Raw genomic sequence first — 57,671 nt, forward strand, 5'->3', positions numbered from 1 at the left:
CGTCACGCCCACCACCTCCCGGGCGATGTCCACGACCCGGCGCCCGTCGGTTCCCACGCGGTGGCGTCGGACGCCGTGAGCAGGACCCGGACGAGCCGCACGCCCGCCCCCATCGCGCGCCGGAACATGCCTTCCGCCTCGGGCAGCACGCTCACCGTGTTCGTGTAGATCATGCGACGGTGGCCGAGCCGGGCGCAGTTCGCCCACACCGCCGACAGGTTGCTCTCGGTGATGCGCGACCGGTGAGGGTCACCTTCCGGAGCGGGGTGCACCTGGCCCATGAAGTCGCCCTCGACGACCACGTGATTCATGGGAGCACCTTGCCAGCCGGGCGCAATCGCCGGTACCTCGTCGCGTGCCTAAGGTTGGGCACACTGATACACACGGGAACTCGGGCCGACTCCGGGGAGGTGCGGCGGCATGGCGCGCAGCGTCGAAGCGGTCCGGCGAGCGGTCCTGGGCTCCCTCGGGGCCGTACTGGTGGCGGTCGGCGTCGCGCTGCTGGTGCTGCCCGGGCCGGGCCTGCTGCTCGTGTTCGCCGGGATGGTGCTGCTGTCGCGCGCCGTGCCGGCCCTGGACCGGTTCGTCGCCCCCGTCCGCCGGCAGGCGATGCGCGCGGCCGAGGAGAGCGTCTCGTCACCGTGGCGGATCGCCGGCTCGGTCGCGGCCGGGCTGTGCCTCGTCGGCGCGGGCGTGACCTGGGGCCTGGTCCCCCGGCTGCCGTACTCCGGATGGGCCACCGGGGCGAGCCTGATCATCTCCGGCATCGTCCTGTTCACCCTGCTCGCCTGGAGCCACCGGCGCGTCCGGACGGGCCGACGCGACTGAGCAAGCAGGCCCGCCTTCCGCAGGACCTCGCGCCAGGCCACTTTGAACACATCGATGACAAAGTATGGACATGTCAAGCGGAAGTCTCCTACCTTGGCGGCGGAACCACAGTCGTACCGCACGAAGACCGGAGCGACATCCGGCACGGTCCGGTCCCCACGTCCCGGAGGACCAATGCGCCCACGCCTGTTCCCGCGTGCCCGAAGACACCTCATCCTCCTGCTGGCGTCGGCCGTCTCGGCCGGCGGCTTCCTCGCCGCCCCCGTGTCCGCCGCGGACCGCGCGGACATCCCGCCGCAGGAACCCGGAGTCACCCTGCGCGTCTTCGACGTGCAGACGCCCCTGAGCAAGATCTGCGTCCTCAAGCCCGGCCAGACCCCCAACCACGACAAACTGATGCCGACGGTCGACTGGTCGACCACCGCCGACTTCGGGGGCATCGCCGACAACTTCGTCTCGGAGGCCACCGGTTACCTGGTCGCGCCGCGCGACGGCACCTACGCCTTCCGGCTCACCAGCGACGACGGCTCACGGCTGACCCTCGACGGCACCACGGTGATCGACCACGACGGACTGCACGGAGCCGAGCCGAAGGACGGCGCGCTCGACCTCACCGCCGGATCGCACCCGCTGCGCATCGAGCACTTCGACCGCGGCGGCGGGCAGCAGCTCACGCTCTCCTGGCGCCCCCCGGGCGAGACCGAGTTCACCGTCGTACCCAACGAGGCGCTGACCACCGACGCCGGTGTCGTCCGCGTGACGGCGCCCGGGCGCAAGGAGTGCGAGGCCGGCACCGACACCCCCGGCGACGGGCTGCCGCTGACCTCGGTGCGCCCCGACCTCACCCTCACCGACCTGCGCCCCGAAGGGTTCGAACCCCAGGTCACCGGCATGGACTGGCTCCCCGACGGACGCCTCGCGATCAGCACCTGGGGCGGCACCGACAACGTTGCCGGTGAGGTGTACCTGCTCGACAACGTCACCGGCGCGACCAGCCGGGACAAGGTCACCGTGAAGAAGGTGGCCGACGGGCTGCGCGAACCCATGGGTATCAAGTACGTCGACGGTTCGCTCTACGTCTCCCAGAAGCACGAGCTGACCCGGCTGGTGGACGAGAACGACGACGACGTGACCGACGAGTACCGCACGGTCGCCACCTGGCCGTACGGCGGCAACTTCCACGAGTTCGCGTTCGGCCTGCTCTACCGCGACGGCTACTTCTACGTGAACCTCTCCGTCGCCATCGACCTCGGCGGCGCGACCACCGACCCGCAGCCCGCCCCGAACCGCGGAACCACGTACAAGATCAGCAAGAAGACGGGGAAGATCAGTCCGATCGCGGGCGGACTGCGCACGCCCAACGGCATCGGCTGGGGTCCCGGCGGCGGTCTCTTCGTCACCGACAACCAGGGCGGATGGCTGCCCGCCTCGAAGCTCGTCCAGATCAAGCAGGACCGCTTCTTCAACCACTACACCAAGCCTGCGGGCCCCTTCGAGGACTCGCCCGTCACCGAGCCGGTGCTGTGGCTGCCACAGAACGAGATCGGCAACTCGCCCTCCACCCCGCTGTACCTGAAGAAGGGGGTGTTCGCCGGCCAGATGCTGATCGGCGACGTCACCTACGGCGGTCTGCAGCGCGCCTACCTGGAGAAGGTGAAGGGCCAGTACCAGGGCGCCGTCTTCCGCTACACCCAGGGCCTGGAGGCCGGCGTCAACCGCATCACCATGGGACCGGACGGAGCCATCTACGCGGGCGGCCTGGGCGCGGACGGCAACTGGGGCCAGGCGGGCAAGCTGAAGTTCGGCCTGCAGAAGCTGACGCCCAACGGCGGCAACACCTTCGACATCCAGAAGATGCGGGCCGTGCCCGGCGGCTTCGACCTGACATACACCCAGCCGGTGTCCGACGAGACCGCCGCAAAGCTGGCCGACCGTTACGACGTCCAGCAGTGGCACTACACCCCGACCGCCGACTACGGCGGCCCGAAAATCGCCGAGGAGGAGCTGTCCGTACACTCGGCGACGCTCTCGAAGGACGGCCGGACCGTCCGGCTGCGGCTGGACGGGCTCAAGCCGGACCGCGTGGTGCACGTGCGCTCGCCGCGGCCCTTCACCTCGGCGTCCGGTGAGACGCTGTGGAGCACGGAGGCCTGGTACACGCTCAACGAGATGCCCGGCAAGCAGCCGCCGCCCGCCACCCTCTACGAGGCCGAGGAGGCGCGGCTCACCGGCGAGGCCGGCATCGACACCGACCACGTCGGCTACTCCGGCAGCGGATTCGTCGACCGCTACGCCACCGAGGGCGAGGCCGCCACGACCTTCGACGTGACGGTCCCGAGGACGGGCACCTACGACGTGGGGCTGCGCTACTCCAACGGCCCGAACCCCTTCGAGGGCACCAAGTCCCTGTCCCTGTACGCCAACGGGAAGAAGGTGCGGCAGACGGAACTGGCCTCCACCGGGGACTGGGACACCTGGTCCACGCGGACCGAACGCCTGCGCCTGCGGGCCGGGCACAACACCGTCTCCTACCGGTACGACCCCGGTGACACCGGTCATGTCAACCTCGACCTGATCACCGTGCACCGGCGGGGCGCGCCCGTAGACCTGTTCGACGGCACGGCCGCCTCGCAGGACCAGTGGCAGCACACGGACGGCAGGGTCGTGGCCTGGCCGCTGGCCGAGGAGCGGTCGATGGAGGTGTGCTGCGGCGACATCCGCACCAAGGACGCGTACCAGGACTTCAAGCTGCACGTGGAGTTCCGCGTACCGCAGCTGCCGCCGGACGTGACCGGCCAGGACCGCGGCAACAGCGGCATCTACCTCCAGGACCGCTACGAACTCCAGATCCTCGACTCCTACCAGGACACCACCCTCGCGAACAACGAGGCCGGGGCGCTCTACCTGAAGAAGGCACCCGACACCAACGCGGCGACCGCGCCCGGGACGTGGCAGACGTACGACATCGTCTTCCGCGCGGCCCGCTACGACGACAGCGGCCGCAAGACCGCCGACGCGCGGGTGACCGTGGTGTGGAACGGGAAGAGGGTCCACGACGACGTGGTCCTCGACGGTCCGACCGCGGGCGGCCGGGCCGAGACACCGGCGGCCGGGGCGATCCGGCTGCAGGACCACGGCAACAAGGTCCGCTTCCGTGACATCCGGATTCAGCCGCTGAGCTGATCCCGGCCGGAGCGGAGAGGTGTGCGGGGTGGCCGTCGGCGGCCGCCCCGCACGTCGTGTGCCACCCGCCACTCGGCCCGTATCGGCCGGGGACCACTGGGTACGCTGAGTGAGGAGTCCCCGCACATCGAACAAGGAGCGGAATTGAGCGAGCCGGCGTCCATCGCCCTGCAACTGGAGATCGCCCGGGAGCTGGAGGTCGCCGAGACCTTCGACGCCGAGCGGGAGATCGAGCGCCGGGTGGCCTTCCTGGCCGAGCGGCTGACCTCCACCGGCCTGCGCTGCCTGGTCCTCGGCATCAGCGGCGGTGTCGACTCGACCACCGCGGGGCGGCTGTGCCAGCTCGCGGTGGAGCGGGCCCGTGCCGAGGGGCACGAGGCGAGCTTCTACGCGATGCGGCTGCCGCACGGCGTCCAGGCCGACGAGCACGACGCCCAGCGCGCGCTCTCCTTCATCAAGGCCGACCACGTACTGACCGTCGACATCAAGCCCGCGAGCGACGCCATGCTCGACGCGCTGCTCGACGCCGACGTGGCCTTCCGCGACGCCCACCACCAGGACTTCGTGCACGGCAACGTCAAGGCCAGGCAGCGCATGATCGCCCAGTACGCCGTGGCCGGTGCGCACAACGGGCTGGTCGTGGGCACCGACCACGCCGCCGAGGCCGTCTCCGGCTTCTTCACCAAGTTCGGCGACGGCGCCGCCGACCTGGTCCCGCTGACCGGCCTCACCAAGCGCCGGGTGCGTGCCGTCGCCGAGGCGCTGGGTGCGCCCGCCGAGCTGGTGGGGAAGGTTCCGACGGCCGACCTGGAGTCCCTCGCCCCCGGCAAGGCCGACGAGGACGCCCTCGGCGTCACCTACGACGACATCGACGACTTCCTGGAGGGCAAGCCGGTCAAGGAGGACGCCTTCGAGAAGATCGTCACCCGCTACCGGGCGACGGACCACAAGCGCCGGATGCCCATCGGCCCCTGAGGCTCCACCCGCACCCATCAAGCCGCACTCTATGTGCGGCTTGTCGCACATCACCTTAATGTGTCGACTGAGAGACGCGGTCGGTCGACGCCGGTCCAGCCGGCGGAAGGTGAGCTTCCATGGCTGCACGGCTCAAGAAGTCCGGTCTGCTCGGTGAACTGTCGGCCGAGTTCGCCGGCACGATGATCCTCATCCTCTTCGGCTGCGGTGTCGTGGCCCAGGTGGCCGCGGGCGGCGCCCTCACCGATCCGGAGGGCGGCCTCGGGGACCACGACAGCATCTCGTGGGCGTGGGGCCTCGGCGTCACGCTGGGCGTCTACGTGGCCGCGCGGCTGAGCGGCGCCCACATCAATCCCGCGGTGACGCTCGCCCTCGCGGTGTTCAAGGACTTCCCGTGGCGGAAGGTGGCTCCCTACGCGCTGGCGCAGACGGCCGGCGCCTTCGTGGCCGCGCTCCTCGTCCGCTGGAACTACACCGAGGCGCTGGCGAAGGCCGATCCCGGACACACCATCAAGACGCAGACGGTGTTCTCCACGCTCCCCGCGAACGGGAACACCGCGCTGCCGGTCCACGAGTGGGGCGCCTTCCGCGACCAGGTCATCGGCACCGCCATCCTGCTGTTGCTGATCATGGCCATCACGGACATGCTCAACACACCGCCGGGCGCCAACCTGGCACCCTTCGTCATCGGCCTGGTGGTGGTCGCCATCGGCATGGCCTTCGGCACCAACGCGGGCTACGCCATCAACCCGGCCCGCGACTTCGGCCCCCGGCTGGCCAGCTTCCTGACCGGATACGGCGGGGCGTGGCGGGACCAGTACGGGAATCTCTACTTCTGGGTGCCGATCATCGCGCCGCTGATCGGCGGCGTGCTCGGCGCGGGGTTGTACAAGGTGTTCATCGGCCGGTTCCTGCCGGCCGCTGAGCCCGAGCCGACAGGGCGCGTACCGGCGCCGGAGGACTGACACACCGGCCGGAGAGGCGGCACATCATGGCGGACTTCATCGGCGCGGTGGACCAGGGCACCACCAGCACCCGATTCATGATCTTCGACCACGGCGGCAACGATGTGGCGAAGCACCAGCTGGAGCACGAACAGATCCTCCCCCGCTCGGGCTGGGTGGAGCACGACCCCGTGGAGATCTGGGAGCGGACCAACTCGGTGATGCAGAACGCCCTGCGCCACGGTGGTCTGTCGGGGACCGACCTCGCGGCCATCGGCATCACCAACCAGCGCGAGACCACGGTGGTCTGGGACCCGCGCACCGGCCGCCCGTACTACAACGCCATCGTCTGGCAGGACACCCGCACCGACACCATCGCGGCGAACCTGGAGCGGTCGGGCCGGGGCGACGTCATCCGGCGCAAGGCGGGACTGCCGCCGGCGACCTACTTCTCGGCCGGCAAGATCCAGTGGATCCTCGAGAACGTGGACGGCGTCCGGGAGGCGGCTCAGGCGGGCCACGCCGTGTTCGGCAACACGGACACCTGGGTGCTGTGGAACCTGACCGGCGGCCCCGACGGCGGCATCCACGCCACCGACGTGACCAACGCGAGCCGCACCATGCTCATGGACCTGGAGACGCTCGACTGGGACGACGAACTGCTGGGCTTCTTCGGCATCCCCCGCGCGATGCTGCCCACCATCAACCCCTCCTCCCACCCGGAGGCCTACGGCGCGACCCGCACCTCCCGGCCGCTGCGCGCCGCCGTCCCCATCGGCGGGGTGCTGGGCGACCAGCAGGCGGCCACCGTCGGACAGGTCTGCTTCGCACCCGGCGAGGCCAAGAACACGTACGGCACCGGCAACTTCCTGGTACTCAACACCGGCACGGAACTGGTCCGTTCGCGCAGCGGGCTGCTCACCACCGTGGCCTACCAGTTCGGCGACAGCCCGGTGGTGTACGCGCTGGAGGGCTCCATCGCGGTGACCGGGTCCGCCGTGCAGTGGCTGCGCGACCAGATGAAGATCATCAAGACGGCCGCCGAGAGCGAGGAACTCGCGCGCGGTGTCGAGGACAACGGCGGCATGTACTTCGTGCCCGCGTTCTCCGGCCTGTTCGCGCCGTACTGGCGTTCCGACGCCCGCGGCGCGATCGTCGGCCTCGCCCGCTACAACGACAACGCGCATCTGGCACGGGCGACGCTGGAGGCCATCTGCTACCAGAGCCGTGACGTCGTCGAGGCCATGGAACAGGACTCCGGCGTCCACCTCGACGTGCTCAAGGTCGACGGCGGTGTCACGGCCAACGACCTGTGCATGCAGATCCAGGCCGACGTCCTCGGCGTTCCCGTCAGCCGACCCGTGGTCGCGGAGACCACCGCGCTCGGCGCGGCCTACGCGGCGGGACTGGCCACGGGATTCTGGCGGGACACCGACGAACTGCGCACCCACTGGCACGAGTCGAGGCGCTGGGAGCCCCAGTGGTCCGAGGACCGGCGCGCGCAGGGGTACGCCGGCTGGAAGATGGCGGTCCAGCGCACGCTCGACTGGGTCAAGGTCGAGTGAACCCGGCCTGAGGACCACTCGGGGAGCGCGATGGGCGTCACCATAAGGTGATCCCCATGTCTCCCAGATTGAGTTCCGCGAGGACGCGCGCCGCGATGCGCACCACCGCGCGTGTCTCTGCCGAGTTGCTGCTGATACTCGCCATGCTCGCGGTGGCCCTGTGGCTCCTCGGCCGCATGTGGCCGGTCGTGTGGCCGCTGATAGTCGGTCTGCTCCTGACCACGCTGACCTGGCCCGCGGCCCGCTTCCTGCGGCGGCACGGCTGGCCTCCGGCGCTCGCCGCCGCCGTGGTGACGGTGGCGTTCCTGCTGGTCGTGACGGGTGTCGTGGCGCTGATCGCGGTGCCGATGTCCTCCCAGACCGACGAGTTGACCAAGGGCGTGGTCGAGGGCATCGAGCAACTGCGCGAGTGGGCCGCGGGTCCGCCGCTGAACATCGACGACGCCCAGATCACCGGGGCGCTCGACACGGCGATGGCCCGCATCCAGGACAGCGTCGACAGCGTGGTGACCGCGGTGGCCACCGGAGTGGGCACGGTGGTCGACGGTCTCATCACCGCCGTCCTGGGCGTCTTCCTGATGTTCTTCTTCCTCAAGGACGGGCCGCGCTTCCTGCCGTGGCTCGGCCGCCAGCTGCCCGGCCGCCTCGCCACGGACGTCCCGGCCGTCGCCCTGCGCAGCTGGGAGACCCTGGGCTCCTTCGTCCGCTCGCAGGCGCTCGTGGGCCTGCTCGACGCGGTCTTCATCGGCCTCGGGCTGTGGATCCTGGACGTGCCCCTGGTGCTGCCGCTCGCGGTGCTGACGTTCGTATCCGCGTTCGTGCCCATCGTGGGCGCGCTGTTCGCCGGCTTCGTGGCCGTCCTCATCGCCCTGGTGTCGAACGGCCTCACCGACGCGCTGATCGTGCTGGCGATCATCGTCGTGGTGCAGCAGCTGGAGGGCAACGTGTTCCAGCCCATCATCCAGAGCCGCGGCCTCGGACTGCACGCCGCGGTGATCCTGCTGGCGGTGACGCTGGGCGGCAGTCTGGCCGGGATCGTGGGCAGCCTGCTCGCCGTACCGGTCGCCGCGCTGATCGCGGTGGTGTGGAACTACGTCCGCGAGCAGCTCGTCGACCCGCCGGAGCAACCGGCGCCGGCGGACACCTGAGGGCCGACGCACGGGCGGGCGCCGGCGCGGGTTACTGGGCCGGCCCCGTGGCACGGATACGCGGCTGGAGGTCGTGGCCCCGCCCTCGGGCCCGGGTTCGTGGCCCGGGTTCGTGGCCCGGGTTCGTGGCCCGGGGCCGTGGCCCGGGTTCGTGGCCCGGGGCCGTGGCCCGGCTCCGTGGCCCGGCTCCGTGGCCCGGCTCCGTGGCCCGGCTCCGTGGCCCGGCTCCGTGGCCCGGGTCCGTCCCCCTGCTTGTTCTCCGGGCCGGTCCGTGCCCCTGCTCTCCGGGCCGGTCAGTGAACCGTCCCCGGCGCACGGCCGCTTGCTGCTAGCTTGCGGCCGTGGATCTCTTCTCCAACTCCTGGTCGGCGCTGCGGGCCGCGGTCGCCGGGCTGCGTGACGAGGACTTCGCGCGGCCGTCCGGCTGCGCCGGCTGGCTGGTCCGGGACCTGGTGTGTCACCTGGTCGTCGACGCCCAGGACGTCCTGATCACCCTGGCCACCCCCGCCACCGCGGAACCGACCCAGGACGCGGTGACGTACTGGGGCGTCGTCGCCGCCCCGACCGGCGAGGATCCGCTCGACGCGCTGATCGTCCGCCTGGCCGCCGCGTACCAGGAGCCGTGGCTCCTCAAGTTCCATCTGGAGGACGTCGGTTCCGCCGCCGGCCGGGCCGCCGCCCTCGCGGACCGCGCGGCCCGGGTCGGTACGCGCGACCAGGTGCTCACCGCGGGCGACTACCTCGGCGCGTACGTCCTGGAGTGGACGCTGCACCACCTCGACCTGGTCGCGCAGCTGCCGGACGTGCCGGGGCCGCCCGCCGAGGGGCTCGCGCGGTCGCGGGAGATGCTGGAGGGGATCGCCGGGGCGGTGTTCCCGCCGTCGTTCGGTGACCGGGACGCACTCCTGGTCGGCACCGGACGGCGGGCACCGACCGGGGCGGAGCGGGCCGCACTGGGCCGGACGGCCGCGCGGCTCCCCTTCCCGGTCGGCTGACCAGCACACGGCGTCCCGGCGGGGTCAGCCGATCGGATGACATGCCCGTCATCCGTCCCGCGAACCGGAAGGAGCCGGTGTGCCGACCGGCTCCGCCGCCCGTGGGGTGGAGGCTGGAGCGAACAGCACCCGACACTCCGGAGTTCCCGCCCCATGACGACCTCATCAGCCACTCCCGCCGACCTCGCCCTGCTGGCCGCCGCGCATCGCGGGGACACCGATGCCGTCCGGGCGGCCCTCCAGGCGGGCGCCGACGTGGAAGCAGGCGACGAGGAGGGCCGTACGGCACTGCTGCGGGCCGCCCTGGCCGACCGGGTGCCGGTCGCGGAGCTGCTGGTCGCCCAGGGCGCCGACGTCAACGCGCAGGACGCCCGCGAGGACAGCGCGTGGCTGGTCACCGGGGTCACGGGCAGCGTCGCGATGATGCGGGCCCTGCTGCCCGGTGGCCCGGACGTGACGCTGACCAACCGCTTCGGCGGAGTGTCGGTGATCCCGGCGAGCGAACGCGGTCACGTGGCCTACGTGCGGGCCGTGCTCGCCGAGACCGCGACCGATGTGGACCACGTCAACCGGCTCGGCTGGACCGCGCTCCTGGAGGCGGTCGTCCTCGGTGACGGCGGCCGTCCGCACCAGGAGGTGGTGGAGGCACTGCTGGCGGCGGACGCCGACCCGTCACTGCCGGACGGCGACGGCGTCACGGCCCGGGGCCATGCCGAGCGCAGGGGCTTCCGCGCGATCGCGGACCTGCTGCGGCGCGCCGAGTCGGACGGCACCAGCGCCCACCGCAAGGGCGGACAGCGGTGAACCGGCGCTCTCTCGCCTCGCGCCTCGCCGTGCTGGCCGCCGTGACCGCGACGCTGGCCGGATGCACGTCCGACGGCGGCACGGAGGCCGGTGGGCCGGGGTCCGTGCCGCCCGCTGCCACGACACCCTCCCGCCCTCCGGCCCCCGGCACGGACACGGCCACCCCGCACGAAGGCACCCTGCTGGTGACGGACTTCGGCGCCGACACCGTCACCTTCGTCGACCCCGGCCGGCGGGGCGCGGCGGCCGACCTGGGGTCGGTGCGGGTGGGGACGGCTCCCTACGGTCTCGCCGTCGACGACGACGGCACGGCATGGGTCGCGACGGCACAGGGCGTGGCTGTCGTGGACACCCGTACGCGCGAGCGCACCGCCCTGATCCCCTACACGACCGAGGTCGGTCCCGTGACGACCGGCGAGTACCGGGGCGGCGGCATGGGCATCGCCCTGTCCCCGGACGGCAGCCGGGTCTACGTCGGCGTCAACGTGCCCGGAGGCAACGGCACCCTGGAGGTCATCGACGCCGAGCGGCGGAAGGTGACGCGGACCGTGCCGGTGGGGCGCCGGCCCTTCGACGTCGACGTCTCGCGCGACGGGCGCCACGTCTACGCCACCAACCACGACTCCTTCGACGTCACGGTCGTCGACACCGGCGCCTGGACGACCCGCCGCGTCGAGGTCGCCCCGTACGGCACCGAGGGCGGCCTCGGTTCGTGGCTCAAGCCGCACTACACCGCCGTACGCCCCTCGGACGGAGCCCTGCTGCTGCCCTTCGAGGGCGAGCGCCTCGCCGTGGTCGATCCGCGCACCGGGCGGGTGCGCATCGAGGACATGACGGCCAACACGCACCAGCACGGCGTGGCGGTCGGTGCCGACGGAACGCTGTACGTCGTGGGGACCGGCCCGATCGATCCGTCCGAGGACGACGGCCCGTCCCTGACCGTGCGGACACCCGGCGGCGACGAGCGGGTGATCCCGCTGGACGGCCCGCACGAGAGTGTCGTCCCCTCGGCGGACGGCCGCACGGCCTACGTTTCCGGCGGCTTCACCCGTGACGGCTACTGGAACGGTCTGAGCGTGGTCGACACCGCCACGGGCCGGGTGACGCGGCTGCCGGTCGGCGAACGGCCCCTGGGCATCGCCGTGCTGCCGGGGATACGTTGAGCCCCATCCCGATCATCCTGCTGAGAGGACACCATGTCCGCCGACGGCCTGTACGAGATCCTGGACGACCGCTTCCGCACCGGGCGCTGCGCGAGCGGCGACAGCAGGCTGGAGGTCCTGCACGACGGCTGCCGCTGGGCCGAGGGCCCGCTGTACGTGCCGGCCTGGCGGCAGCTCGTGTGGAGCGACATCCCCAACGACCGCATCCTGCGCTGGGACGAGGCCACCGGCACGGTCGGCGTCTTCCGCTCCCCGGCCGGCCACAGCAACGGCAACACCCTGGACCGGCGGGGCCGCCTGGTCACCTGTGAGCAGGGTAACCGCAGGGTCACCCGCACCGAGGCCGACGGGACCGTGACCGTCCTCGCCGACCGCTACGACGGCAAGCGGCTCAACAGCCCGAACGACTCCGTCGTGCGCTCGGACGGCACGGTCTGGTTCTCCGACCCGGACTTCGGCATCGTGAGCGACTACGAGGGGCATCGCGCCGAGTCCGAGATCGGCGCGTGCAACGTCTACCGGATCGACCCGGTGTCGGGTCGGGTGCGGCTCGCCGCCGACGGCTTCGACGGCCCCAACGGCGTGATCCTCTCCCCGGACGAGAAGCGGCTGTACGTCTCGGACTCCAGGGCCGCCCGGATCCACGTGTTCGACGTCCAGGAGGACGGCACGCTGTCGGACGGCAAGGTCTTCGCCGAGGCCCGCGGCGACGTGCACTTCGACAACATCCGCTTCGACGACGAGGGCCGCCTGTGGGCCGCCGCACTCGCCGACGGTGTCCACTGCTACGACCCCGACGGCACCCTCATCGGACGGCTGCGGGTGCCCGAGCCGGTGTCCAACATCGCCTTCGGCGGTCCCAGGAACAACCGCCTGTTCATCACGGCCACCACCTCCCTGTACTCGCTGGTGATGTCCGTGACGGGCGCCGCGCGCGTCTGAGCAGGCGAACCGGTGTGCGAGGGAGGGCAGTTGCGGCGTAGGTTGTGACGAAGCACCCATGCCTCGGCTGAAAGACGGACCGTACCCATGAGCGATCCCGTGACGACCCCCGGCCCCGCAGCGCACCAGAAGATCGACACCTCGGTGCCGCACTCGGCCCGGATCTGGAACTACTGGCTGGGCGGGAAGGACAACTACCCGGTCGACGAGGAGGCCGGCGACGCTTACACCGCCGTCTTCCCCGGCATCGTCACCATCGCCCGCAGCAGCCGCGCCTTCCTGCGCCGCAACATCACGTACCTGGTCGCCGAGGCGGGTGTCCGTCAGTTCCTCGACATCGGGACCGGCCTGCCGACCGCCGACAACACCCACGAGGTCGCCCAGCGCATCGCCCCCGAGTCCCGGATCGTCTACGTGGACAACGACCCGATGGTCCTCGCGCACGCCCGCGCGCTGCTCTACTCCACCCCCGAGGGGGCGACCGCGTACATCGACTCCGACGTGCTCGACCCGGACAGCGTCTTGCGGGACGCCGCCAGGACGCTGGACTTCGAACGACCGGTCGCTCTCATCCTCAGCAACATCCTGGGGCACGTCGCCGACTACGACCAGGCGCGTTCCATCGTCACCCGGTTGATGGACGCACTGCCCTCGGGCAGCTACCTCTCCGTCAACGACGGCTCCCGGGGAATCGATCCGGGGTTCGAACAGGCCCAGGACGCGTACAACGAGAGCGGCGCGGTTCCGTACAACCTGCGCACCGTGGACGAGATCACGGCGTACTTCGACGGGCTGGAGCTGGTGGAGCCCGGAGTCGTCTCCGTCCCCCTGTGGCGTCCGGACGTCACCGCCCCCGCGCCGGAGCCCATCGGCGAGCACGGCGGCCTGGCCCGCAAGCCCTGAGGCAAGCACATGTCCACATGGCCACTGCCCGAGACGTTCGCCGGCAGTACGGGTGCCGTCCGCTGGAACCGGCTGGGTGAGGCGGGCCGGCAGCCGCTGGTCCTGCTGCACGGCACACCCTTCTCGTCCTACGTCTGGCGCGCGGTGGCCCGTTCGCTGGCGCGCGACCACCAGGTGTTCGTCTGGGACATGCCGGGCTACGGGATGTCGGAGAAGTTCCCCGGCCAGGACGTGTCCCTGGCCGCCCAGGGCCGGGTCTTCACCGAACTGCTGGACCACTGGGGGCTGGCGGAGCCCGTCGTGGTCGCCCACGACTTCGGCGGTGCGGTCGCGTTGCGCGCCCATCTGCTGCACGGCGTCCGCTACCGGGCTCTGGCCCTGGTCGATCCGGTCGCGCTGGCTCCCTGGGGGTCGCCGTTCTTCCAGCTGGTCCGCGACCACGCCGACGTCTTCGAGGCGCTGCCGCCGTCGCTCCACCGGGCTCTGGTCGGCGAGTACGTGGGTTCCGCCAGCGGTCCGGGCCTGCACCCGGCGGTACTGGAGCGGTTGGTGCGGCCGTGGCTCGGCGAGTCGGGCCAGCCGGCCTTCTACCGGCAGATCGCCCAGGCCGACCAGCGGCACACCGACGAGATACAGGACCGGTACTCCACCATCGGGGTACCGACGCTGGTCTGCTGGGGCGAGGACGACGCCTGGATCCCGGTCGCGAAGGGACGCGAGCTCGCGGCGGCCGTCCCCGGCGCCCGCCTGGAGCCGATCGCCGGCGCGGGCCACCTCGTGCAGGAGGACGCGCCCGCCGAACTCACCGCCGCGCTGCTCGCCTTCCTGCGGCGGCTTGCCTGACGGTGCTGTGACGGCCGTACGACGACGGCACGGCGCCCGGGAGCCGAGCGGCTCCCGGGCGCCGTGTTCGTTTCGGCGGTCTCCCGGGTCAGGCGGGGGTGATGTTCTCCGCCTGCGGGCCCTTCTGGCCCTGGGTGATGTCGAAGGTGACGGCCTGGCCTTCCTGCAGCTCGCGGTAGCCCTGGGCGTTGATGTTGGAGTAGTGCGCGAAGACGTCGGGGCCCCCGCCGTCCTGCGCGATGAAGCCGAAGCCCTTTTCGGAGTTGAACCACTTGACGGTTCCGCTGGCCATGCCTTTGCCTTTCAGCCGATATCGGATCCGCACCGTGCGAACCCGGAGGTGGTCGTCCTGGTCCTCCGGCATTGCACAGCAAACCGCCCGCACTCCGGCGCGGGCGGTCTGGGCGAACCACGACATCTGCTGCTGACGCTACACGGCATGTCCGAGCCCCACCAGTGAGTAAGGGGTCCGAGCGGGAACGATGTTGCGTTCCGACCGGCGGTGGCGGCACGACAAACCGGTGCCGCCGGGGCTTTCGGCGGGCGGGCGCGCGGTCGGCTCCTCGGCCATACGGGGGAGACGGCGAGGCGGCCGCACAACCCGGTTCCGTTAGTGGAGAAGCAATGAGTAGCCCACCAACGGAGTCGGAGATCGATATGACCGTCAGAAGAGCGCTGGCCCTGGTGATCGGCGCCGTCATGTGCACCGGCGTGCTGGGGACCGGGTGCGCCCAGCAGCCGTCAAAGGCCTCGTCCCGCAACTCGCAGCCGCCCGGCACGTCCGCGTCCCCGCAGGCCGGTCCCCCGCGCGCCTTCCCCCGGCCCCTGCCCGGCGTGGGGCCGGCCATGCGCGCCCGGCTCCCCGACGCCTCCCGGCAGGCGCTGGTCGTCACCGGTGCGACGGAGAGTTCGAACCGGGCCCAGGCGGTCCTGTACGAGCGGTACCCCGCACAGGGCTGGCGTGCCGTCGCCGGCCCCTGGCCCGCGCACAACGGACTGCGCGGCTGGACCGACGACCACGAGGCGGGCGACCTGCACACGCCCGTCGGCGTGTTCCGGCTGAGCGACGCCGGGGGCAGGCTGCCCGACCCGGGGACCCGGCTCCCCTACGACCAGGACCCGGAGTTCGCGGTGTCGGGCACGGGGCATCTCGGAGAGCCGCTGGAGGGTTCGTTCGACTACGTGATCGCCATCGACTACAACCGGGTGCCCGGCACCACCCCGCTGGACAAGACCCGCCCGCTGGGTGAGGACAAGGGCGGCGGCGTCTGGATCCACGTGGACCACGAAGGGCCGACCAACGCCTGCGTGTCCCTGAGCGAGGAGCACATGCGCGCGCTGCTCACCGCCCTGGACCCGGGCAAGGAGCCGGTCGTCGTGATGGGACCGGAGTCGGTCCTGGAGCGGTAGGGCGCCCCACGGCGGGCGTCCACCCGCGTTGGACGTCCGGTACCGGTTCGTGTCACCCGGGCTTGACGGGGCGGTATGCCCCCGGCCTACTGGAGGTCCGCAGACGTTCCGCTGCACGACGCAGGAGGCGGGCGTATGTCCGGCAAGCGCACAGACGTGGTCGCGCCGGGAGAGCTCGGCGCGGACGACCGGAAGACCTGGCGGGAGATCAGGGCGGCCTCGGGAGCACCGGCGAATCCCTTCATGGACCCCGCGTTCACCGCGGCCGTGGGGGCGGTGAGGCCGGGGGCCCGCGTGGCGGTGCTGCGGGAGGACGGGTCCGCGGTGGGGTACTTCCCGCACGAGCGGGGCCTGCCCTCGCCAAGGAGCGGAGGCTCTCCCGCCAGGCCGGCCCGGTCCGCTTCGTGTACGACGACCCCGATCCGGGCGCGTTACGGACACTCATGCGGTGGAAGTCCGCGCAGTACCGGCGGACGGGGAGACGGGACCGGTTCGCGCAGGCGTGGATCGTCCGGCTGGTGGACCTGCTGGCGAGCGGCGGTGATCCGGAGTGCCGCGGGGTGCTGTCCGTGCTCTACGCCGCCGAACGGCCGGTCGCGGCCCACTTCGGGCTGCGTTCGCCCACGGTCCTGTCCTGGTGGTTCCCGGCGTACGACCCCACCTTCGCCAAGTACTCCCCCGGGGTCCTGCTCCAGTTGCGGATGTTGGAGGCGGCTGCCGCCGAGGGGATCGGGACGGTCGACCTGGGCAGCGGGCCGGCGCGTTACAAGGAGTCGTTCAAGACACGTGACCTGAGGGTGTACGAGGGTGCCGTGGTGCGCCCGGGGCCCGGTGGCGTCCTGCACCGGCTGGGTCGGGACCCGGTGCGTGCCGCTCGCCGTTTCGTGCGGGACCGGCCGCGTCTGGCCCGCGCCGCCGCGCGGACGCTGGAGGGGGTGGGCCGGCTGCGCGAGCGCTGAAGCGGGGTCCTGTCCCACGAGGGGCGGCTCCCGGTCACGGCTGCCCGCTGGGAGCCGTGACCGGGAGCCCGTCCGGTTCAGCCGACGGGCGGCATGTCGGTGGGTGCCGAGTCGAGGCCGGGCCGGCGCTCACGCCAGGCGCCCCGGGTGAAGTCGGGGATCTCCACCGGGCGTCCGCCCCTGGCCAGCGACTTCACGCTCAGAGGGACGGGCGAGCACCAGGCGGCGGAGTCGTAGACGTCGATGTCCGGTACCAGGCCCGCCCGCATCGACTGGACGATGCGCCACTGCAGCACGTAGTCCATGCCGCCGTGGCCGCCGTTGTTGGCCGCGTCGTCGCCGACTTTCTGCCAGAGCCAGTGGTCGTACTCCTTGCGGTAGCCCTCGAAGTCGCGCCAGGTGTGGCCACTGTGGTCCGGTTCGACGTAGATCCGGGCACCGGTCGGGGCGGGTCCGGCGTAGTCCTCTACGATGCCCCGGCTTCCCGCGAGGGTGTTGATGCGGCTGTAGGGACGGGGCGAGCTGACGTCGTGCTCGGCGCGGATCGTCCTGCCCTTCGCCGTCTCGATCATGCAGGTGACCAGGTCTCCGTTGATGTACTTCTCCTTCCAGGACGGGTGGTCCCTCGGGACGAAGCGTGCGCGGTAGTCGGCCAGGCCCTTCGGGGCGGTCGAGGTGGCGCTCAGGGTGGCCATGCGGTCGCCGCGGTTGACGTCCATGGCGGCCGCGATGGGTGCCAGCCCGTGCATGGGGTAGAAGGAAGCGGTGCTGCGGGTGTGCCACAGGCGTCGCCAGGAGTCGGTGTAGTAGGTGTCGGAGAAGAGGAGTTCCCGCAGGTCGTGCAGGTAGCCGCCGTGGCCGTTGGTGACGTCGCCGAACAGGCCGTCGTGCGCGGCCTTGAGCATGGCCAGTTCGTTGCGGCCGTAGCTGCAGTTCTCGGAGAGCAGCAGGTGCCTGCGGGTGCGCTCCGAGGTGTCGACCAGGTCCCACAGCTCACGCAGTTCCGTCGCGACGGGGAGTTCCACCACGGCGTGTCGGCCGCTGAGCAGCGCGGCCCTGCCCTGCTCGTAGTGGAACTCCCACGGCGTGGCGATGTAGACGAGGTCGATGTCGTCGCGCCTGAGCATCCGAGAGTAGGAGTCGGCGGAGCCGCCGTACTCGGCGGGCCGGGGGTGGCCCTTGCTCTCCAGGCGGTCGGCGGCGCGCTTGGCGCGGTCGGCACGGATGTCGCAGACGGCGGTCACGGTGCAGCCGGGCACGGCCGCCCAGCCCGTGATCATGCCCCCGCCCCGGTTGCCGAGGCCGATGACGCCGACCCGGACGGTTCTGTGCGCGTCGAACGGCACGCCGATCATCGACTTCTGGCCGTGCCTGCGGCGGGGGGCGGGCGCGGCCGCCGCGGCGGAGGGGGCCGACGCGGTCATCCCGGCCGCGAGTGCGCCGGTGGCGACGGCACCGCCCAAAAGGAGTCGGCGTGAGACAGCGGGCGTTTCGGACATGACGGCAACACTCCTCGTGGGCGGTCGGCATCACGGTGGGGGCACGCTTTCGGGGCATGACTCTGCGGCCTCGGCCGTTACATGTCAATACGTGCTCGATACAAAGCCGTTCCGAGCACTTCCACGCACGGAGTGGTGCGGCACACCGTCCGGGGCGGCGTTACATCCCGTCCTGCACGACGCCGCGCGTCGAGAGGGTGACGGGGTCCTTGGTCGTGAAGTCGCCCGGTGGGATACCCGGGTGGTGACCGTCGCGCGAGGGCGGGGCCTGGTGGCGCGGGCCCAGGGTGAGCCGGGAGACGATGCGGTAGCGGTCGCCGCGGTAGAGGGAGTGCACGTACTCGACCGGGCACCCGCGGGTGTCGGTGGTCAGGCGCTCGAAGAGCAGCGCCGGGGACAGCTCGGGCACGTGGAGCAGGTCGGCCTCGGCACGGGTGACCACCGTGGGCTCGATCGACTGCACGGCCTCGCTGACCCGGACGCCGTGCCGCTCGGCCAGGTGCTCGTAGAGGTCGCCCTCCTCCAGTTCGTCACTGGTCAGGTCGGCCACGAGGTCGGCCGGGACGTGCAGGTACTCGATGGCCATGGGCGAGTCGTCGACCAGCCGCAGGCGCGCGACGTAGTGGATCCGCGCGGCCGGCGACATGCGCAGTTTGCGGCCCACCCGGGCGCCCGCGGGCAGGGTCCGGACCTCCAGGAGTCGGCTGGTCCAGGCGCCGGCGGCCTGCGGGAGGCTGAAGGCGCGCCGGTCCGGGGCGAGTTCCTGGGTGATCTTCTCGGCGGCGACGAACATGCCCCGGCCGTGCTCGCGCACGAGCAGGCCGGCGAGTACCAGTTCGTCCACCGCGGCGCGCAGGGTGGGGCGGGACACCCCGAGGCGGGCGCAGAGGGTGCGTTCGGAGGGGATCGCGTCCCCGGGCTCCCGTTCCTCGACGAGTTCCCGGATCGCGTCGCGGACGCGTTCACGCTTGAGCAGCGCACCGGAGGCGGCGGCGTCGATCTCCATGCAGGGCTCCCATAACTGGTCTGCTGGTCAACCGAGCTTACCTGTCCGGATCAGTCATGAACCAGCCACACCTTCCGCAGTTCGGCTGACTTCCCTGTAGTACGCGAGGGGTTGACGCCCTCATTGGTCCATGCCACCTTCAACCAACGCCGACTGGTAAACCACTGGCGCCTCTACTGGTCAAGTTCGAGTACGTCGTTCCGTCCAGCTCGTCCCTCCAGCTCCCCCAGAGGTGAACCGTGAAGTACCGCTCGCTCGCCCTGCTCCCCGCGCTGCTCCTCAGCGCCTCGCTCGCCGCCTGCTCGCCGTCGGGCGGCACGTCCGACGACACCGGCGACGGCCGGACCGTCCTCGACGTGTGGCTCATGCGCGACAGCGTCTCGGCCGAATTCCAGAAGGAGTTCGAGACGGGCTTCGAGGCGTCCCATCCGGAGATCGACCTGAAGATCCAGATCCAGGAGTGGGAGGGCATCGGCGAGAAGGTCACCGCCGCCCTCGCCAGCAACGACGCACCCGACGTCATCGAGGTCGGCAACACCCAGGTCGCCCAGTACGCGCAGAGCGGCGGCCTCACCGACTTCTCGGACCGGGTGGACGAGCTCGGCGGGGACAGCTGGCTCGAGGGACTCGCGGAGCCCGGCTCGTACGACGGCAAGCAGTACGGCATCCCGTACTACGCCGCGAACCGGGTGGTCATCCACCGCACCGACCTGTTCGAGAAGGCCGGTGTGGACCCGGCCGCGATCAGGACCCGTGAGCAGTGGATCGCCGCCACCCGCAAGCTCGACCAGGGCGGCACGCAGGGCATCTACCTCCCCGGACAGAACTGGTACGTCCTGGCCGGCTTCGTCTGGGACGAGGGCGGTGACCTCGCCGTGGAGTCCGGCGGCGAGTGGAAGGGCGGCCTCGACAGCCCCGAGGCGCTGCGGGCGATGGACTTCTACCGGCGCCTCCAGGCCCTCGGCAAGGGCCCCAAGGACTCCGACGAGGCCCGGCCGCCGCAGGCGGAGGTCATGGCGCAGGGAAAGGTCGCCCAGCTCATCGCCGTCCCCGGCGGAGCCAAGGTCATCGAGGAGAAGAACCCGGAACTCAAGGGCAAGCTGGGCTTCTTCCCGATCCCCGGCAAGACCGCCGAGGAACCGGGCGCCGTCTTCACCGGTGGCTCCGACCTGGTCGTCCCGGCCGTCGCCGCGCACCAGGAGGAGGCGTTCACCTTCATCCGGGAACTGACCGGCGACGCGTGGCAGAAGAAGCTCGCCGTCGCCATGAGCTACGTACCGAACAAGACCACCCTCGCGGACGCCGTCTCCGGCGACCCCGGCACCGCGGCCATGGCGGCCGGCGCCGCGAACGGGCACGCCACGCCCAACACCCCGCAGTGGGCGGCGGTCGAGGCGAAGAACCCGATCAAGGAGTACATGACGGCCGTCCTCACCGGCTCGGACGCCGAGTCCGAGGCCGCCGAGGCGTCCCGGACGATCACCGACACCCTCAACAGCGGCTCCTGACCCGGTCGGTACCGACACTCGCTGGAGGTGGCACCGTGACGACCGTCCGTGAGAGGAGCCTGCCGCGCGACCCCGGCCGCCGCCCACCGCCCGCCGCACCGGGCGGCGCGGACCGGCGCGGCGGGACCGGCCGGGCAGCGCTCTGGCCCTACCTGCTGATCGCGCCCGCCGTGCTGGGCATGCTCTACCTGCTGGTCTACCCGCTGGCCCGCGCCGTGCTCATCTCCTTCCAGGACTTCCGGCTGCGTCAACTGATCCTGGGCGACGCGGAGTTCGTGGGTCTGCGCAACTACCGCACCCTGCTGGGCGATCCCCAGTTCTGGGAGGTGGTGCGCCGCACCTTCGTGTTCATGGCCGTCAACGTGGTCGCGATCATGGTGCTGTCGACGCTGGTCGCGCTGATGACCGAGCGGCTGGGCAGGGTGGCCAGGACCGTGGTCCTCAGCTCGCTGGTGCTGGTCTGGGCGGTGCCCGTGGTGGCGGCCACGACCGTCTTCCAGTGGCTGTTCCACTCCGAGTTCGGCATCGTCAACGAGACCCTGACCGGCCTCGGCCTCGACTCCTACGAGAGCCATCCGTGGCTGGCGCACGGCGGTTCCGCGTTCGCCATCATCGTGATCCTGATCGTCTGGCAGTCCGTGCCCTTCGCCGCGATCACGCTCTACTCGGCCCTGGTAGCGGTGCCGGCCGAACTGTACGAGTCGGCGCGCATCGACGGCGCGGGCGGCGTGCGCGTCTTCCGCTCGGTGACGTTCCCGCTGATCCGGCCGATCTTCATGCTGGTGCTGTCGCTGGAGGTGATCTGGACGTTCAAGGCGTTCGTGCAGATCTGGGTGATGACGCGCGGCGGCCCGGACGAGGCCACCACGATCCTGCCGGTGTACGCCGTGCAGACCGCGCTGGCGGGCCAGCGCTACGACCTGGGCTCCGCCGCCTCGATGCTGACGGTGCTGCTGATGAGCGGCGTCCTCGTCCTCTACTTCCGCCGGCTCTTCCGCCAGGAGGGTGAGCAGCTGTGAGCACCACGCGCCCCGCGCGGCGCCGGTCCGTCCGGCGCCTTCCGCTCCACGCCGCCGCGGCGCTCACCGTGGTGGTCTGCCTGTTCCCCGTGTACTGGATGGTGACGACGGCGTTCAAACCGTCCCCGGACATCCAGTCGTACGACCCCCGGCTGCTCCCCCGCGCCTGGACGCTCGACCACTTCCGGACGGCGATCCAGGCGGACGGCTTCGCCCTGTTCTGGCGCAACAGCATCCTCGTCACCCTCAGCGCGGTGCTGCTCGCCCTGCTGGTCGCCCTCGGTGCCGCCTACGCCGTGGCCCGCATGCGGTGGCGCGGGCGCCGGCAGTTCGTGCTGGCGGTGTTCATCGCGCAGATGGCGCCCTGGGAGTCACTGATCATCCCGGTCTACATCATCTCCCGCGACACCGGCATGCTCGACCGGCTGCCGACGCTCACCCTGATCTACTTCATGATCACGCTGCCGTTCACGGTGGTCGTGCTGCGCGGCTTCATCGCCGGCATCCCTCCCGAACTGGAGGAGGCCGCACAGGTCGACGGCTGCACCCGGGCCGGGGCCTTCCGCAGGGTCGCGTTCCCGCTGCTGGCGCCCGGTCTCATGGCCACCTCGCTGTTCGGCTTCATCACCGCCTGGAACGAGTTCACCTACGCCAACTTCCTCATTATCAAGCAGCAGGACAGCCGCACGCTCCCGGTCTGGCTGTCCTCCTTCCAGTCGACGTTCGGCACCGACTGGGGAGCCACCATGGCCGCCTCCACCCTCTTCGCCCTGCCCGCACTGGTCGTCTTCCTCGCGCTGCAGCGCCGTGTGACCGCCGGGCTCGCCTCGGGAGGCGTCAAGGGCTGACCGCGTACGCCGTTCCCCCACCCGTCGCGCACCCGCCCCGACCAAACGGAGCCGTCCGTGGATCTGCCACGCCCCGAACACGCCCTCCTCCCCCGCCCCAGCCGCCTCTCCACCCGCGCTGGGCGTCTCCGGCTGGACGACACGACCCGCCTGCGGGTGACGCCGGGAGCCGAACCGGCCGCCGCCCTGCTGCGCACGCTTCTCGCCCCGGCCACGGGGCTGCGGCTCGAGGCGTCCCCGGACGGCGCCTTCGTCCTCGCCCTGGACCCCGCCCTGACCGGCCTGGGCGACGAGGGCTACGGCCTGACCGTCAGCCCGCAGGGCGCCCTGCTGCGCGCCGCCCGCCCCGCCGGGCTGCTGCGCGGCGTGCAGACGGTGCGGCAACTGCTGCCCTACGAGGCCCTGTCCCGGCGTCCGGTGCGCGGCGTGCCGTGGGAGCTGCCCGCCGTGGAGATCACCGACGTGCCCCGGCACGCCTGGCGCGGCTCCATGCTCGACGTGGCCCGGCACTTCCAGCCGGTGTCCTACCTGCGGCGCTACGTCGACCTGCTGGCGCTGCACAAGCTGAACGTCTTCCACCTCCACCTCACCGACGACCAGGGCTGGCGGATGCCGGTGGCCGCCCACCCCCGGCTCACCGAGGTCGGCGGATGGCGGGCGCAGTCGATGAGGGGCCCGGCGGGCAGCGACCGCTTCGACGGCGTGCCGCACGGCGGGGCCTACACCCGGGCCGAACTGCGGGCCCTGGCCGCGTACGCGGCCGAGCGCGGCGTCACGGTCCTCCCGGAGACGGGCGTGCCCGGACACGTGCGCGCCGCCCTCGCCGCCCACCCCGAACTGGGCACGGACCCCCGCCGCCGGCTGGACGTGTGGACGCACTGGGGCGTGTGCGAGAACGTCCTCGGCACCGACGACCACGTCCTGGATTTCTTCCGCACCGTCCTGGACGAGGTGATGGACGTCTTCCCCTCGCCGTACGTCCACCTCGGCGGCGACGAGTGCCCCACCACCGAGTGGGAGCGCAGCCCGGCGGCACGCGCCCGCGCCGCCCGCGAAGGACTCCCGGGTCCGCACGCGCTGCACCCCTGGTTCATCGCACGCATGGCCGAGCACGTGGTGAGCGCGGGCCGGCAACCGGTCGTGTGGGCCGAGAACGGCGTCACCCTCCCCCTGGAGTGCACGGTGATGAGCTGGCGCGAACCGGGGCACGCCCGCGCGGCGGCACAGCGCGGGCACCGGGTCGTCCTCGCCGACCACCGCGCCACCTACTTCGACTATGCGCGCGGCGACGGGCCCGGAGAGCCGCCCGCACAGCCCGGCGGGATCGTCGACCTGCGCGCCGTGTACGACGTGGACCTCGCCCCCGCGACCCCGGACCCGGAGGTCGCGGCGCGGGTGCTGGGCGCGCAGGGCCAGTTGTGGACGGAGTTCGTGGCGACGTCCGAGCACATCGAGTACCTGACCTATCCCCGGTTGTGCGCGCTCGCCGAGCGGGTCTGGGACGGCACGTCCGGCTGGCACGACTTCAACGCCCGGCTCGACGGCCACCGGGCCCGCCTGGACGCCCTGGACGTCCCGCACGCCCGCCCGCCGGTCACCGGGCACCCCCCGAGGCGTTCCCCCGCACCGCACACCATCCACCGACGCTCCCGCACGGGCGGGAGCCCGACCGGAAGGACCCCCGGATGACAACCCGACCCCGCGTCAGCCGCGCCCGCCTGGCGCTCGCCCTCGCGGCCCTCCTGGGCGGCGGTGCCCTGACCGCCCTGCCCGCCGCCCAGGCCGCCCCCACGGCCGACGGTCTCGCCGTCCAGTACCGCACGAGCGCGGCCGGAGCCACCGCCTACCAGACGGAGCCCTGGCTCAAGGTCCGCAACACCGGTTCCTCCGCCGTGCGCCTCAGCCAGGTGAAGGTCCGCTACTACTTCAAGGCGGACTCCCCGGACGCCTCCTACCGGTTCGCCTGCTCCTGGGCGGTGGAGGGCTGCTCCGTCGTCACCGGCACGTTCGGCACCCTGAGCAACCCGACCGCGACCGCCGACCGCTACCTGGAGATCGGCTTCACCCCGGCGGCCGGCACGCTGGCGCCCGGCGCGGACACGGGTGACATGCAGCTGCGCTTCCACCGGACCGACTGGCAGCCGGTCCGGCAGAGCGACGACTACTCGTTCGACGGCACGCGGACCTCGTACGCGGACTGGGACAAGGTCACCGCCCAGTTGGCGGGCGCCACCGTGTGGGGGACGGCACCGGAGGGCAACGACCCGACCGACCCACCGGACCCGACGGACCCGCCCGGTGGCGGACCGGCCCTGTTCGACGACTTCGACTACGGCTCGCACACCGACCCCGACCTCGCCGCGCACGGCTGGAGCGTCCGCGCCAACTCCGGCGGGCCCGGGGTGCCAGGGGCCGCCTGGGACCCCTCCAAGGTCACCTTCGTCTCCGCCGGCGGCAACACGGTGATGAACCTGGAGACCTCCACGGCGGGCACCGCCGCCTCCACCACCCACACCGAGGTCCTCACCAGGGCCGTGAAGTTCCGCAACGGCACCTACGCGGCCCGCGTGAAGTTCTCCGACGCCCCGAGGACCGGGCCGGACGGGGACCACCTGGTGCAGACGTTCTTCACCATCAACGACCTCAAGGCGCCCATGGCCGACGACTACGCCGAGTACGACTTCGAGTACCTGCCGAACGGCGGGTGGGGCGAGCCGTCGAACATCCTCTACGCGACCTCCTGGGAGACGTACGACCCCGATCCCTGGCAGGCCGTCAACCAGCACTCGGAGCAGCGCCGCGGCTACGCCGGCTGGCACGACCTCGTCGTCACCATCGACGACAGCGCGATCACGTACTACGTGGACGGTCAGCACTTCGGCACGCACGACGCGCGGTACCTGCCCGAGCGGCCGATGTCGATCAACTTCAACCAGTGGCTGATCGACCTGAACGGCCAGACGTCGACCACCCCGCGCTCCTACGACCAGCAGGTGGACTACGTCCTTCACGTCAAGGACCAGGTGCTCACCCCGGACCAGGTCGCGGCGGAGGTCGCCGGGTACCGCGACGCCGGGACGTCGTTCGTCGACGAGGTGCCCGCCGGCTGACGGTCTGCGGGGACGGTCAGAACAGCCGCTCCTGGGCGGGTGCGGGCCGTCCTCGCCCACCGCGGCGCGGGACGGTCCGTACGGGTACCGTCTCACCGAACAGGGGTGCGGTGCCGTACTCGTCCGGCTCGGCCGGAACGGTGGCGGGCCCGGTGCCCACGTTGAGGACCAGCGGCGCGTCCCGGTCGAAGTCGCCGGGTGTCATCGCCACCCACTCACGGTCCTGCCGCTCTGCCACGCGCCGACACCTCCCTCGCTCCGCCCGCCGCGACCACGCGACGCTACCAGCACCGCGCCGGTCCCGTGACCGGGGCTCCGCCGGGCCGCCCGGGGCGTCAGCCAGTACGGTTCCCCGCAAGCAGGTCCGCGATGCCCTCGTGCAGTTTCCCGGGCACCCGGAGGCTCCAGCGGCCGGCGGCCTCGGCGCTCAGTTCCCGGCTCCACTGCCAGCTGCTGCGGGCCGCCGTGCGCACCTCGCCCTCCCGGGCGGCGGCGGTGGTGGCGGTGTAGCGGTCGGCGTCGGCGGCGGGCAGGTCCTTCTCCAGGGCCCGGCTGGGCGTCAGCCAGTGGGCGGTGGAGTCGCGCAGGAGCCGGCACAGCTTGAGCTGCAGCGGCGCGACGACGGCGTGCAACAGGTTGTGGGCGCGGGCCACTTCGCCCCGGGCCAGGACGTGGGCCAGCATCAGCGTCCAGTTGGCCAACTCGTCGCAGAGCTGCTGGGCGGTGGTGGCGGGCTCCGGCGGGCGGAACCCGGCCAGCCGGCGGGCGGCCCGGGTGAGGCGGCCGGTGCGGTCCAGGAGGACGGCGGCCTCGGGACGGGGCAGGTGGATCATGCCCTCCCAGGTCGGGACCTCCTCGATGCCCTCGCCGGCGGGCGTGATGTGGAACTCGCCCCGCATCAGGTCGTCGAAGACGACGGCGAGGATGCCGTACATGTTGGTGTACGCCAGCTCGAGCGGGGCGAGTTTCTCGAGGAACGCCCGGGCCTCGAAGTCGTCGAGGTGCTCGTCCTCGACGTACAGATACGCCTCTATGTCGGAGTGGGCGTCGGCCTCGCCGACCGTCCAGGAGCCGTAGAGGAGCACGCCTTCGAGTCGGGGTTCCGACTCGGCGAGTTGCCGCAGGCGGGCGATGCGGTCGTCCAGGGCGGGGGAGGCGGAGCGAACGGACATGGGTGACTGTCTCCTGAGTGAGCGCGCGGGCACGATGGATCGACGCCCGGCGTGTGCGGGGCGGATGGCTGCGGACCGTGCGGTCGGTTCAGGAGACGCCCATGGCGGGGAGTCTACGCGATGCCCGTGGTTCACGGGGTGACGATCGGGAACCGGGGATCGGGGCGTTGCATGAGGCCGCCCAGGGTGATGAGCGCCGTGAGGTCGCCGTCCGAGGCGATCTCACCGGCCGCGACGGCGTCGGGGAAGGTGGTCGCGCGGGCGACGACGGCGTCGAGGGTGGCGCGGGTCAGGCGCAGGGTGAGGTGCGGCTTTTCGCCGCGCGGGGCGTCGCCGGGCATGGGGGTGAGCGCGCCGTTGGACAGCAGCAGCGTCCAGACGTCGGCGAGGGCGTCCGGGGTGCCGTCGGTGATCTCCCAGCGCAGGAGGAGGCGTCCGGCCACGGCGGCGCGCGGGCCGTCGATCCGTACGGCCATGGACTGGAAGATCTGCTGCACGGTCAGCGCGGCGACCATGCCGGAGCCTCCGCGGCCCGGGGCGCCGAGGACTCCGCCGCGCAGTTCGGCGGCGCCGGTGAGGTAGAAGTTGCGCCAGGGGCCGCACGCGGAGCCGTGGCCGAGGCGTTCGAGGGTGTCGGCCTGGAGGGCGCGGGCCTCGGCGTGTCCGGGTTCCGCGAACAGGACGTGGTTGAGCACCTCGGCGACCCAGCGCAGGTCCCCGCGGTCGTGGGAGACCCGTGCCTTGGCGACCACGGCGTCGGCGCCGCCCATGAACTCGGTGTAGCGGACGGCGGCTTCGCGGGGCGGGTGCTGCCACAGGTGCGCCGGGTTGCCGTCGAACCAGCCCATGTAGCGCTGGTAGACGGCCTTTGCGTTGTGGCTGAGGGAGCCGTAGTGGCCGCCGATGTGGGTGCGTTGTTCCAGCACGGGCGGGAAGCGCAGTTCCTCGGCGATCTCGGCGCCGGTGTGTCCGGCGTTGATGAGGCGTACGCACTGGTCGTGCAGGTAGGCGTAGGCGTCGCGCTGTTCCTCCAGGAAGCGCAGGGCGCGGTCCTGGCCCCAGGTGGGCCAGTGGTGGGAGGCGAAGACAACGTCGGTGGTGTCGGCGAACAGGCGCAGGGTCTCGGTGAGGTAGCGGGCCCAGGCGCTGGGGTCGCGGACCAGGGCGCCGCGCAGGGTGAGGACGTTGTGCAGGGTGTGGCAGGCGTTCTCCGCGACGCAGAGCAGCCGCAGGCCGGGGAAGTGGATGTTCATCTCCGCGGGGGCCTCGGTGCCCGGGGTGAGCTGGAAGACCATGCGGACGCCGTCGACGGTCTCGGTCTGGCCGGTGGTGCGGACGTCGAGGTTGGGTGCGATGAGGCCGACGCTGCCCAGGGACGTGGTCTGGCCGAGGCCGCAGCCGATCTGTCCTCCGGGTCCCTTGGGCAGGGCGGCTCCGTACATGTAGACGGAGCGGCGTGCCATGGCGGGGCCGGTGATGACGTTCTCTCCGGCGGCGTGTTCGAGGAAGCCGGCGGGCGCGATGACCGGCAACCGTCCGGCGGCGGCGTCCTCGGGGTCGGCGACGCCGTGGACGCCGCCGAAGTGGTCGACGTGCGAGTGGGTGTAGAGGACGCCGGTGACAGGACGGTCGCCGCGGTGCTCCCGGTAGAGGGCGAGTGCGGCGGCGGCCACCTCGGCGCTGATCAGGGGGTCGATGACGAGGACGCCGCGGTCGCCCTCGACGAAGGTGACGTTGGACAGGTCCAGGCCGCGGACCTGGTAGACGCCCGGCACCACCTCGTACAGGCCCTGCTTGGCGGTCAGGCGGCTCTGCCGCCACAGGGACGGGTGCGCGGTGGGCGGGCAGTCGTCGTCGAGGAACACGTAGGCGTCGGCGTCCCAGACGGTGCGGCCCTCGGCGTCGCGCACCACGCCGGGCCTCAGCCGGGCGATGAAACCCCGGTCGGCGTCGGCGAAGTCCTGGTCGTGGTCGGGGAGGTGGGCGTAGGTGGTGTCGGGCACGAGTGGTCCTCGGGTGGGGTGCTGAGCGGTCAGGTCAGGGTGGCGAGGCCCTTGGCGATGCCGTTGCGCTGGATCTCCGAGGTGCCGGTCAGGACCCGGAACATGCGCATCTTGCGGAAGAGGTACTCGATCTCATGACCCTGGGTCAGTCCGTCCTTGCCGTGGATCTGCACCGCCTCGTCGAGCAGGCGGAAGGCCGACTCGGCGACGAAGAGCTTGCACATGAACGCCTCGGTACGCACGTCCTCGCCCCGGTCGAGGGCGGCCAGCGCGGCGTAGGTCATGGAGCGGGCCGCGTAGAGGTCGGCGGCCATGTCGGCGAGCTTGTGCTGGATGGCCTGGAGGGTGAGCAGGGGCTTGCCGTTCACCGTGCGGGTGAGGGCACGGTCGCGGGTGAGGTGGAGCGCGCGGCGGGCGGCGCCGATGGCCGAGGGGCAGTGCAGGAGGCGGTTGACGGTGACGCGGCCGAGGGCGATGCGCAGGCCCTTGCCCTCCTCGCCGAGGAGGTTGGCGGCGGGGACGCGGCAGTCGTCGAGGACGATGTCGCTCTCGATGTGTTCCCCGGACATGGGGGTGGCGCCGTCGGTGACCCGGCAGCCGGGGCTGTCGAGGTCGACGAGGAAGGCGGAGTAGGACTCCTCCTCCGTGCCGGCCATGCGCGCCACGACGATGGCGAAGTCGGCGAAGGGGCCGGCGGAGCTGAACACCTTGTGGCCGGTGAGCCGGTAGCCGTCGCCGTCCCTCGCGGCGGTGGTGCGCATGGCCCGCACGTCGGAGCCGGCGTCAGCCTCGGTGAGGGAGAAGCAGCAGGCGCGTTCGCCGCGCACCAGCGGCAGCAGGTAGGTGTCGAGCTGGTGCGGGGTGGCGTGGCGGAGGATGTCGCCGGCGCGCAGCGGGCCGCCCATGTCGCCGAGGACACTGTGCCCGAGGACCCGTCCGGAGGCGGCGACCTCCTCCTTGAGGACGGCGAGTTCGGTGTACGTCAGGGCCTGGCCGCCGTACTCCTCGGGGAGGTGGATGCCGTAGAAGCCGAGTTCGCGGCAGCGTTTCCAGACCGGTTCGAGGTCGGCGCGGGTGAGGCGGGAGGTGTGGGTGATGCCGTTGTCGTGTTCGTACTGGGCGAGTTCGCCGTCCAGGTATCCGCGCAGGCGCTCGACCAGGCCGGCCAGGCGCGGGTCGCCGGGGTCGGGGCGGAAGGAGAAGGTCATGGGGCGGGTCTCCGGGGAGGTTTCGGCGCGGGGCGCCGGGTTCCATCAGGGGTCTCGGTGCGGGGTGTCGGGGGTCGCGGCCCGGTTCAGTGCACGCGGCGGGTGGCGTGCGACCAGTACGGTTCGCGGACGGCCTTGCGGTCGAGCTTGCCGTTGCGGTTGTGCGGGAGTTCGCCGACGAAGTCGACGGAGCGTGGCTTCTTGAAGCGGTCCAGGCGCAGGGCGCAGAAGTCGGCCAGTTCGTCGGCGGTGACCGGGGTGCCGGGGCGGGTGACGACGACGGCCTTGACCGCCTCTCCCCACTTCTCGTCCGGGACACCGATCACGCAGGCCTCCTGCACGGCGGGGTGCTCGTACAGCACGGTCTCGACCTCGTTGCTGTAGATGTTGAAGCCGCCGGAGATGATCATGTCCTTCTTGCGGTCGACGAGGAACAGGTAGCCGTCCTCGCGCATCCAGGCGAGGTCGCCGGTGTGCACCCAGCCGTCGCGGAAGGTCTGGGCGGAGAGTTCGGGTGCCTGCCAGTAGCGGCGGACGCAGTCGGGTCCGCGCACGATGATCTCGCCGACCTCGCGGGGCGGGAGCGTGTTGCCGTGCTCGTCGACCACCCGTAGCTCGGTGTCGTAGGCGGCGCGGCCGCAGGACTGGAGGAGTTCGGGGTCGTCGGTGACGGCGCGGGCGATGTCGGCGCCGGACATGCCGGCCACCACGCTGGTGGTCTCGGCCAGGCCGTAGCCCTGGGCGACCACGGGACCGAACAGGGCGACGGCGTCGCGCAGTCGCTGCGGCGAGACGGGCGCCCCGCCGACGCGGACGCTGGCGAGACTGGACAGGTCGCGGTCGGCGGCGCCGGGATGGGCCAGTACGGCGTTGAGCATCGCGGGCACCAGGAACGTGGCGGTGATGCGCTCGCGCTCGACGGTGTCCAGGAAGGCCTCGGCGCTCCAGCCGGGCAGCACGTGGGTGGTGGAGCCGCCGAAGACGCCGGCGAGCAGGACCATGCCGGTGGCGTGGGTGATGGGACCGCAGGCGAGGTAGCGGGTGTCGGGGCGGGGGCGCGACTCGTCGTTCATGAGGGTCTTGCGCATGTTGGCCAGCCGGTTGCCGAAGGTCTGCACCGCCGCCTTGAGCGAACCGGTGGAGCCCGAGGTGAAGTTGAGGACGGCGGGCGCGTCCTCGGCGGTCTCCACGGCCACCGTCTCGGTGCCGCCCTCGGCGAGCAGGTCGTCGTACGACAGGGAGGTGCCGCGCGCCCCGTCGTCGGTCGCGGAGGCGTCGAGCGCCACGGGAAGGCAGTCGGTGCCCGCCGCCGCCACGGCCGCCAGGGCGTCCTCGCGGTGGGCCTCGTCGAAGACGAGGACGCGGACGGGGGCGTCGCGCAGGATGTGCTCGATCTCCGCACGGCCGAGCCGGGCGTTGACCGGCACCCGGATCAGCCCGGCCTTGTAGAGCGCGAACTCCACCTCCACCAGTTCACCGCGGTTCCAGGCCAGCGAGGCCACGGCGTCGTCGGGGCCGAGTCCGCGCCGGACGAGCGCGGAGGCCAGCCGGTTCGCGCGCTCCTCGAGGCGGGCGTAGGTCCAGGTGCGGTCATCGCAGACCAGCGCGGGGTGTTCGGGCCAGTGGCGGGCGCTGCGGGTGAGGTAGATACCGAGGTTCAACGACGGGCTCCCATACGAAACATGTACTTGCTGAATGTTTCCAGACAGGTTGTTCGGTAACGCTTCGCCTGTCAAGAGTACGTAGACTGACTGCCGCTCGGGCGGACACGACCCGCCGGGCCGAGAAGGACCGGACACCGGACAGGGAGACGGACGACGGGGATGGCCGAGGACCGACGCATTCGCAAGACGCGCAGGGCACTGCGCGACGCCCTCGTCGGACTCGTCCTGGAGCGGGGCTTCACGGCGCTGAGCGTCGAGGACATCACCCAGCGCGCGGACGTCGCGCGGGCGACGTTCTACAGCCACTTCCGGGACAAGGACGAGCTGTTCGCCCGGGTCACCCGGGACCTGCTCGACGAACTCGACGAACGGCTGCGCCCGGCGATGGCGGAGACCGCGGTCGGCTTCACCGGCAGGCCGGTGCTGGAGATGCTGCGGCACGCCCGGCAGGAGCGCGACCTGTACCGGATCGTGCTGCGGGGCGAGGGGGACGGCAAGCCGCTGCGGATGTTCACCGAGGCGTGCGCCCGCGTCGCCGCCGAGGAGTTCCGCGGCCGCTCCGAGCGCAACGACGTCAAGCCGCGGATCGACGCCGATCTGCTGGCCCGGGTCTGGGTCGGTGAGCAGGTGTCGGTGCTCCAGTGGTGGGTCGAGCACGAGACCCCGCCGCTGCCGGCCGAGGAGGTCGTGCGCATGCTGCTCGACTTCGCGCTGCACGGCCGGTACTGGGCCACCGGGTTCGACCGGCCCGAGTGACGCGGACCCCCCGCCCCCGCCCGCTCAGCCCTCGCCGCCGAGGGCGCGGGCGTCGCGGTCCGGGCGGATGGCGAGCATCGCCACCGTGCCGCACACGGCCATCACGGCCGCGGACAGCAGGAAGGCGGTCGAGTAGCCGGCCGCCTCGGAGGCCGCGCCGTCCACCAGGTGGCCGGTGAGGTAGGGCACGAACATGCCCGGCAGCGTGCCGGTCGCCGCGACCACGCCGAAGACGGCGCCACGCCGGGCCGCGGGCACGACGGCCGCCGTGGTCACGTAGTGCAGCGGGATCGCCACCGCGTGGGCGGCGAACGCCACGGCCACCAGCACCAGTTGCGCCGCGCGCTGCTCGGCGAACGGCAGCAGGGCGAGCGCCGCGCCGGACACCAGGACCGCCGCCCCCTGGGCGAGCCCGTCGGTAGCGGGGCCGGACCGGCCGCGCCGCTTGCGCCGGTCGACGAGGGCCGGGGCGGTCAGCAGCAGGAGCAGGCTGAGCACCGAGACCGCGCTGAGGGCGACCGACGCGGTCGACGCGGTCAGGTCGAGCTGGGTCTGCAGGTAGACCGGCAGCCAGGCACTGGAGACGGCCAGCGCCCAGTGGGACCCGAAGGCGCTGAGGACGCTGCCCACGACGGTCCCGCTGAGCAGCAGCCGGGACAGCGGAAGCGCCGGCGTCCGGGCCGCGGGCCGGGAGGCGCCCCGCTCGGGGGCGGCCTCCCCCGCGGCACCGGCGTACGGGCCGTCCTTGCCGACGGCGTACCAGACCAGGCACCACGCGGCGCTGGTGATCGCCAGCGCGACGAAGGCCGAACGCCAGCCCAGGTGCACGATGAACCAGGTCAGCACCGGGGCCGCGACGGCGGTGCCCAGGGCCGCGCCACCGATCTGCAACGCCGAGGGCATGCCGCGCCGTCCCGGCGGGAACCAGCCGTAGAGGGTGTGCATGGACATCGACGCGGCGGGCCCCTCCGCGGCGCCCAGCATCAGCCGCCCCGCGACGAGCGCGGGGACGGTCGCCGCCAGGGCCGGCAGTTGGGCCACCGCCCACAGGGCCGCCATCACCAGGAGCATGGTGCGCGTCGACCAGCGGGCCGACAGCAGCCCGACGACCAGCCCCGAGACGCTGAACAGCACGTAGAACGAGCTGGAGATCAGCCCGTAGGTGCTCTTGTCGATGCCGAGTTCGTCCATGATCGGCACCGCGGCGAGGCCCAGCACGGACTTGTCCGCGTAGTTGATCATCATGAAGACGACGACCATCACGAGGATCAGCCAGGCGCGGCGCCGGTCGTACGCGGTCGGGTCCGGGGGCCGCGGGACCGGGGGACGTCGGGACGGGAGGGGGCGAACGACCACAGCGGCTCCAGGTGGCTACCGGAAAAGTCGACGGACGAGTTGATGACTGCGAGTTAATGGACTACCTGTCCATTAACCTTCGTCTAGTCCGGCAAGGTAGTTCGCGTCTTCCGCGGGGTCAACGGTCAGGAGGGGACCTTCGTACGGGCGGAGCCGGCCGTACGGGTCCTCCGGCTCTGCCTGTTCGGGCATCGCTTCGTGCCTCGGCGTCCCGTGTGGTACGCCGGAACCGGGCGTTACCCTCCGTCCGTGAGCATCACGTCCCGGCGGGCGGCCGGGTGAACGACGAACAGCCGGAAGAACACTCCGGGCAGCACGGACGACAGGAACCGGCGCCGAAGCGCGGGCGCCGCGGTCCGGGGCCCTTCACCCTGCTGGTGCTCCCGGGCCTGGTGACCGTGACCGGTGTCGCCACGTTCCTGGCACTGACGGGCGGTCTGCCGACACCGTGGCCCCAGGAGGCGAAGGCGGAGCAGGCGGCGGTCGACATCGACCCGTCCTACATCCCCTGGCTGCGCAAGGCGGCCTCGGCCTGCACGGTCCTGGAACCGTCGGTACTCGCCGCGCAGATCGACCAGCTCTCCGGCTGGAGCGACGACACGGACGAACTCTCGGGCCAGAAGGGCATCGCCGCCTTCACCGACGGCGAGTGGCGGACCTGGGGCGGGGACGACGACGGCAATGGAGACTCGTCCCCCCGTGATCCGGCGGACGCGATCATGGCACTCGGCCGGCGGGACTGCGCCCTGGCCGAGAAGGTGACCGAACTGCGCACCGAGGGCAGGATCAACGGGGACCTCGTCGATCTGACCCTCGCCGCGTACGCGGAGGGAACGGACGCGGTGACGGAGGCGGGGCGCGTCCCGCCGACGGCCGCGGCCTACCTCGCCGAGGTGGAGGCGCTGATCCCGCGCTACGAGGCGCTCGACCGGGCCGACTCCGCCGGCGGCGCGGGCCGGGCGGCGGGGGCACTCCTCGCCGCCCCGGTGAGTCCGCTCACCATCACCTCGCCGTACGGCTCGCGGGAGCACCCGCTGACCGGCGTGACCAAACTGCACACCGGCGTGGACTTCGCCGCGCCCCAGGGCACGGCGGTCGCCGCCGCGAGGCCGGGCCGCGTCGTGTTCGCCGCGTCGACCGCCGCGTACGGCAACCGCGTGGTGATCGACCACGGGACCATCGAGGGCAAGCGGCTGGAGACGACCTACAGTCATCTGTCGTCCCTGGAGGCCGCCGTGGGCCAGTCCGTGGAGGCCGGGACGACGATCGGCCGGGTGGGCTCGACCGGCTTGTCCACCGGTCCCCACCTGCACTTCGAGGTGGTTCTCGACGGCTACTACACCGACCCGCGACCCTGGCTGGTGCCCGGCGGTTAGGGCCCGCCCGGTGACGCGGCGCGGCACCGGCACCGCCGGGCGCGTTTGATCCGCCGGATACCGTCCAGGGTCAGAGCATGACCGAGTCGAAGTGCGAGACAGAGCGAAAGTACGAGCCGTCCTCCTCCGGCGTCGGCGGACTGCCGGACCTCACCGGTGCCGGGCCCGTGGCCTCGGTCACCGCGTCGGGGCCCGAGGAGTTGGACGCGGTGTACCACGACACCGCCGACCTGCGGCTGGCCGGCTCCTCGGCGACGTTGCGCCGGCGCACGGGCGGGCCGGACGCCGGCTGGCACCTGAAGCTGCCGCTCGCCGGGGACACGCGGGAGGAGATGCGGGCACCGCTCTCGGACGAGGTGCCGGACGTGCTGCGCGAGTTGCTCCTGTCCCGCACCCGGGGCGCGCCCCTGCGACCGGTGATGCGGATCCGGTCGACCCGTTCCGTGCGGCACCTGCGGGACGCCGAGGGCGAGGTGCTGGCGGAGCTGAGCATCGACGAGGTGCGCGCGGACTCGCTGCTGCCCGGCGGCGGCCGTGCCGAGTGGCAGGAGCTGGAGGTCGAACTCGCCGACGGCGTGGGGGCCGGGCTGCTCGACACCGTGGAGAAGAAGTTCCGCAAGAAGGGGATCAACCGGGCGGACAGCCCTTCGAAGTTCGTCCGGGCGCTGCGGGACACCGGAGCCGCGGCGGAGGGTGCGCGGCGACCCGGGCATGCCACCGCGACGACTCCGGGTTCTCCCGGCCGGTACGTGCTGGCGTACTTGGAGCGGCAGGTCGCGACCCTGGTGGCCGTGGATCCGGCCGTCCGGCGTGATCTGCCCGACGGGGTGCACCGGATGCGCGTCACCTGTCGCCGCCTGCGCAGCTGCCTGCGTTCCTACCGTTCGGTGCTGGACCGGCGGGTCACCGACCCGGTGCGCGCGGAACTGAAGTGGCTCGCCGGTGAGCTGGGGGTGGAGCGGGATCAGGAGGTGCTGCGCGAGCGCCTGACCGCCGGGCTCGCCGGGCTGCCCGGGGACCTGGTGCTCGGTCCCGCCGCCGCCCGGCTGCGGGTGTGGGACGTGTCGGGGGGCGAGGAGAGCAGGGCGCACACCCGCGAGGCACTGGCCTCGGACCGCTATCTGCGTCTCCTGGACGCGCTGGACGGTCTGCTCCGGCAGCCGCCCCTGCGCGCCGGGGCCGCGGGCAAGCCCGCCCGGACGATGGCCCGGGCGGTGCTGAAGGAGTACGACCGCCTGGCCGGGCGCGTGGAGCACGCGCTGGAACTGCCGCCGGGGGCCGATCGGGACGCGGCGCTGCACCAGGCGCGCAAGGAGGCGAAGAAGCTGCGCTACGCCACGGAGGTCGCGCGGCCGGTACTCGGCAAGCCCGTCAAGCGCCTCGGCAAGCGCGCCAAGGGGCTCCAGCAACTGCTGGGCGACCACCAGGACTCCGTCGTCGCCCAGGAGGCGCTGCGGGAACTGGCGGTGGCGGCGCACGCGGCCGGAGAGACCGCGTTCACCTGGGGAGTGCTGCTCGGCCAGGAGCGGGCGCGGGCCCGCGCGCGTGAGGAGGAGCTGCCTTCGGTGTGGCGGACGGCGTCGGATCCCGCGCTCCGGGCCGCCCTGGCGCACTGACGGCGGGCTCCGGTCGGCCGTCGAGGGGACCGGCCGCTCCCGTGCCGTCGGTCCCGTCAGGCCGCCCGCGCCCGGACCCGCGCCGCGCGTGCGGGCGCGGGCGCCGTCGCCCCGGCCCGGACGGCGGTGACACGGTGGGTGGTCCGGGCCGGGTCGGTCAGCGGCTCCCCGAGGGCGATCCGGCCGGCGGCGTACAGCCCGTCGCACTCGGCGGTGGGCAGCGCCGCGTAGCAGCCACCCCGGCCGGTCGCCGAGTCCAGTGGCCGCCAGTAGCTGTATCTGCGCCGTCCGCCCTCGCGCACGGTCACGAACACGGGGGTGCGCGCGTCCGCGACGATGCGCAGGACGTCGGCCTCGGCGGTGCTGAGCGGGCCGCACGGGCGGGGCCCGCGGCGACGGGTCGCCCGTGGGTCGGCGGTCTGCGCGTGAACGGCGGTAAGCGGCATCGGCTGCGGCCTTTCCGGGACAGGGGACTCGAGACCGCCTACCCGCTCCGGCCGGTGTTGATCTCGCTTGCCCGCATTGTTGTGCACGGCACTGACAATGGGGGCCCGCACCGCCGGGGAGCCGCGGATCAGGCCTTCGACGGGGCCACGTGGCGCAGCGGGTGGGGGTTGAGCCGGGCGAAGCCCTCCTGGCGTTCGTAGGGGAAGTACGGGTAGGGGGCGGTCCTCGCGCTCGCCGCGTCGAGTCTGGCCACCTGCTCCTCGGTCAGGCTCCAGCCGACGGCGCCGAGGTTCTGCCGCAGCTGCCCCTCGTTGCGGGCGCCGATGATGACCGACGAGACGGTCGGGCGGCGCAGCAGCCAGTTGATCGCGATCTGCGGCACGGTCCGGCCCGTCTCCTCCGCGACGGCGTCCAGGGCGTCCACCACTCGGAACAGGAGTTCGTCCGGCACGGGCGGGCCGTAGTCGGCGGTGGCGTGCAGCCGGCTGCCGGCCGGGAGCGGGGTGCCGCGGCGGATGCGGCCGGTGAGCCGGCCCCAGCCGAGCGGGCTCCAGACCACGGCACCGACGCCCTGGTCGAGACCGAGCGGCATCAGCTCCCACTCGTAGTCCCGACCGACGAGGGAGTAGTAGACCTGGTGTGCCGCGTAGCGCTGGTGTTGGTGGGTGTCGGCGTCGGCCAGGGACTTCATCAGCTGCCAGCCGCTGAAGTTGGAGACCCCGGTGTAGCGGATCTTGCCGGCCCGTACGAGGTCGTCGAGGGTGGCGAGCACCTCCTGGACCGGGGTTCCGGCGTCGAAGGCGTGCAGTTGGAAGAGATCGATGTAGTCCGTGCCGAGGCGGCGCAGGGCCCCGTCGACGGCGGTGATCAGGCGTGCGCGCGAGGTGCCCGCGTCGGCCGGACCGTCGCCGGTGGGCAGTCCGGCCTTGGTGGAGAGGATCACCTGGTCGCGCCGGCCCCGGATCGCGGCGCCGAGCACCTCCTCCGACGCTCCGCCGGAGTAGACGTCGGCGGTGTCGAACATGTTCAGCCCGGCCTCCAGGCAGATGTCCACCAGCCGGCGGGCCTCCGCGGCGTCCGTGGTGCCCCAGGCGCCGAACAGCTCACCCCGGCCACCGAAGGTGCCGGCACCGAAGCTCAGCTCGGGCACCATGAGCCCGGATGCTCCCAGTCTCCTGAATTCCATGACCGTCTCCCCTTCGTCACGCGGCAACCTAACGGGATACACATCCCGTTAAGATGCTGAGAGACTAACAGGAGTGAGCGACTAATGGAACCGGAGTACCGTTATGACGTCTGAAGCCGTGAACCCGGGCAGCGTCCGTCCCGGCGGGCGCACCGCGCGCGTACGCTCCGCCGTGCTCCGGGCCGCGGGTGACGCGCTGGCCGAGCACGGTCTGACCGGGCTCGACCTCGCCGACGTGGCCCGTCGCGCGGAGGTCGGCAGGACGACGGTCTACCGGCGCTGGGGAACTCCGGTCGCCCTCGTCGCCGACCTGCTCGCCGACATGGCGGAACAGTCGCTCCCCCGCACGGAGACCGGCACCCTCCTCGGCGACCTGCGCGCCAACGCCCGCCTCGTGCAGCGCACCCTGGCCGACCCGCGCCAGGGCGCACTCTTCAAGGCGGTGATCGCCGCCGCGACCTGTGACACCGGCGCGGCGACGGCCCTGCACCGGTTCTACGAGACCCGGGTCTCGGAGTGGGTGCCCTGCGCCCGGCAGGCCGTCGAGCGCGGCGAACTGCCCGGGGGCACCGACGCGCGCGAGGTGGTCCGCGCCGTCTCGGCGCCCCTGTACTACCGCCTGCTGACCACCGGCGAGCCGCTCGACGAGGCGGCGGCGGACCGCGCCGCCGATGCCGCCGCGGCGGCGGCGCGAGCGGGGGCCTTCGTCACCCCCACGGACTGACGGGCCGCCGGAGCGTCCGGCGGGCACCCGGAATGCGCCATTGCCGCCAGGACGCCGGACGGTCGGCACGGCGCGGGGCCGCGCAGCCCTCACCCACGCCCTGTCGTGCGCGAACGCCGACCGCCACGCCTCATGACGGTGCCGTCACAACTCCTTCACCGTATACACACTTCCAGCCGGGCCCCGTTCCGCACGTTCCGGACGGTGCAGACGGTGCGGCCTGGCCGTGCTTAATCTCCCGGGCCATGCGATCCACACGAACGAGACGCCTCGGCCTCGCCACGATCATCGCCCTCGCCCTGTTCGGCCTGGCGCCCTCCGCGAGCGCGGCCGAACCCGCCCCGGCCGAGCTGACGTTCACCACCGACGCGGCGACCACCCAGCCGGGCGGCACGGTGAACCTGTCGATGACGATCAAGAACAACAAGACGTACGACATCTGGTTCGTCTACCAGACGATCGACCCGACCTGGCTGACCACGCAGCGGCCCGACCTCAAGTACGCCTTCACCGGGTGCAGCCTGGCCTCGGAGGCCGGCGCCGTCCCGTGCACCGGCACCGGACCCGCCAACCTCGGCACCAACTACGGCGCGACCATCCCGCCCGGCCAGAGCCGCACCGTCACCCTGACCCTGCAGGTCGCCGCCGACTCCGGCTGCAACGGCAACATCGGCTTCTACTCGTACTTCTACGTCGAGTTCAGCGACAGCACGAGCGTCAACGGCGGCCCGGTCCACACGCCCGAGACCCGCGTCCTGTGCGCCTGACCGCGACGGCGCGACTGACCTGATCTCGTTCCGGCCCCGGTCGGCGCACTGGTCGAGACCACTGACACCAAGCGACCCCGGAAGCGGCGCTTCCGGGGTCGCCGCTCTCCGACTCGCAGCAGCACAGGGGCCTGATGCCCCCGTCCGCCGCGCACGGTCCGGCGTCGGCCGGCCGCTCATGGCCGTGCCCGTTCCGGGCAAATGGACACATGTGCTTTTCCGTCAAGTTCCGCGGCGGGCACACAAAAGCTCCACACGCGCATCACTATGTGACGCGACGGAAACGTCGACGACCGGCGTCTCAGGGGGGGCGACGGCGTGGTCACGGGGTGGGGTGGGCTCCGGCAGGAGCCCGTCCGCCCCTGCCCGGGGGAGGGAATCTCACCGCATGAAGCGGACCATACGCACCACGGCGCTCGCAGTGGGCGCGCTGATCGCGTCGCTCGGTCTACCGGCCGGGCCGGTGCACGCCGACGCACCGGCCCCGCGCATCGACCTGCGGGTGCTGGTCGTGAGCGACGGCGGGCCGGCCACCGACGCGATCGCCGCCGAACTGGAGACCGCGGGCACGCCGTACACGGAGGTCGACCTGCGGGACGCCGGCCGGCCCGTGATCGACGCCGGGTTCCTCGCGGACACCGTGGACGGACGTCCGCGCGCCCGGTTCCAGGCCGTCGTCCTGCCCAACGACAACCCCTTCCCGGCGGGCTCCGCCGAGATGACGGCGCTCGCCGACTACGAACGCGCCTACGAGATCCCGCAGGTCGACGCCTACACCTACGCCCGCCCCGAGGTCGGACTCCAGCCCGCCGTCGGCACCGGGTACGCCGGCAGCGTGGACGGCGTCCGCGCGGAGGTGACCGAGGCGGGGCTGTCCGGACCCTTCGGGTACCTGGACGCAACGGTGCCGTTCGAGGACAACTCCCCCACCGTGGGCGAGTCCTACGCCTACCTCTCGACACCCGCGCCCGGCGCCGACTTCGTGCCCTACGTCCAGGCCGCGATCCCGGGGCGGCCCACGAAGGGCTCCCTGGTCGGCGAGTACCGGCACGACGGGCGGCGCGAACTGGTCGTCACCTTCGTCTACAACCAGCACCAGCAGCAGTTCCGGCTGCTGGCCCGGGGCATCGTGGAGTGGATGACCGGCGGCGTCCACCTGGGCGCCGACCGCAACTACTTCGCCGTGCACGTGGACGACGTCTTCGCGGCCGACGACCGCTGGGACACCGAGCTGAACTGCACGCCGGGCGACGTGGACTGCCCGCCGGGCGAGGGCACACCGAACCCGATCCGCATGGTCCCGGCCGACGTCGACCACGCCACCGCCTGGCAGGAGAGCCGGGACTTCACCCTCGACCTCGCCTACAACGGCTCCGGGAGCGTCGACCACCGGCAGGACAACGGCGGCGCGGACCCGCTCGCCGACAAGCTGATCGCCGACCGGGCCCGGTTCCGCTGGATCAACCACACCTACACGCACGCCTTCCTGGGCTGCCGGCAGGACGTCACCGTCGTCCCGTGGAAGTGCGCGACCGACCCCGACGGCAGCACCCTGTGGGTGAGCCGTAACGAGATCGCCGACGAGATCGCCACCAACCGCGTCTGGGGCGAACGCGCCGGACTGCCGCTGGAGAACGACGAGTTGGTGACCGGCGAGCACTCCGGCCTGAAGGTCACCCCGCAGCAGCCCGAGGACAACCCGAACCTGGGCCCCGCCCTCACGGACACCGGCATCGCCTGGCTCGCCTCGGACAACTCCCGCGACCCCGTCCAGCGGCGGGTCGGCAGCGCCACGACGGTCTCCCGCCACCCGATGAACGTCTTCTACAACGCGGGCCGGGCGGCCGAGCAGGTCGACGAGTACAACTGGATCTACACCAGCCGCGCCCAGGGCGGCAGCGGCATCTGCGAGGACAACCCCGCGACGTCCACCTGCCTGTCCGCCCCGCTGGACCCGGCCACCGGCTACGCCGGGCACATCGTGCCGCTGGAGACCCGCATCGCGCTCGGGCACGTCCTGTCCAACGATCCCAGGCCGCACTTCATCCACCAGTCGAACCTCGCCGAGGACCGCATCGCCTACCCCGTCCTGGACGGCGTACTGGAGGGCTACGACAGTCTGTTCGCCGACAGCGCGCCCGTGGTGAACCTACGCATGGCGGACCTCGGCGTCGAGATGCAGCGCCGCGCCGCCTGGCGGGACGCGGTCGACGCCGGGCAGGTCACCGCCTACCGCGTCGGCGACACCGTCACCGTGCGGGCACCCGACGGGGTGGCCGTGACGGCGACGATGCCCGAGGGCACCCGGCGGGGCGGCACGGGCTTCGGCGACGCCTACGCCGGCGCACTCTCGGGCTGGACGCCCGCGTCCGGCGGGACGCTCGCCCTCACCCTGCCGTCCTCGGCCGCCCTGCCCGGCGACGGAGCCACCCCTCCGGCCGACCCCGGCACCGTCGCTTCCACCGCGCCCCGCACCCGGGTGCCGGCCGGCGTGACCGACCCGGTGCCCTACGGCGCACAGCGCTGAGCACGGCACGTCACCGAAGGACCGCACACCCACCTCGGCCGTGGAGCACAGCCATGCACGTTCCCCACGGCGCGCGACGCTCCGGCGCGTCGCGCGTCACCCTGCTCACCGAAGGCACCTACCCGCACAGTCACGGCGGCGTGAGCGTCTGGTGCGACCAGCTCGTCACCGGCATGCCCGACCTCGACTTCGACGTCATAGCCGTCACCGGCACCGGCCGTGAACCCCTGGTCTGGGACGTCCCCGCGCACGTCGGCCGGGTCGTCTCCGTCCCCATGTGGGGACCCGCTCCGCAGGGGCGCGCTCCCCGTGGGCGCCGGGCCGGCCGGCTCGCCGCCGACTACGAGCGGTTCGTCACCGCACTGCTCGATCCGCGTGCCGAGGACGGGTTCGCTCCCGCCCTCTACCGGCTGGCGCGGGCCGCCGCGGACGGCGTGCTCAGCCCGTTCCTGCGGGGCGACCGGGCGATCTCCGTCCTCACGTCGGTCTGGAACCGGCCGGGGCTGCCCGTGCGCGAGGCCCGGCCCACCCTGCACGACGCGGTGACCGCGACCGCGCTGCTGGAGCACGCCCTGCGTCCGCTGGCGGCGCCGTACCCCGAACAGGGCGTGGCGCACGCGGTCAGCGGCGGTGTCGCCGTGCTGCCGGGCCTGGCCGGGCTGGAACGCCACGGGGTGCCCCTGCTGCTGACGGAGCACGGCGTCTACCTGCGCGAGCGCTACCTCGGCTACCGCACCGCCCCCTACCGCTGGCCGGTGAAAGCGCTCCTGCTGGGCTTCTTCCGGCTGCTGGCCGAGGAGAGCTACCGCCGGGCCGCCCTGATCACCCCGGGCAACCGCTACAACCGGCTGTGGGAGGAACAGGGCGGCGCGGCACCGGAGTCCATACGCACGGTCTACAACGGCGTCGACCCGGCGGCGTTCCCGCCCGCCGGACCCGAGCCCGCGCGGCCCGTGCTCAGCTGGGCCGGACGGGTCGACCCGATCAAGGACCTGGAGACCCTGATACGGGCGTTCGCCCTGGTGCGGGCCGAACTGCCCGACGCCAGGCTGCGGTTGTTCGGCGGCACGCCACGCGGCGGCGAGGCCTACCGGGCGCGCTGCGAGGCGCTGGCGGCGGAGCTCGGGCACGGTGACGCGGTCGCCTTCGAGGGCCGGGTCGAGGACATCAAGGACGCCTACGCCGCCGGGAACGTGGTGATGCTGTCCAGCATCAGCGAGGGTTTCCCGTTCACGCTGATCGAGGCCATGTCGTGCGGGCGGGCGACGGTCTCCACGGACGTCGGCGGCGTCCGGGAGGCGGTCGGCGGCGCCGGGCTCGTGGTACCGCCGCGCGACCCGGCCGCCATGGCCGCCGCGGCACTGGAGCTGCTGCGCGACGCCGGGCGGCGCCGGGCGATGGGCGAGGCGGCCCGGCTGAGGGTGATCGAGCAGTTCACCCTCCGCCAGACCATCGACACCTTCCGGTCGATCTACCTGGAACTGTCGGCGTTCGGCGGCGCGGCCGCGCCCGTGTCCGTCGCCGACGGCGCGTTCGCCGCGGCGGGCGGGACAGCGGTGGGGAGTGCGACGGGATGAGCGGACCCATGGCCCTCGAACCGGGCGGCCCGGAACAGGACACGCTGGCGCTCCGGCTGGCGACCGAACGCGCCCCCGCCGTGCGCGCGTCCGACCAGCACACGCTCGCCCTGGTCCGTCCCGGCCACGACGCCCGGCGCGAAGCGGTCGACCGGCTGGCCGCCGAACTCGCCGACCGCGTCGCGCCCGCCGTCCATCCGTACGAGGTGGCCGCGCTGCTGGAGTCCGAGGGGCTGACCGGCGAGGTGATCGCGGACCGGTACGGGCACCGCGACCTGTTCTCGCTCGCGACGGCGCTGTACGAGCGGGTGCCGCGCAGCTTCCCGGACCCCCCGCGCCCCGCCGACCTCTGGCGGCCCGACCACGTGCGGTGCGCGCTGCGGGGCGCGTTGTTCGCGCTGCCGGGTCTGGCCTACGCGCTCGCGGGGCACCTGCTGCCCGCGCAGGGGACGGTGCGGGCCCTGGTGGTGGCCGGCCTCCTGTCCTGGGCGTGGAACCAGGCGCTGGGCCACCGGGCGTACCTGCGCCTGACGACCGGGCGGCGGGAGGCGGGCCGCACCCTGGTGAAGGGGGCTCCCGCGGGTGCCGTCGCGGCGACGGCGGCCGGGGTGGCCCTCGCCGGGTCCGGTGCGGCGGCCCTGTCGGTGGCGGTCCAGTCGGGGTACCTCGCGGCGGCCGGAGTGCTGCTGGTGCTGGGCCGGGAGCGGCTCCTGCTGGCGGCGCTCGCTCCGGTGATCGCGGGTGCGGCGACGCTGCCGTGGTGGGACCCCGGTGACGTCCTGCGGGTGGGGCTGCCGCTGCTGTCGCTCCTCGGCGCGGTGACCGCGGCGGGGTGGGCGCTGCGCGGCGCGCTCGTCGCCGCGCCGGTCCCGAACGCCGCCCGCCCGCACCCGCTGAGTTCGCTGCCGTACGGCCTGTTCGGGTTGGCCGCCGGGTCGCTGGTGTTCCTGGCGGGCCGTCATCATCCGTGGGCGGTGGTCGTGCTGACGCTGAGCATGGGGCCGGCGGAGTGGCTGCTGTACCGGTACCGGGGTCTGTCGGTGGCCGCGCTGCGGAGCACCGCCACCCCCGCCGGTTTCCGGGTGCGGTCCGCCGCCGTCCTCGCCGGCTGCCTGCTGGCCTACCTCGGTCCGCTGCTGCCCGCCGCGCTCCTGGTGGACGCCGATCCCGTCACGCTGCTGCTGCTCGCGGCGGTGCTGTGGACGTCCCTGCTGCTCCAGGCCTTCGGCGTGGCCTGGCTGCCGGCCCTCCTGTGCCTGACGGCAGCCGCCGGCGCCGGCACGGCCCTGCTGGCCGGGCTCCCGCCGGGTCCGGCGACGGCCCTGGCCCTGTGCTGCGGCGGCGCGGCGCTCTGCCTGACGGCGGCCGTGCTGCGGCTGCTGGGCCGGCCGGCGGCCCATGCGTGAGGCCGCGGCGCGACCGGCGTACCGCCGCCGGGTCCGCGCGGGCCGCTCCCCGCACCCGGTCACCCAGCGACCCACTCATCCATACACCCACCGATCCGCCGACCGATCCACCGACCGGAAGGACCCCGCGTGACCGCCACACCGCTCGCCGCCGTCACCGGAGCCGAGGGCTTCATCGGCTCCCACCTCACCGAGGCGCTGGTCGCCTCCGGGCACCGGGTGAGGGCCATGGCGCAGTACAACTCCTTCTCCTCCTACGGCTGGCTGGAGACCCTCTCCCCCGACGTCCTCGACCAGGTCGAGATCGTCCTCGGCGACGTCCGCGACCCCGGCTCGGTCCGCCACCTCGTCGAGGGCGCCGACTGCGTCTACCACCTGGCCGCCCTCATCGCGATCCCGTACTCCTACCAGGCACCGCACAGCTACGTGGACACCAACGTCACCGGCACCCTGAACGTGCTGGAGGCCGTGCGCGCCCAGGGCACGCCCCGGCTGGTGCACACCTCCACCAGCGAGACCTACGGCACCGCGCGGACCGTGCCGATCACCGAGGACCACCCGATCCACACCCAGTCGCCGTACGCCGCGTCCAAGGCGGGCGGCGACCGGCTGGCGGACAGCTACCACGCCAGTTTCGACACGCCGGTGGTGACGCTGCGGCCGTTCAACACCTACGGGCCCCGCCAGTCCATGCGGGCGGTGATCCCGACGGTCATCGGCCAGGTGGCGGCCGGGGAGCGGACGATCACCCTCGGGGACCTGCGCCCCACCCGGGACTTCACCTTCGTCAAGGACACCGCGCAGGCGTTCCTCGCGGTCGGCACCGCGCCCGCCGAGCGGGTCGTGGGCCGTACGTTCAACGCCGGTACCGGCGGTGAGATCTCCGTCGGCGACCTGGTCGCGCTCATCGGCAAGGTGATGGACACCGCGCTCGACGTGCGGGAGGACGAGCGGCGGCTGCGGCCCGCGAACTCCGAGGTGATGCGGCTGGTCGCGGACGCGACCCGGCTGCGCGGGGCGACCGGCTGGGCCCCGGCTCACGACCTGGTGCAGGGCCTCGCGCAGACCGTGGAGTTCTTCCGCGACCCGGCCAACCTCGCCCGCTACAAGACCGGCATCTACAACATCTGACCACGACCGGCACGTTGACCGAGGGGGAACCTCATGCACGCAGTGATCCTGGCCGGCGGCAAGGGCGTCCGGCTGCGGCCCTACACCACCGCGCTGCCCAAGCCGCTCGTACCCATCGGCGACCAGCACGCCATCCTGGAGATCGTCCTGCGCCAGCTCGCCTCGGCCGGCTTCACCGGCTGCACCATCGCGATAGGCCACCTCGGCGAGATCATCCGCGCCTACGTCGGCGACGGCTCGCAGTGGGGCCTGACCGTCGACTACGCGACCGAGGAGAGTCCGCTGGGGACCATGGGCCCGCTGCTCACCATGCGCGAGCGGCTGCCGGAGCACTTCCTGGTGATGAACGGCGACATCCTCACCGACCTCGACTACGCCGACGTACTGGACCGGCACCGCTCCTCGGCCGCGCAGCTGACCATCGCCACGTACGCGCGCAAGGTGCACATCGACTTCGGTGTCCTGACCACGGACGCGAGCAGGGTCGTCGCCTTCACCGAGAAGCCGAGCATGGACTACCGCGTCTCCATGGGCGTGTACGGCCTGTCCCGGTCGACGCTCGACGGGTACACGGCCGGACTGCCTCTGGGTTTCGACGAGTTGGTGCTCGACCTGCTGAAGTCGGGCAACCCGCCGCACGCCTACGACTTCGACGGCTACTGGCTCGACATCGGTCGCCCCGACGACTACGACCGGGCCAACGCCGAGTTCACCAGCCGCAAGTCCCTGCTGCTCAAGGGAGCCTGAGCACCGCATGCGCATCCTCGTCCTGGGTTCCACCGGATATCTGGGCGGCCATGTCGCCGAGCGGCTGCGCGCCCTGCCCGGCGCGCGGGTCCTCGGCGGGGGCCGCTCCCCCGCCGCCGACCTGCCCGTCGACCTGGCCACCGACACCGTCGAACGGCTCACGGAGGTGCTGGCGGCGGCGGACGTCGACACCGTGGTCAACTGCGCGGGCGCGACCGGCGGTGATCCGGTGACGCTCGCGGAGCTCAACGCCCGCGGGCCGGCCGTGCTGTGCGCGGCGCTGCGCCGGGCACGTCCCGCGGCCCGCCTGGTCCACCTGGGGTCGGCCGCCGAGTACGGTCCGGGCACCGACCGGGTCGCCGTCCCGGAGTCGGCCCCGACCCGGCCCCTGACCGCCTACGGCGCCACCAAGTTGGCGGGCACCGTCACCGTCGCCGCCTCGGAGCTGGACGCCGTGGTCCTGCGGGTCGGCAACCCGGTGGGGCCCGGCGCGCCGGCCACCGGTCTGCCCGGCCGGGTCACCGGCCTGCTGCGCGCGGCGGGCACGGACCCGGACGCGGTGCTGCGGCTGGGCGACCTGTCGGCGTACCGGGACTTCGTCGACGTACGCGACGTCGCGCGGGCCGCCGAGCGCGCGGTCACCGCCACCGGGCCGCTGCCGTCCGTGCTGAACGTCGGCGGCGGCGAGGCCGTGCCGGTGCGCCGGCTGGTGCGGACGCTCGCGGGCATCGCCGGCTTCCGCGGCCGGATCGAGGAACAGGGCGCGGGCTCGGCGCGATCGGAGCAGGTGTCCTGGCAGTGCTCCGACATCAGCGCCGCCCGCACCGCCCTCGACTGGCGGCCGTCGTACTCGCTGGACGAGTCGCTGGCCGCCCTGTGGTCGGCCGGCGCCCCGTCCCGGCCCCTGGAAGGCGACCGTCCGTCGTGAGCCTGCTGATCCCGCTGTACGTCCACCCGGCCGAGGACCCGGGCTCGTGGCACCGGCTCATCACGGCGGCCGACCGCACGTACGGGGTCGTCCTCAACCCCGCGAACGGTCCGGGTGACGTGCCCGACCCCGCCTTCGCCTCGGTGGCCGGCGCGCTGCGCGCGGCGGGCGCCCGGCTGCTCGGTTACGTCGACACGGACTACGGCACGCGTGCGGCGGCCGAGGTCGCCGAGGACGCCCGGCGGCACCGGGAGTGGTACGGGGCCGACGGGTGCTTCCTGGACCGGGTGAGTTCGGCGGCGACCGAACTCGCCGCGTACCGGGCGACGGTGCGCGCGCTGCGCCGGCGGGGCTCGACGACCGTCGTGCTCAATCCGGGGGTCCACCCCGCACCGGGTTACGCGCGGATCGCGGATCTCCTCGTCACCTTCGAGGGGCCCTGGTCGGTGTACGTGTCCGCGTTCAGCCGGCCGGACTGGACACTGCGGCACCGGCCGGAGCGGTTCTGCCACCTGGTGTACGGGGTGCCCGAGGCGCTGGCCCCGCTCGCCGTGCGCACCGCGCGCGAGCGTGGCGCGGCGGTGTCCGGGCCGGTTCCGGGAGAGCTGCCCAATCCGTGGGCGCGGCTGACTCCCGTACTGACCGGGGCGCAGTCGTGAGGCGGGGCGGACGGGCGTTCGCGGCGACGCTGGCCGCACTGGCCGCCCTGGTGGTGGCCGGGTGTTCCGGTACGGACGGTCCGCCGCCACCGGAGCCGTCCGCCACCGAGGTGTGGCGGCCCCGGCCGGGACTGGCCTGGCAGTGGCAGCTCGACGGGCGGGTCGACCCGTCGGCCGACGTCCCGGTCTACGACATCGACGGCTTCGAGAACGACGCCGCCGACGTGGCCCGGCTGCACCGGGCCGGCCGCAAGGTGATCTGCTACGTCAACGTGGGTGCCTGGGAGGACTTCCGTCCCGACCGGGACGCCTTTCCCCGGTCCGTGCTGGGCGAGCCCAACGGCTGGCGGGGCGAGCGCTGGCTGGACATCCGCCGGCTGTCCGTACTGCGGCCGATCATGGAGCGGCGGTTCGACATGTGCCGGGACAAGGGCTTCGACGCGGTGGAGGCCGACCTGGTGGAGGGCTACGGCGACGAGACCGGCTTCCCGCTGACCGCCCGGGACCAGCTGGCGTACAACCGCATGATCGCCGCCATCGCCCACGAGCGCGGTCTCGCGGTGGGCCTGAAGAACGACCTGCCGCAGATTCCGCAGCTCGTGGACGACTTCGACTTCGCCGTCAACGAGCAGTGCGCCGAGTACGGCGAGTGCGCGCGGCTCGCTCCGTTCGTGGCGGCGGGCAAGGCGGTCTTCCACGTGGAGTACGGCGAGCCGACCCGGCGCTTCTGTGCCGAGTCGCGCAGGCTCGGGCTGTCGTCGATGCGGAAGCGGCCGGAGCTCGGGGTCTGGCGCGAGCCGTGCTGACGGCGGCGCCGTGGGCATGGGGCAGGATGGGGCCATGAGCGTAGTCAAGATCAACGTACTGACCGTCCCCGCCGAGCAGCGCGAGACGCTGGAGAAGCGCTTCGCCTCGCGGGCCCATGCGGTCGAGAGCTCCGACGGCTTCGAGTGGTTCGAGCTGCTGCGGCCGGTGGAGGGCACCGACAACTACCTCGTCTACACGCGGTGGCGCGACGAGGCGTCGTTCCAGGCGTGGATGGAGGGTCCGATGAAGGCGGCCCACCAGGGCGGCGGTTCGGAGGGCGGGGAGCGGCCGAAGCCCGCGGCGAGCGGGTCCACGGTGTGGTCGTTCGAGGTGGTGCAGCAGGCGGCGCCGAAGGAGGCGTGAGGCGGGCGGTGGCGGCCCCGGTCCGGCCGGGGCCGCCACCGTTCCTCAGCCGAGCTGTACGAGGAGGTCGCCGCCCTCGACCTGCTGGATGCGGTTGATGGCGAGCCTGCTGACCGTGCCGGACTTCGGGGCGGTGATGGTGGCCTCCATCTTCATCGCCTCGATGGTGGCCACCGTGGCGCCGGCCTCGACCTCGTCCCCCTCGGCGACGGCGAGGGTGACCACACCGGCGAACGGCGCCGCGACGTGGCCGGGGTTCGACCGGTCGGCCTTCTCGGTGACCGGGACGTCGGAGGCCGCCGACCGGTCGCGGACCTGGATCGGGCGGAGCTGCCCGTTCAGCGAGGACATCACGGTGCGCATGCCCCGCTCGTCGGCGTCGCCGACCGCCTGGAGTTCGATCAGCAGCCGGACGCCCGGGTCGAGGTCGACCGTGTACTCCGTGCCGGGGCGCAGCCCGTAGAAGAAGTCCTTGCTGTCCAGGACGCTGGTGTCGCCGAACGAGGCCCGGTGAGTGTCGAACTCGCGCGCCGGGCCGGGGAACAGCAGCCGGTTCAGGGTCGCCCGGCGCTCCTTGGCCAGCCCGGTGCGGTCGTCGGCGGACAGCTCCGGCACCGGCTTGGCGTCGGCACGGCCGCGCAGCGCCTTGGTGCGGAAGGGCTCGGGCCAGCCGCCGGGCGGGGTGCCCAGCTCGCCGCGGAGGAAGCCGATGACGGAGTCGGGGATGTCGAACCGGTCCGGTTCCGCCTCGAAGTCGGCCGGGGAGACGCCCGCGCCCACCAGGTGCAGGGCCAGGTCGCCGACCACCTTGGACGAGGGGGTGACCTTCACCAGGCGGCCCAGCATCCGGTCGGCGGCGGCGTACATGGCCTCGATGTCCTCGAAGCGGTCGCCGAGGCCGAGCGCGATGGCCTGGGTGCGCAGGTTGGAGAGCTGGCCGCCGGGGATCTCGTGGTGGTAGACGCGGCCGGTGGGTGCGGCGAGGCCCGCCTCGAAGGGGGCGTAGACCTTGCGGACGCTCTCCCAGTACGGCTCGAGGTCGCCGACGGCCTGGAGGTCGAGGCCGGTGGGCCGCTCGGTGTGGTCGGTGGCGGCGACGATCGCTGACAGGGACGGCTGCGAGGTGGTGCCCGCCATGGACGCCACGGCTCCGTCGACCGCGTCGGCGCCCGCCTGGACGGCGGCGAGGTAGGTGGCGAGCTGGCCGCCGGTGGTGTCGTGGGTGTGCAGGTGCACCGGCAGGTCGAACTCCCGGCGCAGGGCGGACACCAGGGTCGCGGCGGCCGGGGCGCGCAGCAGGCCGGCCATGTCCTTGATCGCCAGAATATGTGCGCCCGCGTCCACGATCTGCTCGGCGAGCCGCAGGTAGTAGTCGAGGGTGTAGAGCCGCTCGGACGGGTCGGACAGGTCGGCGGTGTAGCACAGGGCGACCTCGGCGACGGAGGTGCCTGTCTGGCGCACGGCGTCGATGGCGGGGCGCATCTGGTCGACGTCGTTGAGGGCGTCGAAGATGCGGAAGACGTCGATGCCGGTGGCCGCGGCCTCCTGGACGAAGGCGTCGGTCACCTCGGTCGGGTACGGGGTGTAGCCGACGGTGTTGCGGCCGCGCAGCAGCATCTGGAGGCAGAGGTTGGGCACGGCCTCGCGCAGGGCGGCCAGGCGCTCCCAGGGGTCCTCGGCGAGGAAGCGCAGGGCGACGTCGTAGGTGGCGCCGCCCCAGCACTCCAGGGACAGCAGCTGGGGCAGGGTGTGGGCGACGACCGGGGCGACGGCGAGCATGTCCTTGGTGCGGACCCGGGTGGCGAGCAGCGACTGGTGGGCATCGCGGAAGGTGGTGTCGGTGACGCCGATGGTGGGCGACTCGCGCAGCCAGCGGGCGAAGCCGTCGGGGCCGAGCTCGGTCAGCCGCTGCCGGGAGCCGGCCGGGGGGTCGCCCGCGGGTGCGGTCGGCAGCTTGGTCAGGGGGTCGGCAAGTTGGGGGCGTTCGCCGTGCGGCTTGTTGACCGTGACGTCGGCGAGGTAGGTGAGCAGCTTGGTGCCGCGGTCGGCGGAGTGGCGGGAGGTGAGCAGGTGCGGGCGCTGCTCGATGAAGGACGTGGTGACCCGGCCGGCCTGGAAGTCCGGGTCGTCCAGCACCGCCTGGAGGAAGGGGATGTTGGTGGCGACGCCGCGGATGCGGAACTCGGCCACGGCGCGTCGGGCGCGGTTGACCGCGGTGGTGAAGTCACGGCCGCGGCAGGAGAGTTTCACCAGCATCGAGTCGAAGTGGGCGCTGATCTCGGTGCCGGCGTGGGTGGTGCCGCCGTCGAGGCGGATGCCGGAGCCGCCCGGTGAGCGGTAGGCGCTGATCTGCCCGGTGTCCGGGCGGAAGCCGTTGGCGGGGTCCTCGGTGGTGATACGGCACTGGAGGGCGGCGCCGCGCAGGGTGATGTTCTCCTGGGCGAGGCCGAGGTCGGCGAGCGTCTCGCCGGCGGCGATGCGCAGTTGGGACTGGACCAGGTCGACGTCGGTGACCTCCTCGGTGACCGTGTGCTCGACCTGGATGCGCGGGTTCATCTCGATGAAGACGTGGTTGCCGTCGCGGTCGACGAGGAACTCGACGGTGCCGGCGTTGCGGTAGCCGATCTGCCGGGCGAAGTTGACGGCGTCGGCGCAGATCCGCGTCCGCAGCTCCGGGTCGAGGTTGGGGGCGGGCGCCAGCTCGATGACCTTCTGGTGGCGGCGCTGCACCGAGCAGTCCCGCTCGAAGAGGTGGATCACGTCGCCCTCGCCGTCGGCGAGGATCTGCACCTCGATGTGGCGCGGTTCGACGACCGCCTTCTCCAGGAAGACGGTGGAGTCGCCGAAGGCGGAGGCGGCTTCCCGGGACGCGGCCTCGATGGCCTCGCGCAGCTGCGCGGGTTCCTCGACGCGGCGCATGCCGCGACCGCCGCCGCCCGCGACGGCCTTGACGAACACGGGGAAGCCGATGTCGTCGGCGGCGCGGACGAGTTCGTCCACGTCGGTGGAGGGCGCGGAGGACCCGAGTACCGGTACGCCGGCCTCGCGGGCGGCGGCGACGGCGCGGGCCTTGTTGCCGGTCAGTTCGAGGATCCGCGCGCTCGGTCCGACGAAGGTGATGCCGGCTTCCTCGCAGGCGCGGGCGAGTTCGGGATTCTCGGAGAGGAATCCGTAGCCCGGGTAGACGGCGTCGGCTCCGGCGCGGAGGGCCGCGCGGACGATCTCCTCCACGGAGAGGTACGCGCGCACCGGGTGGCCCGGCTCCCCGATCTCGTAGGCCTCGTCGGCCTTCAGTCGGTGCAGCGAGTTGCGGTCCTCGTGCGGGAAGACGGCGACCGTGCGCGCGCCGAGCTCGTAGCCCGCACGGAACGCGCGGATCGCGATCTCACCGCGGTTGGCGACCAGCACCTTGCGGAACATTCTTGATCCCTTCAGCCTGCCGGGTGACGAGACCATGGTGTCGGCGCCGCCTCCGGTACGCCATGTGAGCCGGGCCACTCACTGTCCGGTGTCCGGCCGTGTGAGGTCGCGGTCGCGTCAGACGTCGGAGTCGATTCCGGTGACGATCGTGGGACCGAGCGGCGCGCTGCCGGTGAGGCGGCTGGTGAAGGTGCCGTCGTCGTTGACCGAGAGGGCGTCGAGCTCGTGGTGCCCTGGACCGCGCCGGTGAACGTGCCCGGCACCGAGATGACGTACGTCGTCATGGCACTCCGCCACGGGACCCGGCCCGGGCGGCGTCGTCACCGCAGGGCGGCGGCGAGGCGCAGACGCAGCCGGTCGACTCCGGCCGGTGTGCGGGAGGGGGCGGCGGTCGTGCAGCCCGGCAGCCCCGCCCTCGCCAGGGCGCTCAGCAGGGCCCGGGGGCCGCTGTCGAGGTAGGTGGTGAAACCCGCCCCGCGCAGTGCGTCCAGGGTGCGGTGGAAGGCCATGGGTTCGGTGAGGTGCGCGGCCGCCGCGGTGCGCAGTCCGGCGGGGGTGCGTACGGGGCGGTGCGTGGTGGCCGTGTAGACGGCGAGGGTGGGCGGGGCGACGGGCTCGGCGCGCAGGTGGCGGCGGAAGGTCCGGTGGACCTCGGTGAGCAGGGGGTGGTGGTAGGCGGTGCGGCTGGTCAGCGGGGTGGCGCGGTGGCCGCGTTCCCGGGCCGTGCGCCCTACGGCGGCCAACTCGTCGTCGGGCCCGGCCAGGACCGTCTGGGCGGGCGCGTTGCGGGCGGCGACGCGCAGCTGGGCCAGGCCTTCGGTCCGTATCAGGTCCGCCGCCCGGTCGGCGGTCATGTCGGTGGCCAGCAGGCCGGCCGCCGGCAGCGCGGCGTCCCGCAGCAGCCGGTCGCGCAGGTGCAGCAGCCGGACGCCCTGCTCCGGGGTGATCACCCCAGCCACGGTGAGCGCCGCCAGGTCGCCCACGCTGTGGCCGAGGACCGCGTGGACGGGCGGGTCCGCGAGGTCGAGCAGGAGGGTCGCGGAAGCGGTCACCGCGGCGTAGGTGGCCAGGTCGAAGGCCAGGGGGGCGGTGAGCACGAGCCGGCCGGGGCCGGGCGCGCCGGGGTCGGTGAGGAGGAGGCCGACGGGTGGTCCGCCGCTGCCGCCGAGCTTCGCGCTGTGGGTGTCCACTCTCCGCAGCACCTGCGCGACGGGCGGTACGTCGCGCAGGTGGCGCAGGGCGCCCGGGAGGTAGGCGCCCTGGCCGGGGCACATCAGCACGGTGCGCGGTGTGCCTGCGGCCGGGAGCGGGGGGCCGTGGTTCATGAGGCGGCGGCGAAGGCGAGGGCGACGTTGTGCCCGCCGAAGCCCATGCTCGTGGTGACGGCCGCGAGGGGCCCCGGGGGCAGGAGCGCGGGGCTGCGGCCCACGACGTTCAGGCCGATCTCCGGGTCGACGCGTTCCAGGCTGCACGCGGGCGGTGCGGTGCGCTCGCGCAGGGCCAGGACGGTCAGGACGGCCTCGATGGCGCCGGCCGCCCCCAGGGTGTGCCCGAAGGCGCCCTTGGTGGCGCTGACCACCACGTCGTCCAGGCCCTTGGCGAAGACCTGCTCCAGCGCCTGGGCCTCGCCGAGGTCGCCGAGCGGCGTCGAGGTGGCGTGGGCGTTGACGTGCCGGACCTGCTCCGGGTGGAGCCGGGCGTCGCGCAGGGCCTCGTCGACGGCGGCGGCGCAGCCCGTCCCGCCGGGCGCGGGCTGGGCGACGTGATGGCTGTCGTTGGTGATGCCCGCGCCGGTCAGCCGCCCGTGGACGCGGGCACCGCGGGCGGCGGCGTGCGCGGCGCTCTCGACGACGAGCATGCCGGCGCCCTCCCCCATCACGAAGCCGTCCCGTTCGGCGTCGAAGGGCCTGGACGCGCCCTTGGGATCGTCCAGGCGCTGGGAGAGGGCGCCCAGCCGCGCGAACCCGGCCAGGGTGAGCGGATGCAGCGCGGCCTCGGTCCCGCCCGCGACCACGACGTCGGCGCGGCCGTCCCGGATCATGCCGAGGGCCTGGCAGAGCGCTTCGGCGCCGGAGGCACAGGCGCTGACGGGGGCGTGCACCCCGGCCTTGGCGCCCACCATGAGCCCCACCTCGGCGGCCGAGTGGTTGGGCAGCATGAGCGGGATCGTGCGCGGGCTCACCCGGCGAGCGCCGCGGGTCCGGAGGCGGTGGTTCTGCTCCAGGATGCTGGTGAGACCGCCCAGTCCCACCCCGACGACCACGGCCACCCGCGCACCGCTCGCGCCGAGGGACGACGCCTCCTCGAACCCGGCGTCGCGCACGGCTTCCCGGGCGGCGACGAGGGCGAACTGCGCCGAGCGGTCGCAGTGCGCCGCCTTGGCGGGCGTCAGCACGGTGGTGGGCTCGACCGCCGCCGGGGCCGCGAGATAGGCCGCCGCGGAGCCGTCCGGTGCCTCGAAGTCGAGACGCCCGACGCCGCACACGCCGGCCAGCAGGGCCCGCCAGGTGGAGGGGACGTCGCCGCCCAGCGCCGTCGTCAGGCCCAGTCCGGTGACGACGGCGGCCCGCTCCTCGGGGGCCGGGCCGGCCGCGTGCCGTGGGCTCACGCGGTCCCGCCCGCGGGAGCGGCGACGACTTCGGCGAGGTGGGCGGCGATCTGCCGTACCGTGGTGAGCTGTTCCGCCTGCTCCTGCGGCACCTCGATCTGCCAGCGGTCCTCGATCGCGGCGACCAGTTCCAGCATGGCCAGCGAGTCGACGCCCAGCTCGTCCCTGAGGGAGGAGTCCGGTCCGATCTCCTCCACGGACAGGTCCTCGACCGTCGCGGCCAGCAGTTCCCGCAGTTCGTCGAGCAGCTTGCGTTCCTCGGCGGTGGACGGCACGGGCGTTCCTCCTTCTTCTCGGTGCGCGGCGCCCCCGGGGGCGGTGGGCGGGAGGCCCCTGCCTCCTCGGGGTGCGCCGGCGGTGCGGCGGCGATCTGCCGGGCGCACGCCGACAGGCTGTCCGGCGGCCCGGCACGGCAAGCGCCCCGCAGGGGGTGACGGCGGGGCACCGGGAGCACGCGAGGGGCTTCTGCGGTCCCCCGTGTCCGCTCTTCACGTTGAAGCGCCCCGCGGCGGACCGAGGGTGCCGGGCGGCGGGCGCGTATCCGGCTGGAGGGACGCCGTCCGTTCCTCAGCGGACTTTGGCGGCTCTTTTAAGGCTTCTTGAAGATGACCTTCGAACGGCCGTTTCCGCCCCGGCCGGGTCCTAGGCTCTCGAACACCCCCCACAGTCCCGGTGGGCGCGATCGCGTCCACCGGGTACGGGGGCCGAGCCAGCCGACCGACAGACCGAGGTGTCCTGCATGGGTTCCCGCCGAGCCGCTCGCCCGTCCCGCTCCCACGCCCGTCCGCGCGGCGGGCTCAGGACCCGCGGCACCGCGCTGGCCCTGGGCGCCGTCACCGTGACCGCGGGCGTCGGGATCACCCTGGCCGTCGCCGGCGGTGAGGACGGCGGGGCCTCGGACCGGGTGGCGGCGAGCACCGCCGGTGAGGCGCCGGGCGCCGAGGACGCGGCGGGCGGCGCGGTGCCGCTCGCCTCCGGTTCGGCGAGTCCGAGTCCCTCGGCGAGCAGCTCGCCGAGCGAGACCGCGAAGCCGAAGGAGAAGCCGAAGCGGTCGGCGAGCCCCACCCCCAGTACGGAGCGGAAGTCGGCCGAGCCCGCGTCGAAGGCGCCCGTGCGGACGACGGCGAAGAGCGGCGGCGACGACCGTCCGGCGAGCGGAAGCGGCGACTCGGGGTCGGGCAGCACCGGGGCGGACTCGGGGTCGGGTTCCGGTTCCGGCGGGTCCAGCGGGCCCGAGGCGCAGGTCCTCGCGCTGGTCAACGAGGAGCGGGCCGCGGCGGGCTGCTCGCCGGTCACGGCGAACTCCCGGCTGACCCGGGCCGCCGACGACTACAGCGACGTCATGGCGAGCAGCGGTGTGATGTCCCACACGGGCCCCGACGGCTCCACGATGACGACCCGGGTCGAGGCCGCGGGATACCAGTGGTCGACGCTGGGCGAGAACATAGCCCGTGGGCAGGCGGACGCGGCCTCGGTGATGGAGTCCTGGATGAACAGCTCCGGCCACCGCGCGAACATACTCAACTGCTCCTTCAAGGAGCTGGGCGTCGGCGCGCACTTCGGCGACGGCG

The 57,671-nt window shown here is 72.8% G+C and carries 49 protein-coding genes and 2 pseudogenes (2 of these 51 running past the window's edge); 34 read left to right on the forward strand and 17 right to left on the reverse strand.

The genetic code is table 11. From position 1 onward, the window contains the following. Positions 1 to 311, reverse strand: a pseudogene (locus KUM03_RS22790) (hypothetical protein) (it extends 21 nt beyond the left edge of the window). A 109-nt stretch (positions 312 to 420) separates the two neighbouring features. Here KUM03_RS22790 and KUM03_RS22795 point away from each other — a divergent pair. From KUM03_RS22795 to KUM03_RS22850, 12 genes are all read left to right on the forward strand, one after another. Then, complete coding sequence (locus KUM03_RS22795) at positions 421 to 828, forward strand: PGPGW domain-containing protein (RefSeq protein ID WP_217251138.1); 408 nt, start codon at positions 421 to 423, stop codon at positions 826 to 828. A gap of 174 nt (positions 829 to 1,002) precedes the next feature. Further along, positions 1,003 to 4,011, forward strand: coding sequence for a family 16 glycoside hydrolase (locus KUM03_RS22800; protein WP_217251139.1), 3,009 nt, complete (start codon positions 1,003 to 1,005; stop codon positions 4,009 to 4,011). Between the two features lie 144 nt (positions 4,012 to 4,155). Beyond that, complete coding sequence (gene nadE, locus KUM03_RS22805; protein WP_254399719.1) at positions 4,156 to 4,986, forward strand: ammonia-dependent NAD(+) synthetase; 831 nt, start codon at positions 4,156 to 4,158, stop codon at positions 4,984 to 4,986. Positions 4,987 to 5,105: 119 nt separating this feature from the next. Next, entirely contained in the window at positions 5,106 to 5,951 is an 846-nt protein-coding gene (locus tag KUM03_RS22810) for an MIP/aquaporin family protein (protein WP_217251140.1), read from the forward strand. Positions 5,952 to 5,977: 26 nt separating this feature from the next. Then, positions 5,978 to 7,495 (forward strand): glycerol kinase GlpK, encoded by a 1,518-nt coding sequence (glpK, locus tag KUM03_RS22815; protein WP_217251141.1) that lies wholly within the window; start codon positions 5,978 to 5,980, stop codon positions 7,493 to 7,495. A 56-nt stretch (positions 7,496 to 7,551) separates the two neighbouring features. Next, entirely contained in the window at positions 7,552 to 8,643 is a 1,092-nt protein-coding gene (locus tag KUM03_RS22820) for an AI-2E family transporter (RefSeq protein ID WP_217251142.1), read from the forward strand. Between the two features lie 341 nt (positions 8,644 to 8,984). Continuing rightward, entirely contained in the window at positions 8,985 to 9,638 is a 654-nt protein-coding gene (locus KUM03_RS22825) for a maleylpyruvate isomerase N-terminal domain-containing protein (RefSeq protein ID WP_217251143.1), read from the forward strand. Positions 9,639 to 9,791: 153 nt separating this feature from the next. Continuing rightward, on the forward strand, positions 9,792 to 10,442 hold the full coding sequence (locus KUM03_RS22830; protein ID WP_217251144.1) for an ankyrin repeat domain-containing protein: 651 nt from the start codon (positions 9,792 to 9,794) through the stop codon (positions 10,440 to 10,442). Next, positions 10,439 to 11,605, forward strand: coding sequence for a YncE family protein (locus KUM03_RS22835; protein ID WP_217251145.1), 1,167 nt, complete (start codon positions 10,439 to 10,441; stop codon positions 11,603 to 11,605). Before KUM03_RS22830 ends, KUM03_RS22835 begins: the two co-directional genes overlap by 4 nt. 33 nt (positions 11,606 to 11,638) lie before the next feature. Further along, a complete protein-coding gene (locus KUM03_RS22840) occupies positions 11,639 to 12,547 on the forward strand; it encodes an SMP-30/gluconolactonase/LRE family protein (protein WP_217251146.1) in 909 nt (302 codons plus the stop codon). 87 nt (positions 12,548 to 12,634) lie between these two features. Next, entirely contained in the window at positions 12,635 to 13,450 is an 816-nt protein-coding gene (locus KUM03_RS22845) for an SAM-dependent methyltransferase (protein WP_217251147.1), read from the forward strand. Between the two features lie 9 nt (positions 13,451 to 13,459). Then, positions 13,460 to 14,293, forward strand: a complete 834-nt coding sequence (locus KUM03_RS22850) for an alpha/beta fold hydrolase (protein WP_217251148.1) — start codon at positions 13,460 to 13,462, stop codon at positions 14,291 to 14,293. Between the two features lie 88 nt (positions 14,294 to 14,381). On the opposite strand, the gene KUM03_RS22855 is transcribed toward KUM03_RS22850, so the two are convergent. Continuing rightward, positions 14,382 to 14,585 carry a cold-shock protein gene (locus KUM03_RS22855; protein WP_003978336.1) on the reverse strand — a complete coding sequence of 68 codons (204 nt, stop codon included), beginning with the start codon at positions 14,583 to 14,585 and terminating at the stop codon, positions 14,382 to 14,384. Positions 14,586 to 14,950: 365 nt separating this feature from the next. Between KUM03_RS22855 and KUM03_RS22860 the strand changes: the two genes are divergently transcribed. Both KUM03_RS22860 and KUM03_RS22865 read left to right on the forward strand, forming a co-directional pair. Continuing rightward, the gene (locus tag KUM03_RS22860) at positions 14,951 to 15,703 is read left to right on the forward strand and encodes a L,D-transpeptidase family protein (RefSeq protein ID WP_217251149.1); all 753 of its coding nucleotides are present in this window, start codon (positions 14,951 to 14,953) and stop codon (positions 15,701 to 15,703) included. A 135-nt stretch (positions 15,704 to 15,838) separates the two neighbouring features. Continuing rightward, positions 15,839 to 16,662: pseudogene (locus KUM03_RS22865) on the forward strand (GNAT family N-acetyltransferase). Between the two features lie 77 nt (positions 16,663 to 16,739). Here KUM03_RS22865 and KUM03_RS22870 read toward each other — a convergent pair. Together KUM03_RS22870 and KUM03_RS22875 are read right to left on the reverse strand one after the other, a co-directional pair. After that, complete coding sequence (locus KUM03_RS22870; RefSeq protein WP_217251150.1) at positions 16,740 to 18,161, reverse strand: Gfo/Idh/MocA family protein; 1,422 nt, start codon at positions 18,159 to 18,161, stop codon at positions 16,740 to 16,742. 160 nt (positions 18,162 to 18,321) lie between these two features. Continuing rightward, positions 18,322 to 19,167, reverse strand: coding sequence for a GntR family transcriptional regulator (locus tag KUM03_RS22875; protein WP_217251151.1), 846 nt, complete (start codon positions 19,165 to 19,167; stop codon positions 18,322 to 18,324). A 239-nt stretch (positions 19,168 to 19,406) separates the two neighbouring features. On the opposite strand from KUM03_RS22875, the gene KUM03_RS22880 reads away from it, so the two are divergent. Genes KUM03_RS22880 through KUM03_RS22900 form a run of 5 tightly spaced genes read left to right on the forward strand, consistent with a single transcriptional unit; the run spans position 19,407 to position 25,652 of the window. Then, a complete protein-coding gene (locus KUM03_RS22880; RefSeq protein WP_217251152.1) occupies positions 19,407 to 20,675 on the forward strand; it encodes an extracellular solute-binding protein in 1,269 nt (422 codons plus the stop codon). A gap of 35 nt (positions 20,676 to 20,710) precedes the next feature. After that, entirely contained in the window at positions 20,711 to 21,694 is a 984-nt protein-coding gene (locus tag KUM03_RS22885; protein ID WP_217251153.1) for a carbohydrate ABC transporter permease, read from the forward strand. Then, positions 21,691 to 22,542 carry a carbohydrate ABC transporter permease gene (locus KUM03_RS22890; RefSeq protein ID WP_217251154.1) on the forward strand — a complete coding sequence of 284 codons (852 nt, stop codon included), beginning with the start codon at positions 21,691 to 21,693 and terminating at the stop codon, positions 22,540 to 22,542. The genes KUM03_RS22885 and KUM03_RS22890 overlap by 4 nt, the downstream gene beginning before the upstream one ends. A 57-nt stretch (positions 22,543 to 22,599) precedes the next feature. Then, positions 22,600 to 24,231: a beta-N-acetylhexosaminidase gene (locus KUM03_RS22895; protein ID WP_308406390.1), complete on the forward strand. Its 1,632-nt coding sequence runs from the start codon at positions 22,600 to 22,602 to the stop codon at positions 24,229 to 24,231. Continuing rightward, complete coding sequence (locus tag KUM03_RS22900; protein ID WP_217251428.1) at positions 24,228 to 25,652, forward strand: cellulose binding domain-containing protein; 1,425 nt, start codon at positions 24,228 to 24,230, stop codon at positions 25,650 to 25,652. The genes KUM03_RS22895 and KUM03_RS22900 overlap by 4 nt, the downstream gene beginning before the upstream one ends. A gap of 16 nt (positions 25,653 to 25,668) precedes the next feature. Here the strand turns inward: KUM03_RS22900 and KUM03_RS22905 are convergent, their stop codons facing one another. From KUM03_RS22905 to KUM03_RS22925, 5 genes are all read right to left on the reverse strand, one after another. Then, a complete protein-coding gene (locus KUM03_RS22905) occupies positions 25,669 to 25,890 on the reverse strand; it encodes a hypothetical protein (protein ID WP_217251155.1) in 222 nt (73 codons plus the stop codon). Between the two features lie 97 nt (positions 25,891 to 25,987). Continuing rightward, positions 25,988 to 26,824, reverse strand: a complete 837-nt coding sequence (locus KUM03_RS22910; RefSeq protein WP_217251156.1) for a nucleotidyltransferase domain-containing protein — start codon at positions 26,822 to 26,824, stop codon at positions 25,988 to 25,990. Positions 26,825 to 26,955: 131 nt separating this feature from the next. Beyond that, complete coding sequence (locus KUM03_RS22915; protein ID WP_217251157.1) at positions 26,956 to 28,827, reverse strand: alkyl/aryl-sulfatase; 1,872 nt, start codon at positions 28,825 to 28,827, stop codon at positions 26,956 to 26,958. A 29-nt stretch (positions 28,828 to 28,856) separates the two neighbouring features. Then, positions 28,857 to 30,035 carry an acyl-CoA dehydrogenase family protein gene (locus tag KUM03_RS22920; RefSeq protein ID WP_217251158.1) on the reverse strand — a complete coding sequence of 393 codons (1,179 nt, stop codon included), beginning with the start codon at positions 30,033 to 30,035 and terminating at the stop codon, positions 28,857 to 28,859. Positions 30,036 to 30,121: 86 nt separating this feature from the next. Then, entirely contained in the window at positions 30,122 to 31,696 is a 1,575-nt protein-coding gene (locus KUM03_RS22925) for a class I adenylate-forming enzyme family protein (RefSeq protein ID WP_217251159.1), read from the reverse strand. A gap of 162 nt (positions 31,697 to 31,858) precedes the next feature. Between KUM03_RS22925 and KUM03_RS22930 the strand changes: the two genes are divergently transcribed. After that, entirely contained in the window at positions 31,859 to 32,455 is a 597-nt protein-coding gene (locus tag KUM03_RS22930) for a TetR/AcrR family transcriptional regulator (RefSeq protein WP_217251160.1), read from the forward strand. Positions 32,456 to 32,479: 24 nt separating this feature from the next. Here the strand turns inward: KUM03_RS22930 and KUM03_RS22935 are convergent, their stop codons facing one another. Further along, positions 32,480 to 33,811 (reverse strand): MFS transporter, encoded by a 1,332-nt coding sequence (locus KUM03_RS22935; RefSeq protein WP_217251161.1) that lies wholly within the window; start codon positions 33,809 to 33,811, stop codon positions 32,480 to 32,482. 278 nt (positions 33,812 to 34,089) lie between these two features. Here KUM03_RS22935 and KUM03_RS22940 point away from each other — a divergent pair, with 278 nt between their 5' ends. Beyond that, positions 34,090 to 35,187: a M23 family metallopeptidase gene (locus tag KUM03_RS22940; RefSeq protein ID WP_217251162.1), complete on the forward strand. Its 1,098-nt coding sequence runs from the start codon at positions 34,090 to 34,092 to the stop codon at positions 35,185 to 35,187. Positions 35,188 to 35,264: 77 nt separating this feature from the next. After that, positions 35,265 to 36,803, forward strand: a complete 1,539-nt coding sequence (locus KUM03_RS22945) for a CYTH and CHAD domain-containing protein (RefSeq protein ID WP_217251163.1) — start codon at positions 35,265 to 35,267, stop codon at positions 36,801 to 36,803. Between the two features lie 56 nt (positions 36,804 to 36,859). On the opposite strand, the gene KUM03_RS22950 is transcribed toward KUM03_RS22945, so the two are convergent. Both KUM03_RS22950 and KUM03_RS22955 read right to left on the reverse strand, forming a co-directional pair. Beyond that, positions 36,860 to 37,249 carry a hypothetical protein gene (locus tag KUM03_RS22950; protein ID WP_217251164.1) on the reverse strand — a complete coding sequence of 130 codons (390 nt, stop codon included), beginning with the start codon at positions 37,247 to 37,249 and terminating at the stop codon, positions 36,860 to 36,862. Between the two features lie 128 nt (positions 37,250 to 37,377). Continuing rightward, positions 37,378 to 38,436 carry an aldo/keto reductase gene (locus tag KUM03_RS22955; protein ID WP_217251165.1) on the reverse strand — a complete coding sequence of 353 codons (1,059 nt, stop codon included), beginning with the start codon at positions 38,434 to 38,436 and terminating at the stop codon, positions 37,378 to 37,380. A gap of 103 nt (positions 38,437 to 38,539) precedes the next feature. Here KUM03_RS22955 and KUM03_RS22960 point away from each other — a divergent pair, with 103 nt between their 5' ends. The 11 genes from KUM03_RS22960 to KUM03_RS23010 all read left to right on the forward strand — a co-directional run bounded on the left by KUM03_RS22960 (position 38,540) and on the right by KUM03_RS23010 (position 50,072). Further along, on the forward strand, positions 38,540 to 39,160 hold the full coding sequence (locus KUM03_RS22960; RefSeq protein WP_217251166.1) for a TetR/AcrR family transcriptional regulator: 621 nt from the start codon (positions 38,540 to 38,542) through the stop codon (positions 39,158 to 39,160). A gap of 245 nt (positions 39,161 to 39,405) precedes the next feature. Beyond that, positions 39,406 to 39,927 (forward strand): hypothetical protein, encoded by a 522-nt coding sequence (locus tag KUM03_RS22965; protein WP_217251167.1) that lies wholly within the window; start codon positions 39,406 to 39,408, stop codon positions 39,925 to 39,927. A gap of 388 nt (positions 39,928 to 40,315) precedes the next feature. Further along, positions 40,316 to 42,454 carry a hypothetical protein gene (locus KUM03_RS22970; RefSeq protein ID WP_217251168.1) on the forward strand — a complete coding sequence of 713 codons (2,139 nt, stop codon included), beginning with the start codon at positions 40,316 to 40,318 and terminating at the stop codon, positions 42,452 to 42,454. Between the two features lie 53 nt (positions 42,455 to 42,507). Further along, positions 42,508 to 44,031 (forward strand): GT4 family glycosyltransferase PelF, encoded by a 1,524-nt coding sequence (gene pelF / locus KUM03_RS22975; protein ID WP_217251169.1) that lies wholly within the window; start codon positions 42,508 to 42,510, stop codon positions 44,029 to 44,031. After that, positions 44,028 to 45,437 carry a hypothetical protein gene (locus KUM03_RS22980; protein WP_217251170.1) on the forward strand — a complete coding sequence of 470 codons (1,410 nt, stop codon included), beginning with the start codon at positions 44,028 to 44,030 and terminating at the stop codon, positions 45,435 to 45,437. Before pelF ends, KUM03_RS22980 begins: the two co-directional genes overlap by 4 nt. 129 nt (positions 45,438 to 45,566) lie before the next feature. Next, positions 45,567 to 46,568 (forward strand): SDR family NAD(P)-dependent oxidoreductase, encoded by a 1,002-nt coding sequence (locus KUM03_RS22985; protein WP_217251171.1) that lies wholly within the window; start codon positions 45,567 to 45,569, stop codon positions 46,566 to 46,568. 33 nt (positions 46,569 to 46,601) lie between these two features. Beyond that, the gene (locus KUM03_RS22990) at positions 46,602 to 47,315 is read left to right on the forward strand and encodes a sugar phosphate nucleotidyltransferase (protein WP_217251172.1); all 714 of its coding nucleotides are present in this window, start codon (positions 46,602 to 46,604) and stop codon (positions 47,313 to 47,315) included. Between the two features lie 7 nt (positions 47,316 to 47,322). Beyond that, positions 47,323 to 48,243 carry an NAD(P)-dependent oxidoreductase gene (locus KUM03_RS22995; protein ID WP_217251173.1) on the forward strand — a complete coding sequence of 307 codons (921 nt, stop codon included), beginning with the start codon at positions 47,323 to 47,325 and terminating at the stop codon, positions 48,241 to 48,243. Then, positions 48,240 to 48,902, forward strand: coding sequence for a spherulation-specific family 4 protein (locus KUM03_RS23000; protein WP_217251174.1), 663 nt, complete (start codon positions 48,240 to 48,242; stop codon positions 48,900 to 48,902). Before KUM03_RS22995 ends, KUM03_RS23000 begins: the two co-directional genes overlap by 4 nt. Next, positions 48,899 to 49,708: an endo alpha-1,4 polygalactosaminidase gene (locus KUM03_RS23005; RefSeq protein ID WP_217251175.1), complete on the forward strand. Its 810-nt coding sequence runs from the start codon at positions 48,899 to 48,901 to the stop codon at positions 49,706 to 49,708. The genes KUM03_RS23000 and KUM03_RS23005 overlap by 4 nt, the downstream gene beginning before the upstream one ends. A 34-nt stretch (positions 49,709 to 49,742) precedes the next feature. Further along, positions 49,743 to 50,072: an antibiotic biosynthesis monooxygenase gene (locus KUM03_RS23010; RefSeq protein WP_217251176.1), complete on the forward strand. Its 330-nt coding sequence runs from the start codon at positions 49,743 to 49,745 to the stop codon at positions 50,070 to 50,072. A 45-nt stretch (positions 50,073 to 50,117) separates the two neighbouring features. Here the strand turns inward: KUM03_RS23010 and KUM03_RS23015 are convergent, their stop codons facing one another. The 5 genes from KUM03_RS23015 to KUM03_RS23035 form a co-directional block, all read right to left on the reverse strand. Then, complete coding sequence (locus KUM03_RS23015) at positions 50,118 to 53,492, reverse strand: pyruvate carboxylase (protein ID WP_217251177.1); 3,375 nt, start codon at positions 53,490 to 53,492, stop codon at positions 50,118 to 50,120. Positions 53,493 to 53,609: 117 nt separating this feature from the next. After that, positions 53,610 to 53,789, reverse strand: coding sequence for a hypothetical protein (locus KUM03_RS23020; RefSeq protein ID WP_217251178.1), 180 nt, complete (start codon positions 53,787 to 53,789; stop codon positions 53,610 to 53,612). Between the two features lie 23 nt (positions 53,790 to 53,812). Next, the gene (locus KUM03_RS23025) at positions 53,813 to 54,817 is read right to left on the reverse strand and encodes an ACP S-malonyltransferase (RefSeq protein ID WP_217251179.1); all 1,005 of its coding nucleotides are present in this window, start codon (positions 54,815 to 54,817) and stop codon (positions 53,813 to 53,815) included. Continuing rightward, entirely contained in the window at positions 54,814 to 56,100 is a 1,287-nt protein-coding gene (locus KUM03_RS23030; protein ID WP_217251180.1) for a beta-ketoacyl synthase, read from the reverse strand. Before KUM03_RS23030 ends, KUM03_RS23025 begins: the two co-directional genes overlap by 4 nt. Further along, positions 56,097 to 56,375: an acyl carrier protein gene (locus tag KUM03_RS23035; protein WP_217251181.1), complete on the reverse strand. Its 279-nt coding sequence runs from the start codon at positions 56,373 to 56,375 to the stop codon at positions 56,097 to 56,099. The genes KUM03_RS23030 and KUM03_RS23035 overlap by 4 nt, the downstream gene beginning before the upstream one ends. A 464-nt stretch (positions 56,376 to 56,839) precedes the next feature. On the opposite strand from KUM03_RS23035, the gene KUM03_RS23040 reads away from it, so the two are divergent. Next, on the forward strand, positions 56,840 to 57,671 hold the 5' portion of the coding sequence (locus tag KUM03_RS23040) for a CAP domain-containing protein (protein ID WP_217251182.1). The gene runs 38 nt beyond the window's last position; the window shows 832 of its 870 coding nt (coding positions 1–832); it begins with the start codon at positions 56,840 to 56,842; its stop codon lies off the right edge, out of view.

The organism is Streptomyces sp. AC602_WCS936 (assembly GCF_019049125.1).
Classification (GTDB): Bacteria; Actinomycetota; Actinomycetes; order Streptomycetales; family Streptomycetaceae; genus Streptomyces.

What these genes read in the sequence shown, in the direction of transcription:
- KUM03_RS22870 (WP_217251150.1), bottom strand. Translation starts at nt 18,161, where the DNA reads ATGTCCGAAACGCCCGCTGTCTCACGCCGACTCCTTTTGGGCGGTGCC.
- glpK (WP_217251141.1), top strand. Translation starts at nt 5,978, where the DNA reads ATGGCGGACTTCATCGGCGCGGTGGACCAGGGCACCACCAGCACCCGA.
- KUM03_RS22860 (WP_217251149.1), top strand. Translation starts at nt 14,951, where the DNA reads ATGACCGTCAGAAGAGCGCTGGCCCTGGTGATCGGCGCCGTCATGTGC.
- KUM03_RS22995 (WP_217251173.1), top strand. Translation starts at nt 47,323, where the DNA reads ATGCGCATCCTCGTCCTGGGTTCCACCGGATATCTGGGCGGCCATGTC.
- KUM03_RS22800 (WP_217251139.1), top strand. Translation starts at nt 1,003, where the DNA reads ATGCGCCCACGCCTGTTCCCGCGTGCCCGAAGACACCTCATCCTCCTG.
- KUM03_RS22950 (WP_217251164.1), bottom strand. Translation starts at nt 37,249, where the DNA reads ATGCCGCTTACCGCCGTTCACGCGCAGACCGCCGACCCACGGGCGACC.
- KUM03_RS22965 (WP_217251167.1), top strand. Translation starts at nt 39,406, where the DNA reads ATGCGATCCACACGAACGAGACGCCTCGGCCTCGCCACGATCATCGCC.
- KUM03_RS22970 (WP_217251168.1), top strand. Translation starts at nt 40,316, where the DNA reads ATGAAGCGGACCATACGCACCACGGCGCTCGCAGTGGGCGCGCTGATC.
- KUM03_RS22990 (WP_217251172.1), top strand. Translation starts at nt 46,602, where the DNA reads ATGCACGCAGTGATCCTGGCCGGCGGCAAGGGCGTCCGGCTGCGGCCC.
- KUM03_RS22840 (WP_217251146.1), top strand. Translation starts at nt 11,639, where the DNA reads ATGTCCGCCGACGGCCTGTACGAGATCCTGGACGACCGCTTCCGCACC.
- KUM03_RS23025 (WP_217251179.1), bottom strand. Translation starts at nt 54,817, where the DNA reads ATGAACCACGGCCCCCCGCTCCCGGCCGCAGGCACACCGCGCACCGTG.
- KUM03_RS22820 (WP_217251142.1), top strand. Translation starts at nt 7,552, where the DNA reads ATGTCTCCCAGATTGAGTTCCGCGAGGACGCGCGCCGCGATGCGCACC.
- KUM03_RS22830 (WP_217251144.1), top strand. Translation starts at nt 9,792, where the DNA reads ATGACGACCTCATCAGCCACTCCCGCCGACCTCGCCCTGCTGGCCGCC.
- pelF (WP_217251169.1), top strand. Translation starts at nt 42,508, where the DNA reads ATGCACGTTCCCCACGGCGCGCGACGCTCCGGCGCGTCGCGCGTCACC.
- KUM03_RS22920 (WP_217251158.1), bottom strand. Translation starts at nt 30,035, where the DNA reads ATGACCTTCTCCTTCCGCCCCGACCCCGGCGACCCGCGCCTGGCCGGC.
- KUM03_RS22850 (WP_217251148.1), top strand. Translation starts at nt 13,460, where the DNA reads ATGTCCACATGGCCACTGCCCGAGACGTTCGCCGGCAGTACGGGTGCC.
- KUM03_RS22795 (WP_217251138.1), top strand. Translation starts at nt 421, where the DNA reads ATGGCGCGCAGCGTCGAAGCGGTCCGGCGAGCGGTCCTGGGCTCCCTC.
- KUM03_RS22980 (WP_217251170.1), top strand. Translation starts at nt 44,028, where the DNA reads ATGAGCGGACCCATGGCCCTCGAACCGGGCGGCCCGGAACAGGACACG.
- KUM03_RS22945 (WP_217251163.1), top strand. Translation starts at nt 35,265, where the DNA reads ATGACCGAGTCGAAGTGCGAGACAGAGCGAAAGTACGAGCCGTCCTCC.
- KUM03_RS22855 (WP_003978336.1), bottom strand. Translation starts at nt 14,585, where the DNA reads ATGGCCAGCGGAACCGTCAAGTGGTTCAACTCCGAAAAGGGCTTCGGC.
- KUM03_RS22960 (WP_217251166.1), top strand. Translation starts at nt 38,540, where the DNA reads ATGACGTCTGAAGCCGTGAACCCGGGCAGCGTCCGTCCCGGCGGGCGC.
- KUM03_RS22845 (WP_217251147.1), top strand. Translation starts at nt 12,635, where the DNA reads ATGAGCGATCCCGTGACGACCCCCGGCCCCGCAGCGCACCAGAAGATC.
- KUM03_RS22955 (WP_217251165.1), bottom strand. Translation starts at nt 38,436, where the DNA reads ATGGAATTCAGGAGACTGGGAGCATCCGGGCTCATGGTGCCCGAGCTG.
- KUM03_RS22930 (WP_217251160.1), top strand. Translation starts at nt 31,859, where the DNA reads ATGGCCGAGGACCGACGCATTCGCAAGACGCGCAGGGCACTGCGCGAC.
- KUM03_RS22875 (WP_217251151.1), bottom strand. Translation starts at nt 19,167, where the DNA reads ATGGAGATCGACGCCGCCGCCTCCGGTGCGCTGCTCAAGCGTGAACGC.
- KUM03_RS23015 (WP_217251177.1), bottom strand. Translation starts at nt 53,492, where the DNA reads ATGTTCCGCAAGGTGCTGGTCGCCAACCGCGGTGAGATCGCGATCCGC.
- KUM03_RS22910 (WP_217251156.1), bottom strand. Translation starts at nt 26,824, where the DNA reads ATGTCCGTTCGCTCCGCCTCCCCCGCCCTGGACGACCGCATCGCCCGC.
- KUM03_RS23010 (WP_217251176.1), top strand. Translation starts at nt 49,743, where the DNA reads ATGAGCGTAGTCAAGATCAACGTACTGACCGTCCCCGCCGAGCAGCGC.
- KUM03_RS22900 (WP_217251428.1), top strand. Translation starts at nt 24,228, where the DNA reads ATGACAACCCGACCCCGCGTCAGCCGCGCCCGCCTGGCGCTCGCCCTC.
- KUM03_RS22810 (WP_217251140.1), top strand. Translation starts at nt 5,106, where the DNA reads ATGGCTGCACGGCTCAAGAAGTCCGGTCTGCTCGGTGAACTGTCGGCC.